This is a genomic window from Vibrio fujianensis (assembly GCF_002749895.1).
Lineage (GTDB): Bacteria > Pseudomonadota > Gammaproteobacteria > Enterobacterales > Vibrionaceae > Vibrio > Vibrio fujianensis.
Genome location: NZ_NBUS01000043.1, coordinates 76130 through 121763 on the forward strand (window position 1 = coordinate 76130; position 45634 = coordinate 121763).

A 45634-nucleotide genomic window follows, 5' to 3' on the forward strand; every position below is an offset into this window, starting at 1 on the left:
CTAATCTCCGTGTCATGTGTCATGATGCAGTAGAAGTTTTTGCTCATATGATTCCAGATAACAGTTTGGCGACCTTGCAGCTATTTTTCCCTGACCCTTGGCATAAAAAACGCCACCATAAACGTCGTATTGTTCAACTGGAATTTGCCGAAATGGTTCGTCAGAAATTATTGGTTGGTCAAGGCGTTTTCCATATGGCAACCGATTGGGAAAACTACGCAGAGCACATGATTGAAGTGATGAATCAGGCTCCAGGTTTTATTAACCTTGCTGAGAATGGTGATTATATCCCTCGTCCGGAAAGTCGTCCTTTAACCAAGTTTGAACAGCGTGGCCATCGATTGGGGCATGGCGTTTGGGACATTCAATACCAACGCATCAGTTAAGGCTGGACAAACTAGCAAGGTGCGAAAGATACTAGTTTCAGCACACAAGAACAGTAAAGCCAACATTGTGCTCATCATGGTGTTGGCTTTTTTAATCGCTCGATTCGACAATAATAATCAGTAAAGCTCAGATCATGAAACCGACAAAAGATATTTTGACGAATATTCTGGATGAAGTTCGTCCATTAATTGGTCAAGGAAAGGTGGCCAGTTATATACCTGCCCTAGCGCGGGTTGCGAGCCATAAATTAGCCATTGCGGTTTATACCAACCGAGGTGAAGTGATAAGCGCCGGGGATGCCGATGAAGGTTTTTCAATTCAATCGATTTCTAAAGTGTTGAGTCTCACCTTAGCGATGGGGCTTTATAAACCAGAAGAACTTTGGCTTCGCGTTGGTAAAGAGCCCTCAGGGCAAGCATTTAACTCTTTAATTCAGCTCGAAATGGAGCAGGGCATTCCGCGTAATCCTTTTATCAATGCCGGCGCGATTGTGATTGCAGATATGCTGCATAGTCGCTTATCGGCTCCTCGGCAACGGTTACTCGAATTTGTACGCCAACTCAGTGGTGAGCCACAAATTGTGTATGACAAAGTGGTGGCTGCATCAGAAATGCAACACAGCGATCGTAATGCGGCGATTGCCTACTTAATGCGTTCATTTGGTAATTTTGACAATGATGTTATTCCCGTACTGAACAATTATTTTCACGCTTGTGCACTGAAAATGAGTTGTATTGAACTGGCGAAAACGTTTAGTTATTTAGCGAATAAGGGCGTTTCTGTACAAACAGGGCAGCGTGTGATCAGCGCTACGCAAAGTAAACAATTAAATGCGTTACTGGCGACCTGTGGCCTTTATGATGAGGCGGGAGAATTTGCTTATCGAGTCGGCATGCCTGGCAAATCAGGCGTTGGTGGTGGAATTATTGCGATAGTCCCGGGAGAAATGACTATTGCGGTTTGGTCACCTGAACTTAATTCATCGGGGAACTCACTGGCAGGCACTAAAGCGTTGGAATTATTGTCTGAGCGGATAGGGCGATCAATTTTCTAAGATCCTCACCAATAGTGAGGATCGAATGAACGTTAATCATCGGTCATGAAGGCGGCGAGTAGATCGTTGAGGAAAAGTTTTCCTCGTTCAGTGATTTGCCAATCCAACGGGTTATCCTGCACATAGCCCATCTCGACCGCCCAGTGCATGGGTTTTGCAATTGCATCCAGAGCTAGCCCTGTACTATCAATAAAGGCTTGTTTTGGGCAGGCTTCAAGCAGACGAAAGCGATTCATAAAAAACTCAAAGGGTCTATCAACCATTTCAACCTCATGTTCGCTATCTAAATACGGTTTTACCATGTTTTGATAAGCGGCTAAATACCCTCGTGGGTGTTTAATTTTGGTGGTACGAATGATTCGTCCGTCGGCAAAGCTCACTTTGCCATGAGCACCGCAACCAATCCCTAAGTAATCACCAAACCGCCAGTAATTGAGGTTGTGTTGGCATTGATAATCTGGCTTGCTGTAGCCAGAGATTTCATACTGCACATAGCCGGCTTGGGTTAATTTTTGATGGCCAAGTTCAAAAATATCCCACAGTGCATCATCATCAGGTAGCACGGGAGGCTGATAATGAAAAACGGTATTTGGCTCAATGGTGAGTTGATACCAAGAAAGGTGTGGCGGATCGAGTGCGATGGCTTGATCGAGATCCGCTAGCGCTTGTGCTACGGTTTGATCCGGCAAACCATGCATCAAATCCAGATTAAAACTGGTTAAGCCAATCTTGTGTGCCAACTGAGCAGCGTTGATCGCTTCCTGCTTGCCATGAATTCGTCCAAGCCGCTTCAGCTTTTCTTCGGCAAAACTTTGTACACCAATGGAGATCCGAGTCACTCCCGCTTTCTTATACCCCGCAAAACGCTCGGCTTCTACCGTTCCCGGGTTGGCTTCCATGGTGATTTCAATGTCAGGTTGAAAGGGTAGGCGTTGCGCTATTCCTTTCAGCAATTGCCCAATTCCTTGTGCTGAAATTAAGCTGGGTGTGCCACCACCAATGAAAATGGAGTGTAGGAGACGTGGCGCATCATTAAGGCGATATTTTTCAATGTCAGTATCAAGATCTTCCAATAACGCTTGTAGATATTCCTGTTCAGGAATCTCTGCTTTTAAGGCATGAGAGTTAAAATCACAATAAGGGCATTTTTGGACGCACCAAGGAATGTGGACATAGAGGCTAAGAGCGGGAGGAGTAAGCATTATGTTCTCTTATTGGAGCGGATGTTCAGTGAGCAAGGTAAACAGTTGTTTGAGTGCTTGACCACGGTGAGAGAGCTGTTTTTTACGCATTGGCTCCAGTTGCGCTGAGGAGCACTGTTCTTCTGGCACCCAAAACAGAGGATCGTAGCCAAAGCCGTTACTACCTTGAGTTTGGGACAAGATAAGGCCTTCCCACTGACCATGGCAAACGATCGGTGTCGGATCATTAGCATGGCGCATCAAAACTAATACGCAATGGAAGCGAGCCGTTCTTTGCGCTGGTGGTAGCGCTTTGAGAGCCTCAAGTAGTTTGGCGATGTTCTCTGCATCACTGGCATGCTCTCCGGCGTAGCGGGCAGAATAAATCCCTGGTGCTCCATTGAGATAGTCCACTTCTAAACCTGAGTCATCAGCAATGGCTGCAAGCCCGGTCTCTTTCGCGGCATGGCGAGCTTTGATGATCGCATTTTCAATAAAAGTGGTGCCTGTTTCGGCGACGTCTGAGACATTGAATTCACTTTGTGCGACAACGTCAAAGCCAAAATCGGCCAGTAAACCGGCCATTTCTCTAACTTTACCTTGGTTTCCCGTGGCTAATACTATTTTCTTCATACTTTTCTCGTGGAGAGGGTTGAGTTATGGCTGTACGTAAAACTTTTGCGTAAAACGCAGTTTTCCAGCGCCTTTATTTCCTGCTGAAACATCAATATCAAAGGTAAGATTTTCTTCATGGCTGATAGCAAACTCAGCAAGGTAGTAAATCGCTTGTCCTTCTTTGATGGTTCGAAATTGGAGTGGGCGCGTTTGACCGAGGAGGTTGCGAGCGTGTCCGGAAATTTGTGCCTCTACAGCAGGCTTTCCTAACGAGGCGTTGTCCAATACGCTGATATTTAAAATGGCTGAATAACCATTGCGCGTGAGCTGATAACTTTGTGCCACCTGTGGGGTTAAAAATGTCGAATTAAAGGCAGAGTAATGAACCTCAATATCTTTCATTCGGATCGATTGCTCTGCACTACTTGGTAGGGCAAAACAAGCGAGTAGTAGCGCATATAACCATTGACGCATGGGATCTCCTGATAAAAATGCCCCCCAAACGAGGGGTCAGAGTAACGCTTGGATCTCGACTGGAATGATACAAGGAGAGTGGATGCGTACCTGTTTATGGCGTCCCAATTCTCCTTTTTCTATCTCAATGGCTCCTTTGGCCACTTTGCACTGTTTGGCTAAATATTTGATTAAATGAGCATTGGCTTTACCATCGACCGGTGGTGCGGTGATGGCGAGTTTGAACTCATCGCCATGTAACCCGACCAGAGCATCTCGGCTTGCTTTTGGTTGAATATAGAGTTTCAAGCAGAGATCGGCTCCTTCACACCAAACGGCCTTCATTATAGTTGATACCAAAGAGGGCCGATAATATCGCCCATCAAAAAGTTAGCAAATTGTAATACAATAAACAGCACTAAGACGCTGAGGTCAAAACCACCCATCACCGGAATGATGCGACGAATCGGTGCCAGCATGGGTTCGGTTAATTGATGGAAAACATATTCGATAGGGCTGCGGCCTTGGCTGACCCAACTGAGGATCGCGCGAATCAATAGTACCCAAAACAGTAAGCCGCCAGCCGCTTTAATTAACGAAAGCAGTCCTAAGAATAAAAAGTAGGCACTAAAGCTGGCAGAACCGTTTGAAGCGATAAAAATCAAGGCGAAAAATTTTACGACACATAGCACATAAGCAAACAGTATAGTAGCAAGATCAACGCTACCAATGGAAGGAATCAAACGTCGTAGTGGGCCGACAACCGGCTGTGTCGCTTTCACAATAAATTGTGAAAATGGATTATAGAAATCAGCCCGTGCAGCCTGTAACCAAATTCGCAAAATAACCACCATGATATAAATATCAAACAGGGTGGAGACTAAAAAACTCATTGCATTCATAAGATGCCCTTATTACAAATTTATCGATAGAGTACTGAAACCGTCATTCATTTAAAATAGTTTTTCCATCTCTTGTGCTCGTGTTACTGCGGCACGCATCGCTTTAGCCACAATGTCAGACAATTGATGCTCATTAAAAGTGCGGATCGCTTCCGCGGTGGTGCCACCTTTTGAGGTGACTTGCTCACGTAAAGTGGCAAGCTCAATCTCTGGGTTGGCCTGCACCATTTCCGCTGCCCCGAGTGCGGATTGTTGCACGAGCAGACGAGCCGTTTCTTGATCAAACCCTTGTGCGATTGCTTCCGCTTGCATCGCTTCCATAAAGAGGAAAAAGTAGGCAGGAGCACTGCCTGCAGCAGCAATCACATGATTAATTTCCGCTTCGTGTTTGACCCAACAGGTTTTTCCAACCGCCGACATCAGTTGACGGGTGAATAGTTTGTCCTGCTCTTGAGTGCCTTCCGCGGCAAATAAGCCAGCCATCCCGCGATTAACCAAAGAAGGCGTATTAGGCATCACTCGTACTAAAGCGGGCTGGCAAGCCAATAGTTGATTTAGCCGTGCCACCGATACCCCAGCAGCAATGGAGATCACCAACTTGTTTGAAAAGTCGATAGCTTGGAGCGGTTGACACACTTCTGCCATCAACTGAGGTTTGACCGCTAATACCACAACATCAGCTTGTTTAGCGGCAGCAAGATTATCACTGGTAGTCTGTACGGCATATTTTTCTTTCAGTGAGGTTAAATGTTCTTGCGAAGGGGCACTGGCAATGATGCGCTGTGGATTATAGCCGCTGGCGATTAAACCGGCGATAATCGCGTGTGCCATATTGCCAGCTCCGATAAAAGCGATGGTTCTCTGTTCCATGATTAATCTGTACCCTAATGTTTTATGCTGTGCGGTAATCTCGTTGGCCAAAAATAGCGGTTCCGATACGAACAATCGTACTGCCTGCCGCGATAGCGGCATCCATATCGCCGCTCATTCCCATTGATAATGTGTCAAGATGCGGATAGGTTTTGCCCAGTTGTGTTTTTAATTGCGCTAAACGCTGAAATGCGGCCAGTTGAGCGGAATAGTCTGCCACATTCTCCGGTATCGACATCAACCCTCTTAACGTGAGGTTAGGAAGATGAGAAATCAACTCCGCCAACGGGAGAAGTTCATTTTCAGAAATACCTGATTTCGACATTTCACCGCTGGTATTCACTTGAATTAACACTTGTAGCGGGGGCTTATTGGCTGGGCGCTGCTCACTTAACCTTTGGGCTATTTTGGCCCGATCGATGGTGTGCATCCAATCGAAATGCTCAGCAATGAGCCGTGTTTTATTTGACTGTAGTGGGCCAATAAAGTGCCACTCCAATTTGAGTTCAGGGTGATGTTCGGCAAAATACTGGATCTTATTAACTCCTTCTTGCACATAGTTTTCACCAAATGCGATTTGCCCGGCTTGAGCCGCTTCGAGAATTGCCTCGACAGGTTTTGTTTTACTGACCGCTAAAAGTTGCACAGAGCTTGGAGAGCGTCCACACTTTTGTTGTGCGCTATTAATCTGTGAGGTGATCAGTTGAAGATTTTGTTGAATACTACTCATAGCTCGACTTAACTTAAGGAAAATAAATGGATATTTCAGAGTTACTGGATTTTAGTGTAAAGCATAATGCTTCGGATCTACACCTTTCTGCAGGCGTTCCACCGATGGTTCGCATTGATGGGGAAGTAAGAAAGCTCGGTGTGCCTGCTTTGAACCACTCTGATGTGCATCGATTAATTTTTGAAATCATGAACGATGCTCAGCGTAGTGAATACGAAGAACGATTGGAAGTGGATTTTTCTTTTGAACTTCCTAATGTTGGTCGTTTTCGTGTCAATGCTTTTCATCAAGCTCGTGGCTGCTCTGCTGTTTTTCGAACCATTCCGACGGCGATTCCAACCCTGGATCAGCTCGATGCTCCTGAAATCTTCAAAAAAATTGCCAATTATGAAAAAGGGCTGGTCCTCGTCACCGGGCCAACCGGGTCAGGTAAATCAACCACGCTAGCGGCTATGGTTGATTATATCAATACTCATCACAATAAGCATATTTTAACAATTGAAGATCCGATTGAATTTGTCCACAGTAACCATAAATGTTTGGTGAACCAGCGTGAAGTGCATCGGGATACGCACAGTTTTAAAAATGCGCTGCGCAGTGCGTTACGTGAAGATCCTGATGTGATTTTGGTCGGTGAGTTACGTGATCAAGAGACCATTAGCTTAGCCTTAACCGCCGCAGAAACTGGCCATTTAGTTTTTGGCACGCTACACACCAGCTCAGCGGCAAAAACCATTGATCGAATCATCGATGTGTTCCCCGGTAGTGATAAAGATATGGTGCGCTCCATGCTATCAGAATCGATGCGAGCGGTGATTGCTCAGAAATTATTAAAGCGATTTGGTGGTGGACGTGTCGCTTGTCATGAAATTATGTTAGCGACGCCGGCTATCCGCAACTTGATCCGTGAAGATAAAGTGGCACAGATGTACTCCATTATTCAAACTGGCGCAGCACATGGGATGCAAACGATGGAGCAACATGCGAAGCAATTAATGGCTCAGGGCGTGGTTGAGCCTCAAGAAGTACAAAAAAAGATCGAATTAGAAATATCGACTTTTTAAGAGAGGCGAATGATGCAACTGGATACGATATTACAAGGCATGTTGACGCATAAGGCGTCCGATTTATACATCACGGTGGCCGCACCCATCATCTACCGAGTGAATGGTCAACTGCAAGCTGAGGGAGAACCATTAACCGAATCACAAGTGAAAGCTCTGCTGGCTCGGATGATGGATCTGGATAAACAAAATGAATTGAGTGAAACGCGTGAAGCTAATTTTGCCATTGTACGCGACGATGGACGCTTTCGCGTGAGTGCTTTTTATCAACGAGAATTACCGGGTGCGGTGATTCGACGTATTGAAACCCATATCCCGACGTTTGATGAACTTAAATTGCCAGAGGTATTAAAAGATCTTGCGCTGGCGAAACGGGGGCTTGTCTTAGTTGTTGGGGCTACGGGGTCGGGTAAATCGACAACGATGGCTGCAATGACAGGGTATCGTAATGCACAAAGTAGTGGGCATATTTTGACCGTGGAAGATCCGATTGAATTTGTCCATCCCCATCAAGGTTGTATTGTTACCCAACGAGAAGTGGGCCTTGATACCCAAAGCTATGAAGTGGCACTGAAGAATTCACTTCGTCAAGCTCCAGATATGATTTTGATTGGTGAAATACGCACTCGTGAAACAATGGAATACGCGATGACATTCGCCGAAACAGGGCATTTATGCATGGCAACTTTACATGCGAATAATGCGAACCAAGCGTTAGAGCGAATTTTACATCTGGTGCCAAAAGAGCAAAAAGAGCAGTTTTTATTCGATTTATCGATGAATCTAAAAGGGGTGATTGGTCAGCAACTGATTCGAGATAAACAAGGGCAAGGGCGACACGGGGTATTTGAAGTGCTGCTCAATAGCCCGAGGGTGGCCGACATCATTCGCCGTGGTGAGTTGCATGAACTGAAACCTACCATGGCAAAATCAACAGAAATAGGAATGCAAACCTTTGACCAAGCGCTTTATCGTTTGGTGATGGATGAGCAAATCAGCGAACAAGATGCGCTACATAGTGCCGACTCAGGTAATGATTTAAGATTGATGCTCAAAACCCAGCGAGGGGAGAGTTATGCCTCTGGAGCGCTGGATGATATTAAAATCGATATGGATTAAGTTTGTTTGCCGTCCCCAACCAACATTGGGGATGGCGCTTTTCTACGCTGACCACTGCCTCTCAAACCAACTTTCCAGAATAACCACAGCGGATTGGCAGTCGATATTGCCTTTACTTAATGCTTTGTAGCCGCCCCTAGAAAAGAGTTCAGAACGAGCTTCTTTGGTCGATAAGCGTTCATCATGCAGTTCTACCGGCAAACCAAAGCGCCCATGTAGGCGATTGGCAAATTTTTTTGCACGTGGGGTAATCGTTTCTAGTGCATTTCCTTGTAAGTCGGTGGGGAGCCCAACCACTAATAAATTGGGCTGCCACTCTTTGATCTGTTTGGCTATTTCATCCCAATTCGGAATGCCGTCGGTGGCTTTAAACGCTTTGAGTGGCGAAGCGGTTCCAGTAATTTCTTGACCAATAGCGCTGCCAATACTTTGGGTTCCATAGTCAAAGGCCATGATGGTGCGTGACATAATTAAATTCTCATAACAATATCGCCTTTAATTGTCATTAAAGGCGATACAAGGTTAGGCATGTCCAGATTGAGGAGACAATTGAATAGGGTCGATCCCCAGTTTTTTTATCGCCTTATGCCATTTTTCATGCACAGGCGTATCAAAAATCAAGTCGGCATCGGCTTCTATGGTTAGCCATGAATTTTCGGTCAACTCCTTCTCCAATTGGCCGGGAGACCAACCGGCATAACCAAGCGCAACGATATAACCATTTGGTTCAGCATCAGTACCTAACACGCTGAGGATATCTTTTGAGGTTGTTACCGAGATATCATCGGTCATTTGAATGGTCGATTCATAATGATCTTTGGGTTTATGCAACACAAAACCGCGATCTTCTGAGATAGGCCCACCGTTAAATACCGGTTTGTTGAGACTTTGATCCCGAGACTGGGGGTAAGCAGGTTCAATTTCCACCTGCTTTAACATACCGCTGACGGTAATATCGATAGGTGCGTTGATCATGAGCCCCATCGCGCCCTCTTCATTATGTTCGCAGAGATAAATGACACTGCGTTTGAAGTAAGGATCCTGCATGTTTGGCATAGCAACGAGAAAATGATTAGTTAGGTTCATCTAATCTTCAATCCTTTAGCGTTCAGGAGCCATGGGCTCCTACATGGATAAAGCTTTAATACGACGTTCGATGGCATCCATTAGTTTTCCGGTAATTGAAATGTCAAATGCGGTTTCAATTTCACGGATACAAGTTGGACTGGTGACGTTTATTTCAGTCAGTTTATCACCAATGACATCCAGACCGACAAAGATCAGCCCTTTTTCTTTCAAGATGGGAGCGACCGCTAAAGCGATGGCTTTATCGGTTTCACTTAATGGGCGAGCTTGACCTGTTCCTCCAGCGGCTAAGTTACCGCGAGTTTCACCTTTTGCGGGAATGCGTGCTAAGCAGTAAGGCATTGGTTCACCATCCACAACTAAGATTCGCTTATCGCCATTGCTAATATCGGGGACGAAGGTCTGTGCCATACAATAGTTTTGCCCGTGATTGGTCAGCGTTTCAATGATCACCGAGACGTTTGGATCGCCTTCTTTTACTCGAAAGATAGACGAACCGCCCATACCATCTAATGGTTTTAATATCACATCGCCATGTTGCTGGCGAAAGGCTTTAATCTTTTCTGCTTTACGGGTCACTATTGTGGTTGGTGTTAATTCTGGGAACCAAGCGGTAAAGAGTTTTTCATTACAGTCGCGCAGGCTTTGCGGCTTATTGACAATCAAGGTGCCTTCATCTTCTGCGCGTTCAAGAATATAGGTCGCATAAATATATTCTGTATCAAAAGGGGGATCTTTACGCATTAAAATCACATCAAGTTCAGCCAAGGCTAGGGTTTGTTGAGATTTAAACTCATACCAACCATTAGGATCTTGTTTGACTTCAACAATTTTGGTATCGGCCATAGCGACACCTTGATCTAAGTGTAAATCAGCCATTTCCATGTAGTGGATTTGATAACCACGGCGCTGGGCTTCTAACAGCATGGCAAAGCTGGAATCTTTTTTGATATTGATGGACGAAATGGGGTCCATGACGATACCGAGTTTAATCATTGGGAACTCCTTTAGCCAAGATCGCCGAAGCGAACTTGTAGGGCGGTAATAGCGGTGAGTGCTGCGGTTTCTGTTCTAAGCACTCGAGGTCCAAGCAGCGTTTCTGAAAAGTGATATTGTTCGGTCATGGTTATTTCTTGGGCCGATAACCCCCCTTCTGGGCCAATCAACAAACGCACTTTATTGACGGGTGCCGGCAGGGTGTTAATTGAATATTGCGCTCTTGGATGTAAATTGAGTTTGAGGGCATCGCTTGGTTCTGCGCACCATGCTTCCAATGTCATAATGGGACGAATCACCGGGACACGATTTCGGCCGCACTGCTCACAGGCAGCAATGGCGATTTTTTGCCACTGTTGCAGTTTTTTCTCGAAACGTTTTTCGTCAAGTTTGACGCCACAGCGTTCAGATAACAGCGGCGTAATGGTATTGACTCCCAGCTCAACAGATTTTTGAATGGTAAATTCCATTTTATCCCCACGAGACACAACTTGCCCTAAGTGTAAGTTAAGCGGGGATTCCATGCTGTTTTCAAAGCGCTCAATGACGTCTACTAGCAGTTGCTTTTTGCCTACCTCTTGGATAACCGCTGGGAATTCAGCATCAGAGCCATCAAACAAACAGACCGCTTGACCGGGCTGCATACGCAACACACGACCAATGTGGTTGGCGGCATCATCACTTAGTGCAAGGGAGCCTAACTGAGTGATCGGAGAAGGATGATAGATTCGTGGAATACGCATGCCGAGTTCCTAGTGATTGATGATATACCCAAGCGGTGTTTAACTCGCGATTGGGGGGCTGTGATTCGCTGTTCGGGTGTATAACATGGATGCTGATACGATAAAAAACAAGGGGTAAAGTTCAAGATACCCTCGCAAGGGATCATAGCTCACCTAGCGATAACTGCAACGATTTTGCTAAGCGTCAAGAAGCAGAGCGGTGATACGCTCTGCTGTCTCATCGGTCGTTAAGGGTGATTGATAGGGCACTGATTGTAGACAAAGGGGTTATGGTTGCCTTGAATTTTAGCAATTCGTCGATCACGTTCACATTCCCATTCGTCAACTGGATATTGGCTATCCCATACCTGCATCAATTGGGCTTGCTGTTTCGATAAACGAAAACCGTATTGCTGGCTCATATACCAATAAGTTCGGGCAATGGCTCCGCGTGCGCGTGCCGGTGGCATGGCCTTTCGTTGAGCAAAATTGACTTGCATTTCACACTGCCCATAAGTGACGCCATCAATACCATTCCATTGACTAAAATTAAAGTTAGAACGATCACCGTTAACCTCACCAATTGCCGGAGTCAGGTTGTGTAAATCGGCTTCCATTTGGCGAAAATGTTGGTCATGGCGCGTGCAATTTTTTCGACCGCCTTCTTGCCAGCATTGCAATTGATGGCCAAATTGCCAAGCGGGGACCACATGTTCCCACTCTATACGATTGGCTCGTACGGCTTGTTTACGTATTTGGTAGCCACAAGACTCAAGCTCAGGAAGCCCTTTTTTTCCTTTCCAAGTAATGTTACATCCGCAGTAAAAACTGATCGGATGCTGTTGATAAATCGTGATTGCCGCTTTTTTGGCTTGAGAAAAAGAGGTGGGTGCAGAAGCAAATAGCCCACGACTAAAGAGCAGTAGGCATATAGTGGATAGCAAACGAAAATGAAACATAATTTAGACTGGTTTTAGTATGATTTTTCTCAGTCTAACACTCAAAAAATGGCCTGCCTATCCATTAGGGAAGCGAACGATTAACGAGTTAGCTGTTGGCCGGTAAAATGTAGTGGCTGTTGACAGCGTCGGCAGCGATAAGTGGCTTGTTGACGTAATACTTTATTATGGCGGCGTATCGACAGCGGATAGCTTTGGCATGAACACCGATATTCGAATGTTTTACCTTGGACAGAATGGACATTAAACGAGTGAGTGGTGCGCGGAACACATTGAAACACCTGTGACATTATCTGTTGCCATTCTGCACCATGAGGACGAACTCGACCATATTGATGATAAGTGATGAGGTGGGCAATTTCATGGGGGATGACTTCGGAGAGAAACGCATGTGTGTTTTCTACAAATAAAATAGGATTTAAACGAATTTCCCATAGCTGAAGATAGGCTTTTCCTGCCGTTTTGCCTCGCAGTTTAAAGTTGAGACTCGGCAGAGGGAATGGATAAGCAAAATAGTCACTAGCCAGTTTGATGCAGTGTTCTATTTGCCGGTAAGCGCGATAGTGTAATTCAAAGTCAAACAAGGGGAACTCCCAATAAAAAACCCCAGCCGAGGCTGAGGTTCTATTATATCAATAAGTATTGATTTACTTAATACCAGCAAAATCACGCAATTGGGCCGCTTTATCGGTTGCTTCCCATGGGAATTCCTCTCGACCAAAGTGGCCATAGGCTGCGGTTTTCTTATAAATTGGTTGCAGTAAGTTCAGCATCTCTTGTAACCCATAAGGGCGGAGATCAAATAATTGGCGTACCGCCTCAATGATAATATCATGTGAGACTTTTTCTGTGCCAAAAGTCTCCACCATAATAGACGTTGGATCAGCTACGCCAATCGCGTAGGAAAGCTGAATTTCACAACGATCAGCCATACCCGCGGCCACAATGTTTTTCGCCACATAACGAGCAGCATAAGCAGCGCTACGGTCAACTTTGGATGGATCTTTACCTGAGAATGCTCCACCACCGTGGCGAGCTGCGCCGCCATAGGTATCAACGATAATTTTACGTCCGGTTAAGCCACAGTCGCCCATTGGGCCACCAATCACGAAACGACCCGTTGGGTTGATAAAGAATTTGGTCTCTTTGCTTAACCATTCGGCTGGTAAAACGGGTTTGATGATTTCCTCCATGACGCCTTCACGTAGATCGGCGGTGGAAACCGAATCACTGTGTTGCGTTGACAGAACGACAGCGTCAATGCCGACGATGTTTCCTTGATCATATTGGAAGGTAACTTGCGATTTCGCATCAGGGCGTAGCCATTCAAGCGTACCGTTTTTACGAACTTCAGCTTGGCGTTGCATTAAGCGATGAGCATAAGTAATGGGGGCCGGCATGAGTACGTCAGTTTCATTACACGCATAACCAAACATGATGCCCTGGTCGCCCGCGCCTTGTTCTTTCGGATCAGCTTTGTCAACCCCTTGATTTATATCTGGAGATTGTTTGCCAATCGTATTGAGTACTGCACATGAATTGGCATCAAATCCCATATCCGAGTGAGTGTAACCAATCTCACGTACAGTGTGACGAGTGAGTTCTTCAATGTCGACCCAAGCTGAAGTGGTGATTTCGCCGCCAACCATCACCATGCCAGTTTTGACATAAGTCTCACAGGCGACGCGTGCTTTCGGATCTTGTTCTAAAATGGCATCAAGTACCGCGTCAGAGATTTGGTCGGCAATTTTATCTGGATGACCTTCTGATACGGATTCAGAAGTAAACAAGTGTTTAGCCATGATAGCTCCAAAAAGTTATATCAGTAACGAGCAGTCAACGAGAATGACTGAACGATGAAATTGTTCAATATGTAGGCGTTTCTACATCTAGACGTCTATTCTAGTTTTCAGCGCTTAAATTACAAGCTCTTTTTTAGTTTATCTTATAGCCAAACGTTTGCTCAAAATTATGAGATTTTTATCGTTATACCGAAATATGTGGTAACACCTTGCAAAAATAGAATAAATCACCAGCAAAAGGTTTGCAGAGCCCGAGGGGCTTTGCGACAATACTGACCTCGATTTTTACTCATCTCGCTTACTTCCCATTTAGGAGTTGACATGTCTTCTCGCAAACAACTTGCCAATGCGATCCGTGCTCTGAGCATGGACGGCGTTCAAAAAGCTAATTCTGGCCACCCGGGTGCCCCGATGGGGATGGCGGATATCGCTGAAGTGCTGTGGCGTTCACATTTAAACCACAATCCACAAAACCCACACTGGGCTGATCGCGACCGTTTTGTCTTGTCTAATGGTCACGGTTCTATGCTAATTTATTCACTGTTACACCTAACAGGATACGAGCTTTCGATTGACGATCTAAAAAATTTCCGTCAGTTACACTCGAAAACGCCAGGCCACCCAGAATATGGTTATGCGCCAGGTATTGAAACAACAACTGGCCCACTCGGGCAAGGCATTACTAATGCCGTGGGGATGGCGATTGCAGAAAAAGCATTAGCCGCTCAATTTAATAAACCAGGCCACGATATTGTCGATCACTTTACTTATGTGTTTATGGGTGATGGCTGCTTAATGGAAGGCATTTCTCATGAAGCGTGTTCACTTGCTGGTACGCTTGGCCTTGGCAAACTGATTGCTTTTTGGGATGACAACGGCATCTCTATTGATGGTCATGTAGAAGGATGGTTCTCTGACGATACACCAAAACGCTTTGAAGCTTACGGTTGGCATGTTATCCCAGCGGTTGACGGCCATGATGCGGATGCGATTCATGCCGCGATCGAAGCGGCAAAAACGGAAACGTCTCGCCCAACCCTCATTTGTACCAAAACCATTATCGGGTTTGGCTCTCCTAATAAAGCCGGCTCACACGATTGCCATGGTGCGCCACTAGGCAACGATGAAATCAAAGCGGCTCGTGAATTCTTAGGTTGGGAACACGCACCATTTGAAATTCCTGCGGATATTTATGCACAGTGGGATGCTAAACAAGTCGGTGCAAGCAAAGAAGCGGCTTGGAATGAGAAATTTGCTGCTTACGCGAAAGCTTACCCAGCAGAAGCCGCAGAATACAAACGCCGCGTAGCGGGTGAATTGCCAGCTAATTGGGAAGCTGCCACCAGCGAGATTATCGCTAACCTGCAAGCCAACCCTGCCAATATTGCTTCACGTAAAGCGTCTCAAAACGCGCTCGAAGCGTTTGGTAAGTTATTGCCAGAATTTATGGGCGGCTCGGCGGACTTAGCGCCATCAAACCTCACTATGTGGTCAGGATCTCAATCTCTAACGGCAGAAGATTTTTCCGGTAATTATATCCATTATGGCGTGCGTGAATTTGGCATGACGGCGATCATCAATGGTATCGCTCTGCATGGCGGCTTCGTTCCTTACGGTGCGACCTTCCTGATGTTTATGGAATACGCCCGTAACGCGATGCGTATGGCTGCGTTGATGAAAGTACAAAACATCCAAGTGTATACCCATGACTCGATTGGTCTCGGTGAAGATGGCCCAACTCACCAACCGGTGGAGCAAATGGCTTCCCTGCGTTTAACACCAAACATGAGCACATGGCGTCCTTGTGACCAAGTGGAATCAGCCGTTGCTTGGAAACTGGCGATTGAGCGTAAAGATGCGCCTTCCGCGTTGATCTTCTCGCGTCAAAATCTCGCTCAGCAACCTCGCACTGAAGCGCAAGTGGCTGATATTGCCAAAGGGGGTTACATCCTTAACGATTGCGCTGGCAAACCAGAGCTTATTTTGATTGCGACCGGCTCTGAAGTTGAGCTAGCGATTAATGCAGCGGCAGAGCTGACTGCGCAAGGTAAACAGGTGCGTGTGGTCTCAATGCCTTCTACCGATACCTTTGATAAGCAAGATGCCGCGTATCGTGAAGCGGTATTACCTGCAGACGTGACCAAACGTATCGCGATTGAAGCAGGCATTGCTGATTTCTGGTATAAGTACGTTGGTTTTGGCGGCAAGATCATCGGCATGACGACTTTTGGTGAATCAGCGCCCGCGGATCAGTTGTTCAAAATGTTTGGTTTTACGACAGAAAATGTCGTGAAAACAGCCAACGAATTACTGGCATAATCAACCGCTAAACGCAGCAGATAAACGAAGCCTTAGTATTGAAACTAAGGCTTTTTCTTTTTTACCGCTTATCCCCTTCTTACTTGAAGTTGCTGGGGTGTTGGCTACGTTCGTTGACCGAATCACATCGCCTCCAAGTTGTTTGGGTATATGATGTTTAATCTTGTTGCCATTCTACCGGTATCGCTTGACGTACGGCTTCAATTAGTAATCTTAATCGTAATGGATGTCGACCAATCGGGTAAAAGGCGTGTACGTCAATCGGAGATGACTTCCAACCCTTAAGGCAGGCAGATAAGCTGTTTGGATGCGCTCGTTCAAAGCCATTAGCGATCCAGGTCGGAAGTAGCCCGACGCCCCGTCCTTTTGCAATCGCATCAGCTTGCATGGCTAGATTATCGCTTTGTAGGCGACTTTCCATAACCGGTAAGGTGTAGTGACCTAACGTATTATGGTGTAATTCCAATGCCTTATGATCAACAGTGATAAAGTCAATCCATGGATGATGAAGCAATTCTTGTGGGTGCTGTAATGGCGCATGGGTAGCAAGGTAGTCAGGAGAAGCATACACCGTATGGTGCCATTGTCCTAATGGCTCACGGTGGTAACCTGTCGGAGAGATAGGCCCAACCCATATTATTAAATCTGGGTCTAATAGATGCTCGGCCAACTGAAACTGGCTATGCAGCTTGATCTTGATATGCTGATGTTCTTGCATGAATGCATCTAAAATTTTACTCATCCATCCTCTGATTAAGCTGGGATGAATAACCAAGGTCAGCTCGCCACTCACTTGGTTATTCAGTTCGTGAATGGCTTCTTGACCTTTTACCGCCAGATCGAGCAATTGTTCAGCGTAAACTGAAAAAATCTCACCCGCCTTAGTGAGTGATAGTTTATTTCCCTGCCGAGTCACTAAAGTTTGTGCTAAATCGGTTTCCAATTGGGTAATGCGTCGACTTAGGGTGGACTTCGGTTGGGATAACGCTTTGGCTGCAGCGGTAAGGCTTTTGTATTGACAGAGTGCATAAAACGCGCGTATTGCACTGAGATCCTGCATGATGGGGATACCTTTGTTAGTGAAAATTCACTGGTTGTTCCAAAAGTGGTCTGAACTATTCCATATCTGCCTCTTTTATATTAAGCGAAAATGTGAATAATTCCTTTTTCCAATTAATAATAATTATCATTTATGGAGTGGTAAATGTCTAGACCTAACCTGACTCAAGTTTCTATTGCCGTTTCTCTAGGGATATTGGCCTGTGCTCATGTCAATGCTCAACCGGTTGTTCAAGCGGATGAAACTCTTGTCGTGACAGCCGCAGGATTTGAACAGAGTGTCCAAAACGCCCCCGCAAGTATTAGTGTGATCTCCCGTGATGAACTGGAGTCTCGTTATTATCGTGATGTGACCGATGCGTTACGTAGTGTCCCCGGTGTCGTAGTTACAGGAGGTGGAGATAAAACCGACATCAGTATTCGTGGTATGGGCTCTAGCTATACATTAATCCTTGTTGATGGTCGTCGTCAGTCTTCGCGCCAAACTCGGCCAAATAGTGATGGCCCAGGAATTGAGCAAGGGTGGTTGCCACCGTTGCAATCGATAGAGCGTATCGAAGTCATTCGTGGCCCGATGTCTACCTTATATGGATCAGATGCTATCGGCGGCGTTATCAACATCATTACTCGAAAAGATCAGAAAAACTGGTCAGGTAATGTCCAGCTTAGCAGTGTCATTCAAGAAAATCGTCAATCCGGAGACGAGCAGAGTGCCAATTTTTTTGTAACGGGCCCTTTAAGTGATGCGCTGTCATTGCAGCTCTACGGCCAAACCACTCAGCGTGATGAAGATGACATTGAGTACGGCTATGGTGATAAGTCGCTACGTAATTTGACCTCAAAATTAACCTATCAATGGAATGAACGTCACCGCCTTCAATTTGAGGCGGGCGTTTCCGCTCAAGATCGGACGAACCATGTGGGTAAATCGGCTCAGGCAACTGGATGTCGAGGCGTCTGTAGTGATAATGAAAATGAATATCGTCGTACTCACTTTGCATTAGGTCACCAAGCTGATTGGAGCAACCTTGGCCAGTCAGATAGTTATCTTCAGTATGAGGAAAATAAAAATAATAGCCGTAAAATGACGATTGAAAATACGGTATTTAAAACCAGTTTAGTCATGCCGATGGAGAACCACACGACAACGTTGGGTTTTGAAGGCAGCCATGGAAAATTGGAAGACTTCACTTCGAATACGATATCTGATCGGACAAGTATTTCTAACTCTCAATGGGCCGCATTTGTCGAAGACGAATGGGCGTTACTAGACAATGTTTCTTTAACGTTTGGTGGTCGATTTGACTATGACCAACAATATGGCTCGCACTTTAGTCCTCGAGCTTATGGGGTATGGAACCTTGATCCGAATTGGACCATTAAAGGTGGGGTTTCGACAGGCTTTAGAGCACCACAGTTACGAGAAATTACCGCAAACTGGGGGCAGGTGAGTCGTGGCGGTAATATCTACGGTAACCCAGATCTAGAACCAGAGAAATCAGTTAATAAAGAGCTGAGCTTGCTGTATTTTGCTCCGTCGGGCTTAAATACTTCGTTAACCGTATTCCATAATGATTTTAAAGATAAAATTACTCGTGTTGCCTGCCCAGCAGACATTTGTACCGATGGTCCAAACCAGTGGGGAAATGTGCCTACTTACCGAGTGAATGTGGATAAAGCGGAAACTTACGGCTCCGAGGCGACACTCGAGTTACCAGTCACACAAAATATCGACTTTAAGGTGAGTTATACGTATACCCATTCAGAGCAAAAATCTGGCGCATTTAAAGGTAACCCCCTGTTACAGTTGCCAAAACATTTAGCTAGTGCCGATCTCTCCTGGCAAGCTACCGAGTTACTCAATAGTTGGGCTAAAGTTACCTATCGTGGTAAAGAGATGAAACCGGAAGGTGGCGCTTCAAATGATGATTTGATTGCCCCTGATTATACCTTTGTCGACATGGGCGTTAGTTATTCACTTACCCCAACAGCGACCGTGAAAGCGGCTGTGTATAATCTGTTTGATAAAGATGTCGGCTATGACGAGTATGGCTATGTGGAAGATGGTCGCCGCTATTGGCTAGGGCTGGATGTGGCATTTTAAGCCTCTAAATCTAAATATTGACAAGCCTCCTTGCAAGGGGGCTTGCTTTTATCGAGTGAATCATAGCTAGAAAGAAAGCTGAAAATAGAAGATGAATCCTCCGGTATTAATCGTTAACATTGGGATGACGAATAGTTAGGATCTTCTCTCATGTTAAAAGTAGCCATTAACGGGTTTGGGCGGATTGGCCGAAATGTTTTACGGGCAATCTATGAAAGTGGTAAATATCAACAGATCAGGGTTGTGGCCGTTAATGAGTTGGCAAAACCCGAAGCGATGGCTCATCTACTGCAATATGATAGTACCCATGGCCGTTTTGCTAAAAAAGTTTCTCACGATCAAGAACATATCTATATCCACCATGAACATAGTGAAGTGGATCGAATTCGAATTTTGCACCTACAAGACATTCCACTACTGCCTTGGCGAGATCTTAATGTGGATATTGTACTTGATTGTACCGGTATGTTTGGTTCGCAAGCTGACGGTTTACTACATATTGAGGCCGGAGCAAAAAAAGTCCTTTTTTCTCATCCCGGAGCCGCTGATTTAGACAATACCATCATTTATGGTGTCAATCACGAAACCCTGACTGCAGGACATCGCATTGTATCGAATGGGTCTTGTACCACGAACTGCATTGTACCGATTATTAAAGTGCTGGATGATGCCTTTGGGATTGATTCAGGAACGATAACGACCATTCACTCTTCAATGAACGATCAACAAGTCATTGATGCTTATCATGGCGATCTCCGCCGCACTCGGGCGGCTAGCCAGTCCATTATTCCTGTGGATACCAAGTTGCATAAAGGGATTGAAAGAATATTTCCGAAATTTTCTAACAAATTTGAGGCGATTTCGGTCAGGGTACCCACAGTCAATGTGACTGCAATGGATTTAAGTGTCACATTGAATACAAATGTGAAAGTTAATGACGTAAATCAAACCATTATTCACGCATCTCGGTGTACATTAGACGGCATTGTTGACTATACTGAAACACCGTTAGTTTCCATCGATTTCAACCACGATCCTCACAGTGCGATTGTGGATGGGAGCCAAACGCGAGTAAGCAATGGGCAACTAGTAAAAATGCTTGTCTGGTGCGATAACGAATGGGGGTTTGCTAACCGTATGTTGGATACGGCACTGGCAATGCAGGCCGCACAATAAGGCTTAAATGCTTAGGGATATTTTTATTTTTTGCATTGAAATAAATAGATCTCTTCCCCATATCAGTAAGTAGCTTGAGAATTTACAGGCTCGGCAGGATCGCCGAGTTGATGAAAAACTTCAATTTCTTTAAATATTTGAGAGGACAAACCATGTCTGTAATCAAGATGACTGACCTGGACTTAGCAGGTAAACGTGTCTTTATCCGTGCTGATCTAAACGTGCCAGTAAAAGAGGGTAAAGTAACTTCTGATGCTCGTATCCTAGCATCACTACCAACCATCAAACACTGTTTAGCCGTGGGTGCAAAAGTAATGGTGACCTCTCACCTTGGCCGCCCTACAGAAGGTGAATACGCAGAAGAGTTCTCGCTACAACCTGTTGTGAATTACCTAAATGATGCTCTTGATTGCGAAGTCAAATTAGCGAAAGATTACCTTGATGGTATCGAGCTAAATGCTGGCGAATTGGTTGTCCTAGAAAACGTTCGCTTCAACAAAGGCGAGAAGAAAAACGAAGAAGAATTATCTAAAAAATACGCTGCATTGTGTGACGTATTTGTCATGGATGCATTTGGTACTGCTCACCGTGCACAAGCTTCAACTCACGGCGTCGGTATGTTTGCTCCAATCGCTTGTGCTGGCCCTCTATTGGCTAACGAACTTGAAGCATTAGGCAAAGCGATGGACAAACCAGCTCGCCCAATGGTTGCTATCGTTGGTGGTTCTAAAGTTTCAACGAAGCTTACCGTGCTTGAATCATTGTCGAAAATTGCTGACCAATTGGTTGTTGGTGGTGGTATCGCCAATACCTTTATTGCCGCTGCAGGCCATAATGTCGGTAAGTCTCTGTACGAAGCTGATCTTGTTGATACAGCGAAGAAACTGATGGAAGAGTGTGCGATTCCTGTCGCTACTGACGTGGCTTGCGCCAAAGCATTTGATGAAAATGCAGAAGCAGAAATTAAACACGTTTCTGAAGTTCAAGACGACGACATGATCTTCGACCTTGGCCCTGAATCAACCGCTGCTCTTGCTGAAATTCTAAAAGGCGCAAAAACCATTCTATGGAATGGCCCTGTTGGGGTATTTGAATTCAAAAACTTCGAAGCTGGTACTCGCGGTATTTCTGAAGCGATTGCAGCTTCTGAAGGCTTCTCGGTTGCAGGTGGTGGTGATACGTTGGCGGCCATCGATAAGTTCGGTATTAAAGCGGATGTATCGTACATCTCGACTGGTGGTGGTGCGTTCCTTGAGTTTGTAGAAGGTAAAGTATTACCAGCCGTAGAAATGCTTGAAACACGCGCTAAAGCATAATCATCGAATAATAAGCGGGAGCCATCTCCCGCTTTGTTGTTTGCTGCACTGCCGGTTTTTATCTGTTAGAATACCTCCAGTTGTGAGCAAACGTTTGCAAGAATTTAAACTTACCGTTTTTATTTTTAAAACGACAGAAAATAGGATCAAATCCATGTCTAAGATCTTCGATTTCGTAAAACCTGGTGTAATTTCTGGCGACGACGTTCAGAAAGTATTTGCTGTAGCAAAAGAAAATAATTTTGCTCTTCCAGCAGTTAACGTAGTAAACACTGACTCTATCAACGCAGTTCTTGAAGCGGCAGCGAAAGTAAAATCGCCAGTTGTTGTTCAGTTCTCGAACGGTGGCGCAGCTTTCTTTGCAGGTAAAGGCATTAAACTTGAAGGCCAAGGTGCACAAATTCTTGGTGCGGTTGCCGGTGCAAAATACGTACACGCGGTTGCTGAAACTTACGGCGTGCCAGTTATTCTGCATACTGACCACGCAGCGAAGAAATTACTTCCTTGGATCGATGGATTGCTTGACGCTGGCGAAAAATACTTCGCTGAAACAGGTAAGCCTCTTTTCTCTTCTCATATGATCGACCTTTCTGAAGAGTCACTAGAAGAAAATATCGAAATTTGTGCTAAATACCTAGAACGTATGGCAAAAATGGGTATGACTCTAGAATTTGAACTCGGTTGTACCGGTGGCGAAGAAGATGGTGTTGATAATTCAGATATGGATTCTTCTGAGCTATACACTTCTCCAGAAGACGTTGCTTATGCTTATGAGAAACTTATCTCAATTAGCCATCGTTTCACTATCGCTGCATCGTTCGGTAACGTACACGGTGTTTACCAAGCAGGTAACGTGGTACTAACTCCAACAATTCTACGTGATTCACAAGCGTATGTTTCTGAGAAATTTGGGCTTCCAGCGAATTCTCTAAACTTCGTATTCCACGGTGGTTCAGGTTCTTCTGAAGCAGAAATCAAAGAGTCAATCAGCTACGGTGTTATCAAAATGAACATTGATACTGATACTCAATGGGCAACATGGGATGGCGTTCGTAAATACGAAGCTGAAAATCATGATTATCTACAAGGCCAAATTGGTAACCCAACTGGCGAAGCGGCACCAAACAAAAAATACTATGATCCACGCGTATGGCTACGTGCAGGTCAAGCATCAATGGTGGCACGTTTAGAAAAAGCATTCGCAGATCTTAATGCAATCGACGTATTATAATTAACGTCGTTATTTATTGATTAAGCCCGCTCAGTATTGAGTGGGCTTTTTTTATGAGGGGTGGAGAAAGCATCGCTTTTTGCTTAAAAAATAACGTATTATCTGGTGGATTTATACCCAAACGATGTGATTGGGATGAACGAACGTAGCCAACACTTGCAGCTTCAAGTAGGAAGAGCATATCAATGATTACATACGCTAAGAAGTTGAGCCGTTTTTTCAAAGAATCATTTTGGTAAGATCAGCATGATCGAGGCGAGTATTTAGTTTATTGTATCGTTAACCGTGCTAATGTCTTAATCATATGAATATTTTAATGATGAGAAGGGAAGTTTAATATGGCTAGTGAATCTCTAAGTATAGACGTACCAGTCGTTGAAAGTTTTAATCAGGTGAATACTTGGTTGCAAAGTCATTCTGATCTATTGATTCAGTATGGCGTCAATATCATTTCGGCGATTCTTATTCTATTTATTGGTAATATTGTCGTTAAAATGATTGCCGGAAGTGTTAGTAAGCTACTGAAAAGTAAACAGATGGATAAAGCCGTGGTCGACTTTATTCATGCTTTAGTCCGTTACACCTTATTTATTGTGGTGCTGATCGCCGCACTGGGTCGTCTTGGGGTACAAACAGCTTCTGTGGTTGCGATTATTGGTGCGGCAGGTTTAGCGGTTGGCTTAGCTCTACAAGGATCGTTATCTAATTTTGCCGCTGGTGTTTTAATTGTGGCTTTCCGCCCATTTAAATCGGGTGATTATGTCGAGATGGCGGGAACCGCTGGTTCTGTGGATTCTATCCAGATCTTTCAAACCATCTTAAAAACACCGGATAATAAAATGATCGTTGTGCCGAATTCAGCGGTGATTGGCGGTGCTATTGTAAACTACTCTCGTCATGATACCCGTCGTGTCGATTTACTGATTGGCGTGTCTTATTCATCTGATTTAAATAAAACGAAACAAGTATTGCGTGAAGTCGTTGAGCGAGATCCCCGTGTTTTAAAAGAGCCAAAAGTAACGGTTGAAGTACATCAACTCGCCGACTCTTCAATTAATTTTATTGTTCGTCCCTGGGTAAAAAGTACCGATTATTGGCCAGTTTATTGGGAGCTATTGCATAAAATCAAAGAAGCTTTAGACGAAAATGGTATCGACATTCCATTCCCACAAATGGATGTACATTTAAACAAATTGAACTGATCTTAGTCAGCATGACAGAAAAAATAACGAAGGCTAGCCTTCGTTATTTTTTAGGTTTATATACCCCGCATACATCAATGTCTTGTGTGACGTTGGAGCTAGAACTAGAACTAGAACAGGGAGCACTGTTGTTCCAAGAGCAAGGATTAAGCGTCGGGAAAGTGAAAATCGAGTTAGGGCAACTTACCAATAACTCACAGAAAATTCACATCCAGTTCGTTATGATCAGGCAAGATGACACTCTGCCTAGCCAGAGTGACAGAGAGTAAGACTCGGCGGGCAGAACATTATTTATCCAGATAAGGTGAGTTATATGAAATGGTTTCCTCAGTTTGTGATTGCTTTGTGTAGCTTGATTGCTGTAAGTGCTCAGGCTCAACAGTTTAATTTTCCCCACATTGTAACTACTGGCTATGGGGAGGTGACAGCTGTCCCCGATCGTGCTCAATTCTCCGTCAAAGTCGTTGAAACGAATATGAATGCTGAACAAGCCAAAGCGAGAGTTGATAACGTTGTGGCTGAATTTACTTCACAATTGAAGCAATCAGGAGTTGAGGCCGAAGCTATTTCTAGCTCTAACCTCTATTTAACACCGCAATACCATTACCCTAAATCGGGTCAGCCTGAGCTACTTGGCTACCGCGCTCAACGCAGTATTACGGTAGAAGTGACCAAGGTGAGCCAGCTTAATCAATATTTAGATTTAGCCTTGGCGCAAGGTATTAATCAAATTGATAACGTGCAGTTGAAAGTCAGTGAACAAGAAAAATACCAAGCACAAGCAAGAATGGCCGCCATCACGGACGCAAAAATAAAAGCGCAGTCTTTAGCCTCGGGGTTTAACGCTAAGCTTGGTAGTGTATGGCGGATTGAATACCATGCAATCTCGGCACAACCCGTGTTAATGCGTAGCGCAAATATGAGTGAGCAAGCATTAGTGAATGATACGTATCAAGATTCTACGTTGGTAATACGAGATCGAGTGGATGTGATCTATAAATTAATACCGTAACCTTGGTCATTATCTGGTTTTAATCCATTCGGTCTTGGCAGCAATAGCCGTTACCTCCTTCCCATTTGAAATTGCAGTGCTGCTCGTTTTGATGGGGCAGCCTAAGCACAAGGTTTATCCAGCGGTATCGGGTTTATTTACTTGCTGATGACCTGCAATTTCAAGCTGTTTGGGTATTTGTAACTTCATTTCGTCTATTCAGGCTGGTAGTTTTATATTCAATGGTCAATAAATGCTGCTATAATAACCAACTTGATTGAATTCATCATGTTTGAATAGGGTTATGAGACTTTCTAGAATTGTTATTTTTCTTCTCATTACCACGATTCTCATTACCTCTTCTATTATTGCCTACTATTCGCAGCGTTATCAGCAGGTTACCGAAAAAAGCTTGTTGAATACTGCTCAGCAAGCGCTCATTCAGTTAAATTATAATGTACGTGAATATAACAATATTGAAGATCAGCTTTTCTCTGTTATAAATTTATTGAGTCACGGACAAGCAACTCATCACTATGCCCTTTCTGAAAGTAAATTGAATCAGTCGAGTCTGGAAGCCATTTTTATCTCAGTGGCTGAAAACCAAAAATGGTATAACTCGATTTTTTTTCTTAATAACAGTGGGGGCGTGAGTTTAAAAGTCGATTATTCATCGGTGACTCAACGAGCCACGCCAGTAGCTGAACCATTTATTTATCCACAACCGGATCTACTGCTCTACGCAAATCAATTAAGTAAAGAGCAAGTCGGTATTTGGGTAGTCAGTGGCGATAACAGTAATATTCCTTCATTACAACTAATTACACCGATCATTATACAGAACCAGCGTTATGGCTACGTCGTTGTTGATGTTGATCTTTGGCGATTATCTTATCGGCTCAATTATTCACTTGAAGAAGATTTACACCCTCAAATAGTTACCGAGCAAGGGCTCTATCTTACTCAAAAGTTAGCGCATCATAGTTTAATGAAACCGGGCGTTATTTTTGACCAATTGGTCAGTCAGTTTCCTGACACTTGGCACGCTATGCGCACAGAAAACAGCGGTTATCGAGTAGAGAATGGACATCTTATTGTGTTTCATCAAGTTGCTCTTTCAGATCAGCGTAAATTTTATTTAGTGATCGATTTAACGCCCAATCAGCTATCTCAACGCGCTGCCCGTGATTTGAATGATTTAGTTAAAGAAGGCATCTTTGTTTTTTTATTGGTGCTTATCTTTGTTTTACCGACCATTTCGATGTTATTACATTACCATCGAAGAAATATGGAAAGTAAGTTAGCGAGAGCCGCGCTCAGTGGTACATCTGCGGTGATGATTTCAGATCGATCACATCAAGTTATGGCGGTGAATGATGAATTTGAAAAAATTACAGGTCTATCAAGAAGTTGGGCTTTAGGGCGTAATGCACTTAAGGTTCTTCTGTCTCATCATGGTCTTCAGTTTGTGATGGAAGTGTTGGAGGCGGTTACTAGCGACTATTTATGGGAAGGAGAAGTTGAATTCACGTCTCCCCAAGGGCAGATGTTGACAACGATTATCCGCATTCAGGCCATTTTAGAGGGCGGAAAAGTCAGCTACTACATTACTTCTATTATTGATATCAGTGAGCGAAAAGCTTTAGAGAACAAACTACGGGAACTGAGTGAGAAAGATGGTTTAACGCATATATGGAACCGTCGTAAATTTGAACAAGAGTTACGTATTCAAAGCCAGTTGATTGGACGTGATGATGGACATCATACCTGCTTAGCTCTACTTGATATTGATTTTTTTAAACGAATTAATGACGAGCAAGGTCATGATCAAGGCGATCGAGTAATTAAAGGGATTGCGCATCAAATGCTGATCCAATTAAGAACTAGCGATTTTATTGCTCGAATCGGCGGAGAAGAATTTGCCGTAATCATGCCCCATACTCAGCTCGAAGATGGCTATTTAATTATTGAAGAGTTGAGAAAATCAATCGCATCGCAAGAGAGTCTTTCTGTTTCGATCAGTGCCGGAGTCACTGACTTGAGCAAGGATATTACCCGTTCGTATAAATGCGCTGATATTGCGCTGTATGAAGCAAAAACATCGGGACGTAATCAAGTTGCGATTTGTCGTAGCAACGACGATATTGCTTAGTTTGTATTTTGCTGATTAGGATAAAATGCGCTATTACTGCTGAATAGTTAGTGGCCAACAGCGGGCGAGTGGTCGCTTCGAGTCGCAAGGACGTTGTATCAAGCGTTTGTTGGCTGGTGATCAAAGTTAAATAATAAAAAAATCGGGGCGTTAGCCCCGATTTGATCACTTTTGACACTCAATAAATTACAAATTACAGCACATGTACCGAAGCGGTATTTGTGGTACCTGAAGCAACCAATGCACCAGAAACCATGACAGCGATGTCACCTTTCTTACCTAAGCCTGATGTTAACGCAATTTCTTTACCTAAGTGGTAGAAATCATCAGTACTTTCAATCGAATCAACTACAACAGGAACGATACCTTTGCTAAGCACGAGCTGAGCAGCCGTTTTTTTGTTGGTTGTTACCGCAATGATGTTTGCCGTTGGGAAGTACTTACGTACTGAACGAGCTGATTTACCCGCTTCTGTTGCAACGACAATTAATGGTGCTGCTAGTTTTTCAGCCGTATCTACCGCGCCTTTACAAACGGCTTCAGTAATACGTAGGCGAGGGCTGTCTAAGCGTGAACCGAGTTCAGCCTTAAGAGCGGCATCGGTACGAGCAGCGATCTGTGCCATAATCGTCACCGCTTCAACGGGGTATTTACCTTTAGCTGTTTCACCCGATAGCATAACAGCATCAGTACCATCCATGATCGCATTCGCAACGTCACCCGCTTCTGCACGAGTTGGACGAGGATTTTTGATCATTGAATCTAGCATTTGAGTGGCTGTAATCACTACTTTACGTGCGCGGTTACATTTTTCGATCATCATTTTCTGAGCAAAAATAACTTCTTCTGCTGGGATCTCAACACCTAGATCACCACGAGCAACCATGATGCCGTCAGACAGCTCAAGAATTTCATCAAAGTTATCGACACCTTCTTGGTTTTCGATTTTAGAGATGATTTGGATGTTTTCGCCACCGTTAGCTGTGAGTACTTCACGGATTTCTTTCACATCAGACGCTTTACGAATGAAAGATGCAGCAACGAAATCAACACCTTGTTCACAACCAAATTTCAGATCATTTTTGTCTTTTTCTGACAGTGCTGGAAGGTTAACGGATACTCCTGGTAGGTTGACACCTTTATTTTCACCTAATGCACCGTTGTTGAGTACTTTACATTTTACTTCAGTTGCGGTGGTTGAGATGACTTCCATTTCAATCAAACCGTCATCCACTAAAATTGTGTTACCGGCTGTCAAGTCTTGAGCAAAGCCTGGATAAGTGACCGCAACAATATCTTTGTTACCCACAACCGATGTGTCGGTTGTAAAAGTGAACTCTTGACCTGCCACCAGATCAACATCTTCACCATTTTCAAGTTTGATGGTACGGATTTCAGGGCCTTTAGTATCTAACAGAATCGCGAGTTGCTGACCGGTGGCTTCCATGACTTTACGGAAGTTTGCGATACGAGTGCCGTGTTCAACGTAGTCGCCATGAGAGAAGTTTAAACGCATAACGTTCATACCTGCGTTAACCAGTTCAGTTAACTTCTCTACAGATTCAGTTTTAGGGCCAATCGTACAAACGATTTTGGTCTTTTTCATGGAAAGGTATCTCCGGTAAATAAATTAGGATGAATTTAAAGTTTAATTTAGTGTAATGCTGAGCTTTAAAATGATCTCGGAGGGCAAGTTTTTCGTCTCAATTGCCAAGTTTTATTCACGAATATGTCATCTTAAAGCTGAAAGTCTTTCAGCAGATTTAGTCATTTTATGACTATTTGTCTGATGTTAAATTTCAAAAAGTGCCAACTTATCGCCTTAAAGTCGCGATTGTTGACACAATGTTTTACTAATTTCTGTAATTTATTTTCTTTTCGGGTGTGAATTCTATCATCTAATGAAGCGAATATCACGATTTAAGATTTGTCTTAGAACAAGGTTTTAGCGCTAAATATTAATTTTTTAGATCGAAATAAATAGACGCTTATGTTTCGAAGTGATTATAATTGGTTTCGAATCGAAATTTTATTTATCTAAAAACATGTCTAAACGAAACACTCAAGTAAGACGACACGCCATTGCCTGCTTAGTTAGCGAGCAAGGAGAGGTGAGTGTCGAAGCATTGTCTACTCAATTTAAAACATCAGAAGTCACCATTAGAAAGGATCTTGCGTCTTTAGAGATGAATGGTTTACTCCTACGTCGCTATGGTGGTGCTATTGCTCTTCCTAAAGAGGTGATGGCAGATGAACTTAATGAAAAAGTTTCGGTTCGAAAGGTTTCGTTAGCGAAAGCGGCAGCAAAATTAATTAAAGATCATCATCGGATAGTCATTGATAGCGGCAGCACAACGGCGGCGCTTATTCAGCAATTAAATGACAAACGAGGTCTGGTGGTGATGACTAACTCATTGCATGTCGCCAACGCGCTCAACGACTTGGAAAGTGAACCGACGTTACTTATGACCGGTGGAACCTGGGATACCCATTCTGAATCTTTTCAAGGCAAAGTGGCTGAATCTGTCCTGCGCTCTTACGATTTTGATCAACTTTTTATCGGTGCGGATGGCATTGATCTTGAGCGTGGCACCACGACCTTTAATGAATTAACCGGCTTAAGCCAAGTGATGGCGGATGTTTCCCGAGAAGTGATCGTGATGGTTGAGTCCGATAAAGTGGCAAGGAAAATCCCAAATTTGGAACTGGCTTGGCAACGTATTGATGTATTGGTCACTGATCGTGATCTCAGTGATGAATACACCAAAAAGATTGAATCTCATCAAGTTCGAGTGATTCGAGCTTAAATCAAGCCTTATTACCTTGACGTTAGCCCGCTAAATGGCCTTTGCTTGCAGCCTCGGGCTAGCGATCAAAAATTAATAACAATTATGGAGTTTTTATGTGTGGAATTGTGGGTGCGGTAGCGCAGCGAGATGTAGCAGAGATTCTAGTCGAAGGTTTACGTCGGTTGGAGTATCGAGGTTACGACTCAGCAGGAGTCGTTGTAGTTGATGAACACAATCAACTGACTCGAATTCGTCGCCTAGGTAAAGTACAAGAGTTAGCCGATGCTGTAGAAGCGGCGCATGTTTCTGGCGGAACGGGAATCGCCCATACTCGCTGGGCAACCCATGGAGAGCCATCTGAGATTAATGCTCATCCTCACATGTCTGGTGATATTGCGGTCGTTCATAATGGCATTATTGAGAATCACCAAGTGCTACGCGATTGCTTACGTGAGCGAGGATATGTTTTTGAATCACAAACGGATACAGAAGTGATCGCCCATTTAGTTGATTGGGAGCGTCGCACATCGAATACGTTAATTGAGGCATTACAGAAAGCGGTTAAACAATTAGAAGGCGCTTACGGCACCGTGGTGTTGGATCGTAACGATCCTAGTCGAGTCGCGGTCGCTCGTTCCGGTAGCCCGATTGTGATCGGTTTTGGTGTTGGGGAAAACTTCCTCGCCTCCGATCAATTGGCACTGCTGAGCGTGACTCGTCGTTTTATGTATCTTGAAGAGGGGGATGTCGCTGAAGTTACCCGCCGAGAAGTGAATGTTTTTGCTGCTAATGGCGAACCCGTGGTACGCGAGATTATTGAATCTAATGCCGAGCACGACGCTGGAGATAAAGGCAAATATCGCCATTTTATGCAGAAAGAGATCTTCGAACAGCCGACCGCTTTACTCAATACAATGGAAGGGCGGATCAGTCACGATACCGTAATCACCGAAAGTATTGGAGTACATGCAGCAGAGATCTTAAGTCAAGTTGAACACGTTCAAATTGTGGCGTGCGGTACCTCTTACAACGCAGGGATGACGGCCCGCTATTGGTTTGAGGCGCTTGCTGGAGTTAGTTGCGATGTTGAGATTGCCTCTGAATTTCGTTACCGTAAATTTGTCACGCGTCCGAAGAGTCTATTGATTACCCTGTCTCAGTCTGGTGAAACGGCAGATACTTTGGCAGCGTTACGTCTCGCCAAAGAAAAAGGTTACATGGCCGCAATGACCATTTGTAATGTTGCAGGCTCTTCACTGGTACGAGAATCTGATTTTGCCTTTATGACTCGGGCGGGCATCGAAATTGGCGTCGCCTCAACCAAAGCTTTTACCACGCAACTGTCTGCTTTACTTATGCTGGTCACGGCACTTGGCAAGCAAAAAAAGGTGATTGATAGCGAACAAGAATCAGAGATTGTGCAGGCTTTACATGCCTTACCAAAACAAATAGAACAAGCGCTTGCCTGCGAAAAACAAATAGAAGTGATTGCAGAAGATTTTGCTGATAAGCACCACACACTCTTTTTAGGGCGTGGTGAATTTTATCCGATAGCCTTGGAAGCTTCACTGAAGCTCAAAGAGATCTCTTATATTCATGCGGAAGCTTATGCTGCTGGTGAGTTAAAACATGGGCCATTAGCTTTGATAGATGCGGACATGCCCGTTGTGGTGGTCGCGCCCAGCAATGATCTGTTAGAAAAACTGAAGTCTAATATTGAAGAAGTACGAGCGCGTGGTGGGCTGTTATATGTTTTTGCTGATCAAGATGCTGGTTTTGAAGCTGATGAGACAATGAAGATCATTACCATGCCATCTGTCAGTGCAATTACCGCTCCGATCTACTATACCTTACCTATGCAGTTACTCTCTTATCATGTTGCGTTGATCAAAGGAACTGACGTTGATCAACCTCGTAATCTAGCCAAAGCGGTTACGGTTGAGTAACCGCTTATATTGATTGCACTAATTTATATTGATTGCAAAAATGGCGGTAAACTTCAGTGTTCCGCCATTTTTTTACGGCAGTTTTTGACTGTTGCATTCATGTCTCATACCCAGAGTATCCATCCCAATCATTCCCTTAGTCAGTAACCATCTGAATGATGTCTTTAGCCTCCAATTGCTGCTAATAACCTTGTTAATGATATGGTTTATTGATTTTGATTAATTTTTCTTCAATCAAATCACGCTAGTTACCATAACGGGCTTGATTTCCAATATCACTAAAAGTTAATATTAATGATAATAATTATCATAAACTTTGATGTGTGACTGGGGGTACCCCAATTCACTGATCTTTCTATATTTTGAATTAAAGCAGTAGGATTTATGAATGTTTATCATCGGCTATCTCCGATCGGGATGGCTATCTTTGTATCTTTATATGGCAGTTCATTTTCGGCATATGCTGAAGATGAAGCGCCTCCCGCTCAAGAAGTGATGGTTGTAGTGGGTTCAGGGGTAACGTTAGAGCACATTGAGCTTGAGCAATTACCGAAGACAAACCCGACATTGTCAGAATTATTAAAACATCAGCCTCGTATCGGTATTAATGATGCTCAAACGTCGATGCAAGGGGGAACACTAAGGCCGGATGAAATATCCTTATCAGGAGCTAGACCTCACGAGACAAAATATACCATTGGTGGCGTTGGGGTTAATAATATTACGACGTTTGCTAATCAATCGGATCTTCCTACTGAATTATCTTCAGGACACTCGTCAGGTTATTTTGTTGATACCACGTTAATTGACAGTGTTGAAGTTTTTGACCATGACATTAGTGCCGAACATGGTGGATTTACCGGCGGTGTCATTAATGTTGAACTGCGTCAACCAAAAGAGAAATTCACCGTCGATTATAGCTATCGTATGAATGATAGTGCCTGGAATGCAGCACAAAAGGTAGGCAAAAACTTTCAAGATTCGTATGGAACGCCTATTGATGGCTCGGGGAAATACCAGCCTAACTTTCAAAAGCGCATGCATGCATTGCATATGAGTGGTGCGATTAGTGAGACCCAGCAACTCGCGCTTAATATCAGCCGCCAAGAGTCAGATATTCCACTTGCGAATAGTAAAGATGTCGATCAAAGCATGAATAATTTATTCATCACTCATATTTGGCAACGGGCTAATTGGAAAGCAACCACTGATTTTCGTTATGCGTATCATCAAAGTAATCATTTTATGAATGATGCACTAAATGATAAAGCTGCGCAGGAAAATAGTGAATCGACCAATAAGCATCAAGGCATAGGGGGATCGTTTAAGTTAGAGCATGCGTCAGAGTTTGGGGTATGGAAAAACGCATTTGCCTATGATCGATTGGTTGATGAGCGTGCATCTGATGCCAACTACTTTAAATCGGTTTTTAAGCGAGAAAATGGTGAGCTTATTGCTTATAACCAAGGGGGGTATGGTGATCTGACCCAAGAGCAAGACAGCTATCAATTAAAATCGACCTTCTATGCGACGCCTATCTATTTCGGCGAAACAGAGCACCTCTTTACATTTGGTGCTGAATTAAACCAGCAAAAAGGTCAAGTCGTACGGCCTAATGAGCATATGGTGTATCAATATCAAGAAATGGTACCTGGTAATCCTAAAATTACCAAACTGACGCGCTACTTTGCGGCTGACTACCATGTTTCGGAAGCACACTACGGCTTATTCGCCGAGAATAATATGCAGTGGCACCGTTGGGGCATGAAGCTTGGCGGACGTGTTGATCGTATTGGTGGTTTTGATCGTACGGTGTTTTCACCACGTATCACAACTCGCTGGGATTTTGATCTTGAACAAACGAACCGAATTACGCTTGGAGCAAATCGTTACTACAGTACTAATCTGCTCGGCTGGGCTTTAAAAGCCGAACAAAATAAATATCAATCGGCTCACAAAAATTGTACGCCACTAGATGGTAACTACAACCATGTTGGGAGCGACAATCTGACTTGTCTTTCTTCCAGCTCTGGGGATGCTTTGTCTCTTCGCCATGCTGATGTGCCTTACGCGGACGAAATAAGTGCCTCTTGGGCGATAGATGTCAGCAACGTTATGATGAAAACTGTTTACGTTTATCGTAAGCAACGAGATGGCATCACCTATTCAAAAAATGCCAATGATGGGATGGCCACGTTACACAATAATCTAAAAAGTGATGATCAAATCATCAGCTTAGAAATCAGTACCATTCGTCCTTATGCCTTTATTGGGGGAGAGTTTAATGCTCATTGGCAGATCGCCCATAATCGAAGAAGAGGTTATGGTGATGTAAAAGCGAATTATGATCAAAGTAATGATTTAGGCGGGGGTTTTCAGGATGAATGGGTACTCTTGGATGGTGAGCTAATTCGTTACAGTACGATGGATGTGAGTGGTTACCAATCACCAATTAAAAGTAGTCTTGATTTAATGATGCATTGGAGAAATTTAGGCGTTGTATGGAATAACCGTATTAACTACCAACAAGGCAAAAAAACAACGGCTTATGAGGGAATGAAAACGGTTGAGATCAACGGTCAATCAGAAACGGTTAACTCGTTAGTTAGCCAATCGCTCGATGACTTAATGACCTGGGATATGTCAGTCAATTGGACACCAACACAGTTAAATAACCATCTTGTGTTGGGATTGAGTGCGACAAACTTACTCAACACACAAAAAGTAATTTCTTCCTCCGGGATACAGCTTGGCAATGTGGTTCCCAACGAATACTACAACCAAGGAAGACAAGTCTGGTTCAATATCAGCTTACGTAATTAGTGTTCCCCTTAGCTATGAACAAGGAATCGGCGCGGTAACGCGCCGTTATAAATATGCGACAATTATTGATTGTTATTACAACGTGCTTATTTTTTTTGGGGTGTCAACAAGCACCTCAACCAATCGATACTCCTTTAAAAGAACGTAGTGATCTTATTCGAGGTCAGCTACCAAATGGCTTGCAATACATTCTGGTTAAAAATGCACGACCAGAAAATAGAGTGTCGCTACAGCTGGTCGTTCATGCCGGATCATTAGATGAAGAGGATGATCAAAAAGGCATCGCTCATTTAGTTGAACATATGGCATTTAATGGCACACAACATTATCCCGCCAATACGCTGATAGAACATCAAGAAAAACTAGGCATGGTCTTTGGGCGAGATGTTAATGCCATGACCGAATATTACACCACATCTTATTTTCTTCATCTTCCGGATAATACCGAATCAATGATGAATGAAGGTTTCCACATGTTGGCACAACAAGCGAGTGCATTGGTGTTTGATCCTGATGAACTGGAGAAAGAACGCCCTGTTGTGGTGGAAGAGTGGCGCAGTGGCCTATCCATGATGTCACGTTTAGGTAAAGCGAATCGACAAATTTTACTTAACCACAGCCGATTTGGTGATCGTGAACCGATTGGCGATATGGATCTTGTACGACATGTCGATGCCAGTCGAATTAAAGCATTTTGGCAGGATTGGTATCATCCCAATAACATGACTTTAATTGTCGTGGGAGCGACAGAACAGGCTCAAGTCGAGGCCATGCTGGCTCGTCACTTTGCTAAATTGGCCCCACAAACACTACCTAAACGGCCTGATCTTCGTGTGCCATTAGATAACCAACTAAAACTTGAGACTATCACCGACAGTGAAATTACCACGGAAGTGTTATCACTCAACTTTAGGCAACAAGCCAAAGAACCTCGGACAGAAAGTGAGTTACGTGCACAATTACTGAATGAATTAACGATGCAGGCGCTTAATAAACGCCTGAGTGAGCAGTATCAAATCGAGAGCCAACATATCAGTAAAATGATGGCTATGGCTCGCCCACTCGCCACCGGATATCGTAATAACCGTCTGATGGCCCTGTTGACTACCGATGACTACCAGTCCAGCGTGCAAGAAATGTTTGGTCAATTAAGCCGTTTTGCCGAACATGGGATCAGTCAAAGTGATTTAGATACGGTGCGTTATAGTTTGATTAGCCGCTATCAACAAATGGCAGACTCGTTACGCGATACGACGAATCGACGCGTGATGATGTCAGTGTTTAATCGTCTTCGAACGCAATCACCTTTAGTAGATAATCATCAATACGCTGAGCAGGTTGAGTTATTGGCTAACAGCATTCTTGTCTCTGAAATTAATCAGCATTTAGCGCAAATGGTACACACTCAACAGCCGATTGTGATTGCTCAAATTCATCCGGATAGTTTAGATAAACTGCCTTCAGAACAGCGCTTAAATCAAGCTTGGACAGTTGCCAAAGCGAATCCACCAGCAGCAACAGAAGTCGTGACTGTCCGGTCGCAATTGATGGCTTCTCCGCCTAAGCCTGCGAAAATCATCTCACACCGAGAAGAGAGCGGCGTTCACGTGTGGGAACTCGACAATGGCAGCCAAGTATGGTTTGAAGCAAGCGAAGAAACCGCGAACCAGTTGCTCATCGAATATCGAGGTTGGGGAGGAACGGCGCATCTACCCAATGCATTACGTCGTCCTGCCATGCAACTGCGCCAAATGGGCCGGTTCGGCTATGCCGGATTAAACAGTCAACAGTTGAAGATGCTTAATGCTCCTTACGCAAATAAAATCATGACATTTGTTAACCAAGACAGTCATGGATTTATCGGCTCTTCTGATGTGAACTCATTAGAGAATTGGCTACAAAATATTCATCTGCAAATCACACAACCACAGGTTGATGAAGCGTTGTGGCAATCGAGCAAATTATTGATTGAACGAGGTATCGAAAACCGTTTAACCAGTGCTCACGGGCAATTTAATTCAGCGATTGATGCGATTCGTTATCAACATAACCCTGAATTACAAGCATTGAGTCTGGATGAATTGCACCAAATCAGTACCGATGATCTTTTAACCGCTTGGCAGCAGTTGTTTGCCAGTGCTGCAGGTCATCAACTGGTGATAGTTGGTAACGCAGAACCAGAACAAGTCATTGAACTGGCTAGGCGTTATATCGGTTCGTTACCCTCTTCAACACGTCGTTACTTTCCAGTTCCATTACCACCATTGGCGGAGGGGCGTCATCAAATCAGGATTGCCGCTGGTGAAGAGCCAATGGCTGTCACGAGTTTATTGTTCAATCAGCCGATGAAATACCGTCTTGAGCAAGCCGATCAAGCCTATTTATTAAGTCGTATCATCAGTAATCGTCTCCGAGAGTCGTTACGCGAAGATGCGGGAGGGGTTTATTCGGTACGTTTTGCCATTCGATTTGATCGTCATCGAAATCAAGCTTTTGGCATGATTAGTTATAGCCATGAACCTCAACGAAGTCAGGAGTTAAAAGATCAAGTTTTGGCAGAGATTGAAAGCCTAAAAACGCACGGCGTGACCAAGCAAGAGCTTCAGCGAGTGATCCATCAAACCAAACAAGCCTTGGTTGCTGATAATTTAAGTGATCGACAACGGATTGCTTATCTTAAGTCGGCAGCTCGTTACGGGGAGAGTTTAACCGCAGTAGAAGACTATTTATCTTGGATTGATGGTGTGGAGCCGGAGAGCTTAACGGCTTTAGCTCAAACGATATTTTCTACCTCAAACTGGATCGATGCCTTGTTAGTGCCTGCTAATGATAGCGATATTGAATCATCGATTTAGCCATTCGGTCGAGCGCTCGCTGTTGGCCAGCGCTCGTTAATTCTGGTGAATTTATGCTAATTTTTAAACAGTTTTTAATGATTGCAAAACCGTATTGGTTGAGCCGAGCCAGTGTACTTAGCTGGCTACTTTTTCTGATCACGATCGCTTTATCTTTGCTGTTGGTTCAGGTGATGGTACAGCTCAATAGCTGGAATAAAGCATTTTTTGACGCTTTAGCAGCCTTGGATGGGCCACTTATTTATGATCTATTGTTGAAGTTTATCGGCATTGTTGCCTTAGTCGTTGTGATGACAGTATACGCTAAATGGCTGCAACAATGGGTAGAGCTGCGTTGGCGAACTTGGTTAACGGAACGGTTTGTCAGTCGTTGGCTCAGCCAACAAAATATTTACCACCTTACCCTAAGGGATGAACCCGATAATCCAGATCAACGCATCGCAGAAGATATCAAATTATTAACGACTGACACGCTTTCTTTAATCATTGGATTGGTTAAAAGCGTGGCGACCTTGAGTGCTTTTAGCGTTATTTTATGGCGTTTATCGGGCGACTTTCTCTTACCGTTATTTGATGGTGTGCAACTATCAGGGTATTTATTATGGTTAGCCTTACTTTATTCTGTGATTGGTGCGGGAGTGACCCATTTTTTTGGGCATAAGTTACATCGTCTGTTCTATCAACAACAAAAACGAGAAGCCAATTTTCGTGCTAATTTATTGCGTAGTCGAGACAGTGCTGAACAAATCGCACTAATGAAAGGACAGCAGCGAGAAAAAGCCCAGCTTGATTCACGATTCAGCGACATTGCACTCAACTGGAAAGCATTAATGGCGCGTGAAAAGAAACTCGGATTAGTGGTGAATACTTACCATCAAATAGCGGCAATGGTACCTTATTTTGCGGCTATACCGGCATTGATGGCAAATGTGATTACTGTCGGTGGGCTCTTTCAGGTAAAAATGGCTTTCATGAAGGTTTATGCCTCTTTGAGTTGGTTTATTTTTCGTTATGATGATCTCACGCGTTGGAGTGCGACGGTGACTCGCTTAGGGCAGTTTGTTGAAGCGATGGAGCGATGTGAACATTTAGCCACTGATGCTTCCCGGCCTGCATTGCATCAACAGCCAGGTCAAGGTATTCGTTGCCAAGCACTTTCGATCTTACGCCCTGACGGCTCAGCGCTGCTTTCTGAGTTAGATTTACAACTGGCGGCGGGGGAATCAATGATGATCCAAGGGCCGAGTGGGTTAGGTAAATCGACACTGTTACGCACCTTAGCGGGAATATGGCCATTTTACCAAGGAGAATACCAAGTTCAGCCAGCAGGCGTATTGCTCTTGCCACAAAAACCGTACTTACCCACTTCAACCTTGAGAAGCTGTTTAAGTTATCCACATCCAGAGTTAGCGGATAATCAGCCTTATATAAAGGCATTAGAAGCCGTTGGGTTGGAATTTTTATCATCAAAATTAGATGAAGAAGCAGAGTGGCAAGCACGATTGTCTGGGGGCGAGCAACAAAAATTAGCCTTAGCGCGAGCCTTTGTGGTGCAGCCAGAAACGTTGATTTTAGATGAAGCAACCAGCAATTTGGATGAGCCAACCGCTTATTTACTGATTAAAAAGTTACGTGACACGTTACCCAATAGCGTCATTCTGATGGTCAGCCATCAGCGCCATTTAGCCCCTCTTTTTCAGAAGACCCTCGATTTAACCCCTCAGTTTGAAGAGCCGGTTAGGCCAACAAGGCAAACCGTGGACACCCCTGTATTCGCTTGATTGAACGAGGTGATGATAATTAACAATTACACACATTAATGACACGGATTGATGCTGTGGCTCTGATGGGCTTAACGACAGATGATGTCGTTAAGCCCTATTTTTAACATCAGATCCATCAATCTGCATCACCCAATTTGCTAAATCTGGTAGAGCCATCGAGAGCGCTTTGAGCTGTAAACGTCAGTGAGTTCCATTTTTGTATGTCGGCAGTTGCACTCTTTTTCGAACGTTTGTTATAGAATGAGCACGTTGCGCATCGTCAGTTATGCCGATTAAATTCATCCTAGCGTGAATGCGTGACGTTAATTAAATGTTCAACGAGGATGATCATGAATAAAACAATATTCGAACGTGCAGTACTCGATCGTTTGTTAGTCGAGAAGAATTTTTCCTTGTTGATCGATGCCGATCAGCATGACTTGGATCTGCCCAATGAAGAGGATTGGCAGCGTCGCCTCGAGCAAAGTGAACCGGATAGCTGGGAGGCGAATTTTTTGGCCTATCTTCATGAGCGAGACCAGCATCTTGAAAGTCTTCCTATTGTGGGTGGCGAGTTAACGCAGTCAGTGATTCAGCGTGGGGAAGCGATCATTTGGTCACCGGATAAAATCGCTATTCCAGCATTGCGAGAACTACAGCAATACGCTAAACGTATATTGGTCAAAATTGACGGATTAAACACCCAAATTATACTAATCACCGACGCGAATTATCCACGGCCCAATAAAGCATTACTGATCCAGTATGCGAACGCCGTAAGACAAAAAGTCGTCGCAAGTTTTGAGTTAGGTAAAAACAACTTGCACAGTGTGAGCATCACCGTACTTATGCTCGGTGAAATCGATAATGATGTGCGCCATTTTGCTAAACAAAACACTAAGCGTATGGGTATGGATAGGAATTTCATTCATTACGTCTGCGTTGACGCTCTGCATGAGCATATCTGGACTCCGACTCCTATTCGAAGTGGCAGTATAAAGCAGGTTATTAAAGCGACATTTTCTTCACTCGATCATCGCTTAGAAACATTATTTAATCACTATAATGCTGTGACGGTGAGTTGGCCAAGAATCGTATTGTCCGGTCTTGGTGCATTTATTATCACTACTGCGATGAATGTCATGGTGGCGAGTTTCGATATTGGATTTCTCTCGATGTTGAGCCGCATTTTAGTTCCGACATTGGTGTTCGTTATTGCTTTTGCTACGATGAAGAATCGCACTCAAGCTTACAAGCAGATTATGTTTTCCTTGTTAATCTACCTCACTTTGTTGCTTGCAATGCTGTTCTATTTCAGTCCACCTGGCAATTTTGGCGAATGGTTAAATTTGGCACAGTTGCTATTCTTGACCAGTATGCCAGCGTTAATCATCGGGCGGGTGTTGGAGATCACTCGCTAAGAGGGTCATATACCGTCGCAACAGTGCTGCAACGCCAAGTTGTTTCGGTATATATGCCGGTTTTCTAGTCTAACAGCGAAGTTAGAGACAGCTTACTTAGAAACAGTTTACATAGTTACGCGCAATACACTGATTGGCTAACGTTTTTGCCTGGTTTAATTGTGATGGAGTTAAAACCGTATCAGGAATTATTAAGTGGTTGAACCGATCTAATCCAGACGAACCCTGATGTGACCGATGATGGTCAGAAACGAGCTGCAACATTTTTCCCGTAACCCAATTTTTTTCGACGTTTTCGCCCCGAGCATAATGGAACGACAGATTCCACATTGCGGGGCCAAAGCCTTGTTGGGCGGCTTTGGTGTACCACTCGAATGATAGCTCTGGATCACTGGAAGTATAATGCAAACCGAGTAGATTTTGAGCCGGTGCATAACCTTGAAGTGCCGATTTTTCATACCACGTAAAAGGCTGAAAGATATCTGGCACGGTTTGGCCATTACGGGTTCGTTGTCGAAAGGTTTTGTTAAGTTGCTGGCCATAATAGAATTGATTTTCCGCGTCTCCTTGCTCAGCAAGTAGCTGCACTAGATAATTTTTAGCTGTCTGATGCCCCAAACGCGTACCTTCTCGCAGATGAAATTCCGCTTGTTTGATGTCTTTATCGATACCGACTCCATTAAAATAGATAAAGCCAAGTTTTGCATGTGCGGACGCAAATTGTTGTTCCGCTGACCTTTGGTAGTAGTTTATCGCCTCTTGTATTTGTCCCGACTGCTCAGCGTAAGACCCAAGAACGAACTCCGCATGGGCATGTTTTTGCTGCGCTGCTTTTTGCATCCATTCCAAGGCGTTGTCGTGATTTTTCCCGACCCCCTTGCCTTCAAAGTACAACCGCCCAAGCTGATATTGTGCATCGGCATTGCCCGCTTCGGCCGGTTGTCGATAGAGATCAGCCAGTTTGTCACCCTTTTGAACTAGGTTAGGATTCGCTTCTAGCAAACGTGCCAGTTCATAACGTGCATCGTTATTGTCTTGCTCAATGGCTTGTCGAAATAGTTGTTCCGCGGCTTCAACATCAACCCATACAATCCAATCTTCTGTATATAGGCCATTGACATACCAGCGCCCCAATTCTGTTTGTGCTGCGCTACTGCCACCATTCGCTGCCTTTTTGAGCCATTGTAAGGCCTGCTTAGCGTCCGCCACCATCTGAGTAGACTCATACTCGCGTTGGAATTGTCGTGCTATCTGATATTGTGCTTGCGGATCTCCCTGCTGTGCAGCCTGATGAAACCAGTCCAATGCTTTGGTTGGATCGGCTTCAACGCTTTGTCCCTCAAGCAACATGAGACCTAGTTGATATTGCGCGTTGCGATCGCCTTGTTCTGCGTGACTTTTGACTTGCTGATAGTCTAAAGGCGTCTCCTCTGAGGGAGCGCGCTGTAAGTCAATAAGAAAAAAGAGACTAAATACGATGGCAATAAGAGGTAAAATTCGTGTTCGCATCATAATATTTAAAATAAGAGGTTATCATTTGGATGCTATCTAAGTTAAATAGGTATGACAAGATCATTAGATGTTTGCCATTATTTTAGCTCATTGGTTTTCCATGCAAACAGGAACACTCCTCTTGATGAGCGGTACGGTTTATACCCTTCCTACCTGTAACGCCAAGTTGTTTGGGTATATAGGGATATACCCTTCCTACTTGAAGCTGCAGGGGTGTTGGCTACGTTCTTTCATCCCAATCACATAGCCAGTCTATGCTCATGGGGATTCACTCACTTGCCGCCTACCTGCAACTCCAAGTTGTTTGGGTATAGATAAAAATTAGGTTGAATGGTTAAGTTAATGATAAATTAGCGACAACAGCCAAGCTGTTTGGGTACAGATCGTCAATTGCCATGAGTATCATGAGATAAAGTGAATCGATGAACATCACGAGTAAAAGCCATTTAAATCTTCAGAAGCTGATTTTATTACTTTGCGTGTTAGGGGTGGCGATTACTTTTGTCAATTTATTTTATTCTACTTACCATGTTCAAAAAGAACTACTGATTAACCAAACCATTGAATCAAATCGAGTGTATGCCAAGAAAATGTCTGATATTGCAGACAGCTTTCTTGCAGATACACTCAAGCAGTTAGAGTATAGTAGCTTGATTTTAAAAGATAAAATGGCTACAGATTCCGACCTCATGGTTGAGGTTAAGCGAGTAAAAGAGCAATCTGACTTATTTAATTCAGTTGTCGTGGTGAGTGCCGACGGTGTGATAGCTGCTATTGCGCCAGAAACGATAAGTATTAAAGGGGTTAAATTAAGTCAAGAGCGAGAGTTACAATCACTCAATGCCCGAGTTCCACTCATTACCGATCCATTCATTTCTCCTGCCGGTAACTATCTGATCAGCATTTCATTGCCTATCTTTGATGATCAACAGCACTATCTTGGTTATATCGCTGGCAATATTTACTTGGAAAAAATGAACTTTTTAACCCGTTTATTGGGTGATCATGCCTATCGAGATGGCTCATACCTGTATATTGTCGATAAAAACCGAACATTGATTTCTCATCCTGAGAAAGCTCGGATTGGAGAAGTCATTGAGAATAATGCCGCGATAAATTTGGTGTCACAAGGTATTAGCGGCGGAAGGTTAGTGACGAATAGTCAAAATATCGAGATGTTGACTGGATACGCTCCAGTTAATTTGAGCGGTTGGGGGGGGATTGTACAACGCCCGAAAGTACGAACGTTGGAAAGTTTGAACCAACAAATGTGGAATGTTGTTCTCACTTCTCTTCCTATTGGTATCGCTACATTAGCCAGTATTTGGTTTGCAGCCACTTATATTGCTAAGCCACTGTGGCAATTATCTCGCCTAGTAAACCACTTTGAGGACAAAGAGGATGCGGCTTTAGAATTGAAAAAAATAAGCCCGTGGTATTTTGAGGCTCAGCAGCTAACCGCGACGTTTATCCGAACCTTTAGTTTAATGTCCGATACGATAATGCAACTGCACTCAGACAGTTTAACCGATCCCATGACGCAACTGTTTAATCGGCGAAGATTAGAAAAAGAACTCGCCTCTATTGCGTTGGCTCCTTACCCTTTATCTTTTGTGTTTCTTGATATCGATTTCTTTAAAAAAGTCAATGATCGCTATGGGCATGATGCAGGCGATCAGGTTTTGATAGAAATCGCCGAGCTTATGAAAGCTTACTGGCCAGATGAAGCGAGTATTTATCGATTAGGTGGCGAAGAATTTCTCATCATACTTCCTCACCGTTCTTTGGTTGATAGCCAAGACAGCGCGGAGCGTTTACGCAGAACGATTGCGACTCATCGATTTACCCAAGTGGGGTACTTGACGGTCTCTATGGGGATTTCTTTTTGGCAAGAACAATCAGAAAATTCGATTGAAGAAACCATCAAAAGAGCGGATATCGCACTTTATCAAGCCAAAAAAAATGGCCGTAATCGAGTCGAAGCTATATAGTCGCCTTATTGATTAAGTGGCTCGATCTGTTATTTGAGCTAAGCGAGCAGTGAAAGGTGTATTTTGCTTTGCTTTTTTTCAAGCTATTATGAAGGTGTTGTTTGCACTTAAGACCGTTTATTATGAGTGATGCTCCCCGTAATGTTAGTCGACGTGATCTTTTTCGTAATATGCTGGCTCGTGGTAAGTCAGCCTACCAAGAAGCTGATCACTTACCAAAACGTACCATTCCTCGTCCCCCTGGTGCACTTGCCGAAGGGCTGTTTCGTGAAGTATGTGATGGTTGTGGTTTGTGTGCTGAGGCTTGCCCTAATTCTGTGATTCAATGCCACGATCAATGGCCAGAGTTATGTGTGGATTATCACCATTGCCAGCTCTGTGGTGAGTGTGCCAAGGCGTGTCCGACAGGCGCTTTGCAGCCTGCCACTCAAACCGAATTATTACCGACCTTTTCTCATGCGTGCCATAGTCGTTTATTTGGCTATTGTGAACTTTGTGTCGAGCAATGCCCGAGCCAAGCGATTCAATGCTTACCAGACCAAAAACCAACAGTAGACTCTGCCTTGTGCAATGGTTGTGGGCAGTGTCGAGCGGCTTGTCCTGCCAGTGCTATAAGCTGGAACATCAGAGTGTGAAATGGGTAACAATAATGATTTTCATTAGTGATTAATTCGGTTTTTTGGCCAATGTTACCGGTAATCTCTCTTTAATTGATGGGGATCATAGGAGAAAATAGCCACTGTTATTGATAATAGACTCACATACTGGAGGGTCTATGTCCACATCAATAATAAAAAAACTATTTACACGCCGCGAGTTTATTCAAAGCTCAGCCGCGGCTTCTGGCGTTGCGGTGGCCGCCAGTTCAATTAGCTTGCCATTTAATGCACTCGCAGCGAAAAGTGAATCATCCCCAAGCGAAGAGCAGATCCGCTATAGCGCGTGTTTAGTGAACTGTGGCAGTCGTTGTCCGTTTAAAGTTCATGTCCGTGATGGTGTGGCGGTAAAAATATCACCTGAAGATGGTGTTAATGAAGCCATTTT

The 45634-nt window shown here is 44.0% G+C and carries 39 protein-coding genes; 22 read left to right on the forward strand and 17 right to left on the reverse strand.

Annotation, left to right across the window (positions count from 1 at the left end; all coding sequences use genetic code 11):
• Both trmB and glsB read left to right on the forward strand, forming a co-directional pair.
• Positions 1 to 386 (forward strand): tRNA (guanosine(46)-N7)-methyltransferase TrmB (gene trmB, locus B7C60_RS18955; RefSeq protein WP_245869233.1); only part of this gene is annotated, 386 nt, incomplete at its 5' end.
• Between the two features lie 134 nt (positions 387 to 520).
• A complete protein-coding gene (gene glsB, locus B7C60_RS11180) occupies positions 521 to 1441 on the forward strand; it encodes a glutaminase B (protein ID WP_099611723.1) in 921 nt (306 codons plus the stop codon).
• Positions 1442 to 1473: 32 nt separating this feature from the next.
• Here glsB and hemW read toward each other — a convergent pair whose 3' ends face one another.
• From hemW to B7C60_RS11210, 7 genes are read right to left on the reverse strand one after another with little or no spacing between them, the layout of a single operon-like run.
• Positions 1474 to 2643, reverse strand: a complete 1170-nt coding sequence (hemW, locus tag B7C60_RS11185; RefSeq protein WP_099611724.1) for a radical SAM family heme chaperone HemW — start codon at positions 2641 to 2643, stop codon at positions 1474 to 1476.
• Positions 2644 to 2652: 9 nt separating this feature from the next.
• A complete protein-coding gene (locus tag B7C60_RS17100; protein WP_170887189.1) occupies positions 2653 to 3255 on the reverse strand; it encodes an XTP/dITP diphosphatase in 603 nt (200 codons plus the stop codon).
• Positions 3256 to 3279: 24 nt separating this feature from the next.
• The gene (locus B7C60_RS17105) at positions 3280 to 3711 is read right to left on the reverse strand and encodes a DUF4426 domain-containing protein (RefSeq protein WP_161427755.1); all 432 of its coding nucleotides are present in this window, start codon (positions 3709 to 3711) and stop codon (positions 3280 to 3282) included.
• A gap of 36 nt (positions 3712 to 3747) precedes the next feature.
• On the reverse strand, positions 3748 to 4035 hold the full coding sequence (gene yggU, locus B7C60_RS11195; RefSeq protein ID WP_099611725.1) for a DUF167 family protein YggU: 288 nt from the start codon (positions 4033 to 4035) through the stop codon (positions 3748 to 3750).
• Positions 4035 to 4592 carry a YggT family protein gene (locus B7C60_RS11200; RefSeq protein WP_099611726.1) on the reverse strand — a complete coding sequence of 186 codons (558 nt, stop codon included), beginning with the start codon at positions 4590 to 4592 and terminating at the stop codon, positions 4035 to 4037. Before B7C60_RS11200 ends, yggU begins: the two co-directional genes overlap by 1 nt.
• Before the next feature lie 51 nt (positions 4593 to 4643).
• Positions 4644 to 5462, reverse strand: a complete 819-nt coding sequence (proC, locus tag B7C60_RS11205) for a pyrroline-5-carboxylate reductase (RefSeq protein ID WP_099611727.1) — start codon at positions 5460 to 5462, stop codon at positions 4644 to 4646.
• 22 nt (positions 5463 to 5484) lie between these two features.
• Positions 5485 to 6192 (reverse strand): YggS family pyridoxal phosphate-dependent enzyme, encoded by a 708-nt coding sequence (locus tag B7C60_RS11210; RefSeq protein WP_099611728.1) that lies wholly within the window; start codon positions 6190 to 6192, stop codon positions 5485 to 5487.
• A 26-nt stretch (positions 6193 to 6218) separates the two neighbouring features.
• On the opposite strand from B7C60_RS11210, the gene B7C60_RS11215 reads away from it, so the two are divergent.
• A complete protein-coding gene (locus B7C60_RS11215) occupies positions 6219 to 7256 on the forward strand; it encodes a type IV pilus twitching motility protein PilT (RefSeq protein ID WP_099611729.1) in 1038 nt (345 codons plus the stop codon).
• Positions 7257 to 7268: 12 nt separating this feature from the next.
• Positions 7269 to 8375 carry a PilT/PilU family type 4a pilus ATPase gene (locus tag B7C60_RS11220; RefSeq protein WP_099612019.1) on the forward strand — a complete coding sequence of 369 codons (1107 nt, stop codon included), beginning with the start codon at positions 7269 to 7271 and terminating at the stop codon, positions 8373 to 8375.
• Positions 8376 to 8417: 42 nt separating this feature from the next.
• On the opposite strand, the gene ruvX is transcribed toward B7C60_RS11220, so the two are convergent.
• The 7 genes from ruvX to metK all read right to left on the reverse strand — a co-directional run bounded on the left by ruvX (position 8418) and on the right by metK (position 13940).
• A complete protein-coding gene (gene ruvX / locus B7C60_RS11225) occupies positions 8418 to 8843 on the reverse strand; it encodes a Holliday junction resolvase RuvX (RefSeq protein WP_099611730.1) in 426 nt (141 codons plus the stop codon).
• Positions 8844 to 8897: 54 nt separating this feature from the next.
• Positions 8898 to 9461, reverse strand: coding sequence for a YqgE/AlgH family protein (locus tag B7C60_RS11230; RefSeq protein WP_099611731.1), 564 nt, complete (start codon positions 9459 to 9461; stop codon positions 8898 to 8900).
• A gap of 39 nt (positions 9462 to 9500) precedes the next feature.
• Positions 9501 to 10457, reverse strand: a complete 957-nt coding sequence (gene gshB, locus B7C60_RS11235) for a glutathione synthase (RefSeq protein WP_099611732.1) — start codon at positions 10455 to 10457, stop codon at positions 9501 to 9503.
• A gap of 11 nt (positions 10458 to 10468) precedes the next feature.
• Positions 10469 to 11200 carry a 16S rRNA (uracil(1498)-N(3))-methyltransferase gene (gene rsmE, locus B7C60_RS11240; protein WP_099611733.1) on the reverse strand — a complete coding sequence of 244 codons (732 nt, stop codon included), beginning with the start codon at positions 11198 to 11200 and terminating at the stop codon, positions 10469 to 10471.
• 227 nt (positions 11201 to 11427) lie between these two features.
• The gene (locus B7C60_RS11245; protein WP_099611734.1) at positions 11428 to 12138 is read right to left on the reverse strand and encodes an endonuclease; all 711 of its coding nucleotides are present in this window, start codon (positions 12136 to 12138) and stop codon (positions 11428 to 11430) included.
• 80 nt (positions 12139 to 12218) lie between these two features.
• Positions 12219 to 12722: a SprT family zinc-dependent metalloprotease gene (locus tag B7C60_RS11250; protein WP_099611735.1), complete on the reverse strand. Its 504-nt coding sequence runs from the start codon at positions 12720 to 12722 to the stop codon at positions 12219 to 12221.
• Positions 12723 to 12785: 63 nt separating this feature from the next.
• Entirely contained in the window at positions 12786 to 13940 is a 1155-nt protein-coding gene (gene metK / locus B7C60_RS11255) for a methionine adenosyltransferase (protein WP_099611736.1), read from the reverse strand.
• 321 nt (positions 13941 to 14261) lie between these two features.
• On the opposite strand from metK, the gene tkt reads away from it, so the two are divergent.
• Positions 14262 to 16259: a transketolase gene (gene tkt, locus B7C60_RS11260; RefSeq protein WP_099611737.1), complete on the forward strand. Its 1998-nt coding sequence runs from the start codon at positions 14262 to 14264 to the stop codon at positions 16257 to 16259.
• A gap of 157 nt (positions 16260 to 16416) precedes the next feature.
• Here the strand turns inward: tkt and B7C60_RS11265 are convergent, their stop codons facing one another.
• Positions 16417 to 17319, reverse strand: coding sequence for a LysR family transcriptional regulator (locus B7C60_RS11265; protein ID WP_099611738.1), 903 nt, complete (start codon positions 17317 to 17319; stop codon positions 16417 to 16419).
• Between the two features lie 144 nt (positions 17320 to 17463).
• Between B7C60_RS11265 and B7C60_RS11270 the strand changes: the two genes are divergently transcribed.
• The 8 genes from B7C60_RS11270 to B7C60_RS11305 all read left to right on the forward strand — a co-directional run bounded on the left by B7C60_RS11270 (position 17464) and on the right by B7C60_RS11305 (position 27490).
• A complete protein-coding gene (locus tag B7C60_RS11270) occupies positions 17464 to 19422 on the forward strand; it encodes a ligand-gated channel protein (protein WP_099611739.1) in 1959 nt (652 codons plus the stop codon).
• A gap of 150 nt (positions 19423 to 19572) precedes the next feature.
• The gene (epd, locus tag B7C60_RS11275) at positions 19573 to 20598 is read left to right on the forward strand and encodes an erythrose-4-phosphate dehydrogenase (RefSeq protein WP_099611740.1); all 1026 of its coding nucleotides are present in this window, start codon (positions 19573 to 19575) and stop codon (positions 20596 to 20598) included.
• Positions 20599 to 20750: 152 nt separating this feature from the next.
• Positions 20751 to 21914 (forward strand): phosphoglycerate kinase, encoded by a 1164-nt coding sequence (locus tag B7C60_RS11280; RefSeq protein WP_099611741.1) that lies wholly within the window; start codon positions 20751 to 20753, stop codon positions 21912 to 21914.
• Between the two features lie 154 nt (positions 21915 to 22068).
• On the forward strand, positions 22069 to 23145 hold the full coding sequence (gene fbaA / locus B7C60_RS11285) for a class II fructose-bisphosphate aldolase (protein WP_099611742.1): 1077 nt from the start codon (positions 22069 to 22071) through the stop codon (positions 23143 to 23145).
• A gap of 338 nt (positions 23146 to 23483) precedes the next feature.
• Positions 23484 to 24347 (forward strand): small-conductance mechanosensitive channel MscS, encoded by an 864-nt coding sequence (mscS, locus tag B7C60_RS11290; RefSeq protein ID WP_099611743.1) that lies wholly within the window; start codon positions 23484 to 23486, stop codon positions 24345 to 24347.
• An 11-nt stretch (positions 24348 to 24358) separates the two neighbouring features.
• Entirely contained in the window at positions 24359 to 24616 is a 258-nt protein-coding gene (locus B7C60_RS11295; protein ID WP_099611744.1) for a hypothetical protein, read from the forward strand.
• 44 nt (positions 24617 to 24660) lie between these two features.
• Positions 24661 to 25359, forward strand: a complete 699-nt coding sequence (locus B7C60_RS11300) for an oxidative stress defense protein (RefSeq protein ID WP_099611745.1) — start codon at positions 24661 to 24663, stop codon at positions 25357 to 25359.
• A 283-nt stretch (positions 25360 to 25642) separates the two neighbouring features.
• Positions 25643 to 27490, forward strand: a complete 1848-nt coding sequence (locus B7C60_RS11305) for a sensor domain-containing diguanylate cyclase (protein WP_170887188.1) — start codon at positions 25643 to 25645, stop codon at positions 27488 to 27490.
• A gap of 193 nt (positions 27491 to 27683) precedes the next feature.
• Here the strand turns inward: B7C60_RS11305 and pykF are convergent, their stop codons facing one another.
• Positions 27684 to 29096, reverse strand: a complete 1413-nt coding sequence (gene pykF, locus B7C60_RS11310; RefSeq protein ID WP_099611746.1) for a pyruvate kinase PykF — start codon at positions 29094 to 29096, stop codon at positions 27684 to 27686.
• Positions 29097 to 29535: 439 nt separating this feature from the next.
• Between pykF and B7C60_RS11315 the strand changes: the two genes are divergently transcribed.
• The 6 genes from B7C60_RS11315 (at position 29536) to B7C60_RS11340 (ending at position 41087) form a co-directional block, all read left to right on the forward strand.
• A complete protein-coding gene (locus B7C60_RS11315) occupies positions 29536 to 30297 on the forward strand; it encodes a DeoR/GlpR family DNA-binding transcription regulator (RefSeq protein ID WP_099611747.1) in 762 nt (253 codons plus the stop codon).
• A 95-nt stretch (positions 30298 to 30392) separates the two neighbouring features.
• The gene (glmS, locus tag B7C60_RS11320) at positions 30393 to 32225 is read left to right on the forward strand and encodes a glutamine--fructose-6-phosphate transaminase (isomerizing) (protein ID WP_099611748.1); all 1833 of its coding nucleotides are present in this window, start codon (positions 30393 to 30395) and stop codon (positions 32223 to 32225) included.
• 384 nt (positions 32226 to 32609) lie between these two features.
• Positions 32610 to 35048 carry a TonB-dependent receptor gene (locus B7C60_RS11325; protein ID WP_099611749.1) on the forward strand — a complete coding sequence of 813 codons (2439 nt, stop codon included), beginning with the start codon at positions 32610 to 32612 and terminating at the stop codon, positions 35046 to 35048.
• A 53-nt stretch (positions 35049 to 35101) separates the two neighbouring features.
• Complete coding sequence (locus B7C60_RS11330) at positions 35102 to 37903, forward strand: M16 family metallopeptidase (RefSeq protein WP_099611750.1); 2802 nt, start codon at positions 35102 to 35104, stop codon at positions 37901 to 37903.
• Between the two features lie 53 nt (positions 37904 to 37956).
• Positions 37957 to 39684 (forward strand): ABC transporter ATP-binding protein/permease, encoded by a 1728-nt coding sequence (locus tag B7C60_RS11335; RefSeq protein ID WP_099611751.1) that lies wholly within the window; start codon positions 37957 to 37959, stop codon positions 39682 to 39684.
• A 332-nt stretch (positions 39685 to 40016) separates the two neighbouring features.
• The gene (locus tag B7C60_RS11340; RefSeq protein WP_099611752.1) at positions 40017 to 41087 is read left to right on the forward strand and encodes a hypothetical protein; all 1071 of its coding nucleotides are present in this window, start codon (positions 40017 to 40019) and stop codon (positions 41085 to 41087) included.
• A 96-nt stretch (positions 41088 to 41183) separates the two neighbouring features.
• On the opposite strand, the gene B7C60_RS11345 is transcribed toward B7C60_RS11340, so the two are convergent.
• Positions 41184 to 42599, reverse strand: a complete 1416-nt coding sequence (locus tag B7C60_RS11345; RefSeq protein ID WP_099611753.1) for a tetratricopeptide repeat protein — start codon at positions 42597 to 42599, stop codon at positions 41184 to 41186.
• A 422-nt stretch (positions 42600 to 43021) separates the two neighbouring features.
• On the opposite strand from B7C60_RS11345, the gene B7C60_RS11350 reads away from it, so the two are divergent.
• The 3 genes from B7C60_RS11350 to B7C60_RS18960 form a co-directional block, all read left to right on the forward strand.
• Positions 43022 to 44590 carry a sensor domain-containing diguanylate cyclase gene (locus tag B7C60_RS11350; protein ID WP_099611754.1) on the forward strand — a complete coding sequence of 523 codons (1569 nt, stop codon included), beginning with the start codon at positions 43022 to 43024 and terminating at the stop codon, positions 44588 to 44590.
• Positions 44591 to 44712: 122 nt separating this feature from the next.
• A complete protein-coding gene (napF, locus tag B7C60_RS11355) occupies positions 44713 to 45225 on the forward strand; it encodes a ferredoxin-type protein NapF (RefSeq protein ID WP_099611755.1) in 513 nt (170 codons plus the stop codon).
• Positions 45226 to 45365: 140 nt separating this feature from the next.
• A partial coding sequence (locus tag B7C60_RS18960; RefSeq protein ID WP_245869236.1) for a twin-arginine translocation signal domain-containing protein occupies positions 45366 to 45634 on the forward strand: 269 nt, incomplete at its 3' end.

Coding starts and splice junctions, on each gene's coding strand:
- pykF (WP_099611746.1), bottom strand. CDS start 29,096: ATGAAAAAGACCAAAATCGTTTGTACGATTGGCCCTAAAACTGAATCT.
- B7C60_RS11295 (WP_099611744.1), top strand. CDS start 24,359: ATGACAGAAAAAATAACGAAGGCTAGCCTTCGTTATTTTTTAGGTTTA.
- B7C60_RS11215 (WP_099611729.1), top strand. CDS start 6,219: ATGGATATTTCAGAGTTACTGGATTTTAGTGTAAAGCATAATGCTTCG.
- glmS (WP_099611748.1), top strand. CDS start 30,393: ATGTGTGGAATTGTGGGTGCGGTAGCGCAGCGAGATGTAGCAGAGATT.
- B7C60_RS11280 (WP_099611741.1), top strand. CDS start 20,751: ATGTCTGTAATCAAGATGACTGACCTGGACTTAGCAGGTAAACGTGTC.
- B7C60_RS11220 (WP_099612019.1), top strand. CDS start 7,269: ATGCAACTGGATACGATATTACAAGGCATGTTGACGCATAAGGCGTCC.
- B7C60_RS11305 (WP_170887188.1), top strand. CDS start 25,643: ATGAGACTTTCTAGAATTGTTATTTTTCTTCTCATTACCACGATTCTC.
- B7C60_RS11315 (WP_099611747.1), top strand. CDS start 29,536: ATGTCTAAACGAAACACTCAAGTAAGACGACACGCCATTGCCTGCTTA.
- glsB (WP_099611723.1), top strand. CDS start 521: ATGAAACCGACAAAAGATATTTTGACGAATATTCTGGATGAAGTTCGT.
- B7C60_RS11200 (WP_099611726.1), bottom strand. CDS start 4,592: ATGAATGCAATGAGTTTTTTAGTCTCCACCCTGTTTGATATTTATATC.
- B7C60_RS11350 (WP_099611754.1), top strand. CDS start 43,022: ATGAACATCACGAGTAAAAGCCATTTAAATCTTCAGAAGCTGATTTTA.
- epd (WP_099611740.1), top strand. CDS start 19,573: ATGTTAAAAGTAGCCATTAACGGGTTTGGGCGGATTGGCCGAAATGTT.
- B7C60_RS11230 (WP_099611731.1), bottom strand. CDS start 9,461: ATGAACCTAACTAATCATTTTCTCGTTGCTATGCCAAACATGCAGGAT.
- B7C60_RS11245 (WP_099611734.1), bottom strand. CDS start 12,138: ATGTTTCATTTTCGTTTGCTATCCACTATATGCCTACTGCTCTTTAGT.
- fbaA (WP_099611742.1), top strand. CDS start 22,069: ATGTCTAAGATCTTCGATTTCGTAAAACCTGGTGTAATTTCTGGCGAC.
- mscS (WP_099611743.1), top strand. CDS start 23,484: ATGGCTAGTGAATCTCTAAGTATAGACGTACCAGTCGTTGAAAGTTTT.
- hemW (WP_099611724.1), bottom strand. CDS start 2,643: ATGCTTACTCCTCCCGCTCTTAGCCTCTATGTCCACATTCCTTGGTGC.
- B7C60_RS11270 (WP_099611739.1), top strand. CDS start 17,464: ATGTCTAGACCTAACCTGACTCAAGTTTCTATTGCCGTTTCTCTAGGG.
- rsmE (WP_099611733.1), bottom strand. CDS start 11,200: ATGCGTATTCCACGAATCTATCATCCTTCTCCGATCACTCAGTTAGGC.
- B7C60_RS11335 (WP_099611751.1), top strand. CDS start 37,957: ATGCTAATTTTTAAACAGTTTTTAATGATTGCAAAACCGTATTGGTTG.
- gshB (WP_099611732.1), bottom strand. CDS start 10,457: ATGATTAAACTCGGTATCGTCATGGACCCCATTTCGTCCATCAATATC.
- napF (WP_099611755.1), top strand. CDS start 44,713: ATGAGTGATGCTCCCCGTAATGTTAGTCGACGTGATCTTTTTCGTAAT.
- ruvX (WP_099611730.1), bottom strand. CDS start 8,843: ATGTCACGCACCATCATGGCCTTTGACTATGGAACCCAAAGTATTGGC.
- B7C60_RS11210 (WP_099611728.1), bottom strand. CDS start 6,192: ATGAGTAGTATTCAACAAAATCTTCAACTGATCACCTCACAGATTAAT.
- yggU (WP_099611725.1), bottom strand. CDS start 4,035: ATGAAGGCCGTTTGGTGTGAAGGAGCCGATCTCTGCTTGAAACTCTAT.
- proC (WP_099611727.1), bottom strand. CDS start 5,462: ATGGAACAGAGAACCATCGCTTTTATCGGAGCTGGCAATATGGCACAC.
- B7C60_RS11345 (WP_099611753.1), bottom strand. CDS start 42,599: ATGATGCGAACACGAATTTTACCTCTTATTGCCATCGTATTTAGTCTC.
- B7C60_RS11325 (WP_099611749.1), top strand. CDS start 32,610: ATGAATGTTTATCATCGGCTATCTCCGATCGGGATGGCTATCTTTGTA.
- B7C60_RS17105 (WP_161427755.1), bottom strand. CDS start 3,711: ATGCGTCAATGGTTATATGCGCTACTACTCGCTTGTTTTGCCCTACCA.
- B7C60_RS11330 (WP_099611750.1), top strand. CDS start 35,102: ATGCGACAATTATTGATTGTTATTACAACGTGCTTATTTTTTTTGGGG.
- metK (WP_099611736.1), bottom strand. CDS start 13,940: ATGGCTAAACACTTGTTTACTTCTGAATCCGTATCAGAAGGTCATCCA.
- B7C60_RS11265 (WP_099611738.1), bottom strand. CDS start 17,319: ATGCAGGATCTCAGTGCAATACGCGCGTTTTATGCACTCTGTCAATAC.
- B7C60_RS11300 (WP_099611745.1), top strand. CDS start 24,661: ATGAAATGGTTTCCTCAGTTTGTGATTGCTTTGTGTAGCTTGATTGCT.
- B7C60_RS11340 (WP_099611752.1), top strand. CDS start 40,017: ATGAATAAAACAATATTCGAACGTGCAGTACTCGATCGTTTGTTAGTC.
- tkt (WP_099611737.1), top strand. CDS start 14,262: ATGTCTTCTCGCAAACAACTTGCCAATGCGATCCGTGCTCTGAGCATG.
- B7C60_RS17100 (WP_170887189.1), bottom strand. CDS start 3,255: ATGAAGAAAATAGTATTAGCCACGGGAAACCAAGGTAAAGTTAGAGAA.